The 57,158-nt window shown below is 61.9% G+C and carries 53 protein-coding genes and 2 pseudogenes (1 of these 55 running past the window's edge); 21 read left to right on the forward strand and 34 right to left on the reverse strand.

What is annotated here, in order from left to right; translation table 11 throughout:
- The 6 genes from M9924_17820 to M9924_17845 form a co-directional block, all read left to right on the forward strand.
- A partial coding sequence (locus tag M9924_17820) for a carboxymuconolactone decarboxylase family protein (GenBank protein ID MCO5066255.1) occupies positions 1–352 on the forward strand: 352 nt, incomplete at its 5' end.
- Positions 342–1,277, forward strand: a complete 936-nt coding sequence (locus M9924_17825; protein MCO5066256.1) for an NAD(P)-dependent oxidoreductase — start codon at positions 342–344, stop codon at positions 1,275–1,277. The genes M9924_17820 and M9924_17825, both read left to right, overlap by 11 nt.
- A 15-nt stretch (positions 1,278–1,292) precedes the next feature.
- A complete protein-coding gene (locus M9924_17830) occupies positions 1,293–2,111 on the forward strand; it encodes an N-acyl homoserine lactonase family protein (GenBank protein MCO5066257.1) in 819 nt (272 codons plus the stop codon).
- A gap of 122 nt (positions 2,112–2,233) precedes the next feature.
- A complete protein-coding gene (locus M9924_17835; protein ID MCO5066258.1) occupies positions 2,234–3,757 on the forward strand; it encodes an AMP-binding protein in 1,524 nt (507 codons plus the stop codon).
- Positions 3,758–3,808: 51 nt separating this feature from the next.
- On the forward strand, positions 3,809–4,972 hold the full coding sequence (locus tag M9924_17840) for an acyl-CoA/acyl-ACP dehydrogenase (GenBank protein ID MCO5066259.1): 1,164 nt from the start codon (positions 3,809–3,811) through the stop codon (positions 4,970–4,972).
- Between the two features lie 153 nt (positions 4,973–5,125).
- Positions 5,126–6,601, forward strand: a complete 1,476-nt coding sequence (locus tag M9924_17845) for an MFS transporter (GenBank protein ID MCO5066260.1) — start codon at positions 5,126–5,128, stop codon at positions 6,599–6,601.
- Between the two features lie 16 nt (positions 6,602–6,617).
- Here M9924_17845 and M9924_17850 read toward each other — a convergent pair whose 3' ends face one another.
- The 5 genes from M9924_17850 to dctP form a co-directional block, all read right to left on the reverse strand.
- Positions 6,618–7,724 carry a proline racemase family protein gene (locus tag M9924_17850; GenBank protein ID MCO5066261.1) on the reverse strand — a complete coding sequence of 369 codons (1,107 nt, stop codon included), beginning with the start codon at positions 7,722–7,724 and terminating at the stop codon, positions 6,618–6,620.
- A gap of 13 nt (positions 7,725–7,737) precedes the next feature.
- Positions 7,738–8,799 carry an aldo/keto reductase gene (locus M9924_17855; protein ID MCO5066262.1) on the reverse strand — a complete coding sequence of 354 codons (1,062 nt, stop codon included), beginning with the start codon at positions 8,797–8,799 and terminating at the stop codon, positions 7,738–7,740.
- Between the two features lie 15 nt (positions 8,800–8,814).
- Positions 8,815–10,128 (reverse strand): TRAP transporter large permease subunit, encoded by a 1,314-nt coding sequence (locus M9924_17860; GenBank protein ID MCO5066263.1) that lies wholly within the window; start codon positions 10,126–10,128, stop codon positions 8,815–8,817.
- A complete protein-coding gene (locus M9924_17865) occupies positions 10,118–10,594 on the reverse strand; it encodes a TRAP transporter small permease (protein ID MCO5066264.1) in 477 nt (158 codons plus the stop codon). Before M9924_17865 ends, M9924_17860 begins: the two co-directional genes overlap by 11 nt.
- Before the next feature lie 258 nt (positions 10,595–10,852).
- The gene (gene dctP, locus M9924_17870) at positions 10,853–11,890 is read right to left on the reverse strand and encodes a TRAP transporter substrate-binding protein DctP (protein MCO5066265.1); all 1,038 of its coding nucleotides are present in this window, start codon (positions 11,888–11,890) and stop codon (positions 10,853–10,855) included.
- A gap of 477 nt (positions 11,891–12,367) precedes the next feature.
- Here dctP and M9924_17875 point away from each other — a divergent pair, with 477 nt between their 5' ends.
- Positions 12,368–13,186, forward strand: coding sequence for a helix-turn-helix domain-containing protein (locus M9924_17875; protein MCO5066266.1), 819 nt, complete (start codon positions 12,368–12,370; stop codon positions 13,184–13,186).
- Between the two features lie 36 nt (positions 13,187–13,222).
- On the opposite strand, the gene M9924_17880 is transcribed toward M9924_17875, so the two are convergent.
- Positions 13,223–13,990, reverse strand: a complete 768-nt coding sequence (locus M9924_17880) for an SDR family oxidoreductase (GenBank protein MCO5066267.1) — start codon at positions 13,988–13,990, stop codon at positions 13,223–13,225.
- A gap of 177 nt (positions 13,991–14,167) precedes the next feature.
- On the opposite strand from M9924_17880, the gene M9924_17885 reads away from it, so the two are divergent.
- From M9924_17885 to M9924_17900, 4 genes are all read left to right on the forward strand, one after another.
- Positions 14,168–15,172: a 3-hydroxyacyl-CoA dehydrogenase gene (locus tag M9924_17885; protein ID MCO5066268.1), complete on the forward strand. Its 1,005-nt coding sequence runs from the start codon at positions 14,168–14,170 to the stop codon at positions 15,170–15,172.
- Between the two features lie 99 nt (positions 15,173–15,271).
- On the forward strand, positions 15,272–16,669 hold the full coding sequence (gene gcvPA, locus M9924_17890) for an aminomethyl-transferring glycine dehydrogenase subunit GcvPA (GenBank protein ID MCO5066269.1): 1,398 nt from the start codon (positions 15,272–15,274) through the stop codon (positions 16,667–16,669).
- Positions 16,666–18,216, forward strand: coding sequence for an aminomethyl-transferring glycine dehydrogenase subunit GcvPB (gene gcvPB / locus M9924_17895; protein MCO5066270.1), 1,551 nt, complete (start codon positions 16,666–16,668; stop codon positions 18,214–18,216). The genes gcvPA and gcvPB overlap by 4 nt, the downstream gene beginning before the upstream one ends.
- A gap of 56 nt (positions 18,217–18,272) precedes the next feature.
- On the forward strand, positions 18,273–19,151 hold the full coding sequence (locus M9924_17900; protein MCO5066271.1) for a 3-keto-5-aminohexanoate cleavage protein: 879 nt from the start codon (positions 18,273–18,275) through the stop codon (positions 19,149–19,151).
- Between the two features lie 9 nt (positions 19,152–19,160).
- Here M9924_17900 and M9924_17905 read toward each other — a convergent pair whose 3' ends face one another.
- From M9924_17905 to M9924_17915, 3 genes are read right to left on the reverse strand one after another with little or no spacing between them, the layout of a single operon-like run.
- A complete protein-coding gene (locus tag M9924_17905) occupies positions 19,161–20,549 on the reverse strand; it encodes an aspartate aminotransferase family protein (GenBank protein ID MCO5066272.1) in 1,389 nt (462 codons plus the stop codon).
- Positions 20,550–20,577: 28 nt separating this feature from the next.
- Complete coding sequence (locus tag M9924_17910; protein ID MCO5066273.1) at positions 20,578–21,498, reverse strand: polysaccharide deacetylase; 921 nt, start codon at positions 21,496–21,498, stop codon at positions 20,578–20,580.
- The gene (locus M9924_17915) at positions 21,495–22,619 is read right to left on the reverse strand and encodes an ATP-NAD kinase family protein (protein ID MCO5066274.1); all 1,125 of its coding nucleotides are present in this window, start codon (positions 22,617–22,619) and stop codon (positions 21,495–21,497) included. The genes M9924_17910 and M9924_17915 overlap by 4 nt, the downstream gene beginning before the upstream one ends.
- Positions 22,620–22,858: 239 nt before the next feature.
- Here M9924_17915 and M9924_17920 point away from each other — a divergent pair, with 239 nt between their 5' ends.
- From M9924_17920 to M9924_17930, 3 genes are read left to right on the forward strand one after another with little or no spacing between them, the layout of a single operon-like run.
- Complete coding sequence (locus tag M9924_17920; protein ID MCO5066275.1) at positions 22,859–23,587, forward strand: glutathione S-transferase N-terminal domain-containing protein; 729 nt, start codon at positions 22,859–22,861, stop codon at positions 23,585–23,587.
- A 48-nt stretch (positions 23,588–23,635) separates the two neighbouring features.
- The gene (locus tag M9924_17925) at positions 23,636–24,778 is read left to right on the forward strand and encodes an NADH:flavin oxidoreductase/NADH oxidase (GenBank protein MCO5066276.1); all 1,143 of its coding nucleotides are present in this window, start codon (positions 23,636–23,638) and stop codon (positions 24,776–24,778) included.
- Complete coding sequence (locus M9924_17930; protein MCO5066277.1) at positions 24,775–25,581, forward strand: TIM barrel protein; 807 nt, start codon at positions 24,775–24,777, stop codon at positions 25,579–25,581. The genes M9924_17925 and M9924_17930 overlap by 4 nt, the downstream gene beginning before the upstream one ends.
- A gap of 69 nt (positions 25,582–25,650) precedes the next feature.
- Here M9924_17930 and M9924_17935 read toward each other — a convergent pair whose 3' ends face one another.
- The gene (locus M9924_17935; protein ID MCO5066278.1) at positions 25,651–26,595 is read right to left on the reverse strand and encodes a dihydrodipicolinate synthase family protein; all 945 of its coding nucleotides are present in this window, start codon (positions 26,593–26,595) and stop codon (positions 25,651–25,653) included.
- Positions 26,596–26,730: 135 nt separating this feature from the next.
- Between M9924_17935 and M9924_17940 the strand changes: the two genes are divergently transcribed.
- Positions 26,731–27,867: an FAD-binding oxidoreductase gene (locus M9924_17940; GenBank protein ID MCO5066279.1), complete on the forward strand. Its 1,137-nt coding sequence runs from the start codon at positions 26,731–26,733 to the stop codon at positions 27,865–27,867.
- Positions 27,868–27,869: 2 nt separating this feature from the next.
- Here M9924_17940 and M9924_17945 read toward each other — a convergent pair whose 3' ends face one another.
- Positions 27,870–28,685, reverse strand: a complete 816-nt coding sequence (locus tag M9924_17945) for a sugar phosphate isomerase/epimerase (protein ID MCO5066280.1) — start codon at positions 28,683–28,685, stop codon at positions 27,870–27,872.
- 189 nt (positions 28,686–28,874) lie between these two features.
- Here M9924_17945 and M9924_17950 point away from each other — a divergent pair, with 189 nt between their 5' ends.
- Complete coding sequence (locus M9924_17950; GenBank protein ID MCO5066281.1) at positions 28,875–29,636, forward strand: SDR family oxidoreductase; 762 nt, start codon at positions 28,875–28,877, stop codon at positions 29,634–29,636.
- On the opposite strand, the gene M9924_17955 is transcribed toward M9924_17950, so the two are convergent.
- The 10 genes and pseudogenes from M9924_17955 to M9924_18000 all read right to left on the reverse strand — a co-directional run bounded on the left by M9924_17955 (position 29,633) and on the right by M9924_18000 (position 36,830).
- Complete coding sequence (locus M9924_17955; GenBank protein ID MCO5066282.1) at positions 29,633–30,325, reverse strand: amino acid ABC transporter ATP-binding protein; 693 nt, start codon at positions 30,323–30,325, stop codon at positions 29,633–29,635. The genes M9924_17950 and M9924_17955 overlap by 4 nt on opposite strands.
- Positions 30,291–31,034 carry an amino acid ABC transporter permease gene (locus tag M9924_17960; GenBank protein ID MCO5066283.1) on the reverse strand — a complete coding sequence of 248 codons (744 nt, stop codon included), beginning with the start codon at positions 31,032–31,034 and terminating at the stop codon, positions 30,291–30,293. The genes M9924_17955 and M9924_17960 overlap by 35 nt, the downstream gene beginning before the upstream one ends.
- A complete protein-coding gene (locus M9924_17965) occupies positions 31,034–31,708 on the reverse strand; it encodes an amino acid ABC transporter permease (protein MCO5066284.1) in 675 nt (224 codons plus the stop codon). Before M9924_17965 ends, M9924_17960 begins: the two co-directional genes overlap by 1 nt.
- Before the next feature lie 84 nt (positions 31,709–31,792).
- Positions 31,793–32,599: a transporter substrate-binding domain-containing protein gene (locus M9924_17970; GenBank protein ID MCO5066285.1), complete on the reverse strand. Its 807-nt coding sequence runs from the start codon at positions 32,597–32,599 to the stop codon at positions 31,793–31,795.
- Positions 32,600–32,789: 190 nt separating this feature from the next.
- Positions 32,790–33,230: a (2Fe-2S)-binding protein gene (locus M9924_17975; GenBank protein ID MCO5066286.1), complete on the reverse strand. Its 441-nt coding sequence runs from the start codon at positions 33,228–33,230 to the stop codon at positions 32,790–32,792.
- An 81-nt stretch (positions 33,231–33,311) separates the two neighbouring features.
- Positions 33,312–34,190, reverse strand: a pseudogene (locus M9924_17980) (NAD(P)/FAD-dependent oxidoreductase).
- Between the two features lie 111 nt (positions 34,191–34,301).
- A pseudogene (locus tag M9924_17985) lies at positions 34,302–34,517 on the reverse strand ((2Fe-2S)-binding protein).
- A 30-nt stretch (positions 34,518–34,547) separates the two neighbouring features.
- Positions 34,548–35,507 (reverse strand): aldo/keto reductase, encoded by a 960-nt coding sequence (locus tag M9924_17990; GenBank protein MCO5066287.1) that lies wholly within the window; start codon positions 35,505–35,507, stop codon positions 34,548–34,550.
- Positions 35,507–36,262: an SDR family oxidoreductase gene (locus M9924_17995; GenBank protein ID MCO5066288.1), complete on the reverse strand. Its 756-nt coding sequence runs from the start codon at positions 36,260–36,262 to the stop codon at positions 35,507–35,509. Before M9924_17995 ends, M9924_17990 begins: the two co-directional genes overlap by 1 nt.
- A 58-nt stretch (positions 36,263–36,320) precedes the next feature.
- Positions 36,321–36,830: a nuclear transport factor 2 family protein gene (locus tag M9924_18000; protein ID MCO5066289.1), complete on the reverse strand. Its 510-nt coding sequence runs from the start codon at positions 36,828–36,830 to the stop codon at positions 36,321–36,323.
- 226 nt (positions 36,831–37,056) lie between these two features.
- On the opposite strand from M9924_18000, the gene M9924_18005 reads away from it, so the two are divergent.
- On the forward strand, positions 37,057–37,827 hold the full coding sequence (locus M9924_18005) for an SDR family oxidoreductase (GenBank protein MCO5066290.1): 771 nt from the start codon (positions 37,057–37,059) through the stop codon (positions 37,825–37,827).
- Positions 37,828–37,887: 60 nt separating this feature from the next.
- Here M9924_18005 and M9924_18010 read toward each other — a convergent pair whose 3' ends face one another.
- The 10 genes from M9924_18010 to M9924_18055 all read right to left on the reverse strand — a co-directional run bounded on the left by M9924_18010 (position 37,888) and on the right by M9924_18055 (position 48,378).
- A complete protein-coding gene (locus M9924_18010) occupies positions 37,888–38,751 on the reverse strand; it encodes a DMT family transporter (GenBank protein MCO5066291.1) in 864 nt (287 codons plus the stop codon).
- A gap of 138 nt (positions 38,752–38,889) precedes the next feature.
- Positions 38,890–39,651, reverse strand: coding sequence for an SDR family NAD(P)-dependent oxidoreductase (locus tag M9924_18015; GenBank protein ID MCO5066292.1), 762 nt, complete (start codon positions 39,649–39,651; stop codon positions 38,890–38,892).
- Positions 39,651–40,433 (reverse strand): SDR family oxidoreductase, encoded by a 783-nt coding sequence (locus M9924_18020; protein MCO5066293.1) that lies wholly within the window; start codon positions 40,431–40,433, stop codon positions 39,651–39,653. The genes M9924_18015 and M9924_18020 overlap by 1 nt, the downstream gene beginning before the upstream one ends.
- A gap of 305 nt (positions 40,434–40,738) precedes the next feature.
- The gene (locus M9924_18025; GenBank protein MCO5066294.1) at positions 40,739–41,530 is read right to left on the reverse strand and encodes an aldolase/citrate lyase family protein; all 792 of its coding nucleotides are present in this window, start codon (positions 41,528–41,530) and stop codon (positions 40,739–40,741) included.
- A gap of 73 nt (positions 41,531–41,603) precedes the next feature.
- Positions 41,604–43,028 carry an alanine racemase gene (locus M9924_18030; protein MCO5066295.1) on the reverse strand — a complete coding sequence of 475 codons (1,425 nt, stop codon included), beginning with the start codon at positions 43,026–43,028 and terminating at the stop codon, positions 41,604–41,606.
- Positions 43,029–43,058: 30 nt separating this feature from the next.
- On the reverse strand, positions 43,059–43,970 hold the full coding sequence (locus M9924_18035) for a dihydrodipicolinate synthase family protein (protein MCO5066296.1): 912 nt from the start codon (positions 43,968–43,970) through the stop codon (positions 43,059–43,061).
- A 79-nt stretch (positions 43,971–44,049) separates the two neighbouring features.
- The gene (locus tag M9924_18040) at positions 44,050–45,174 is read right to left on the reverse strand and encodes an ABC transporter ATP-binding protein (GenBank protein ID MCO5066297.1); all 1,125 of its coding nucleotides are present in this window, start codon (positions 45,172–45,174) and stop codon (positions 44,050–44,052) included.
- Entirely contained in the window at positions 45,174–46,010 is an 837-nt protein-coding gene (locus M9924_18045; GenBank protein ID MCO5066298.1) for a carbohydrate ABC transporter permease, read from the reverse strand. The genes M9924_18040 and M9924_18045 overlap by 1 nt, the downstream gene beginning before the upstream one ends.
- Positions 46,007–46,936 (reverse strand): sugar ABC transporter permease, encoded by a 930-nt coding sequence (locus tag M9924_18050; protein MCO5066299.1) that lies wholly within the window; start codon positions 46,934–46,936, stop codon positions 46,007–46,009. Before M9924_18050 ends, M9924_18045 begins: the two co-directional genes overlap by 4 nt.
- A gap of 89 nt (positions 46,937–47,025) precedes the next feature.
- Entirely contained in the window at positions 47,026–48,378 is a 1,353-nt protein-coding gene (locus M9924_18055) for an extracellular solute-binding protein (GenBank protein ID MCO5066300.1), read from the reverse strand.
- A 335-nt stretch (positions 48,379–48,713) separates the two neighbouring features.
- On the opposite strand from M9924_18055, the gene M9924_18060 reads away from it, so the two are divergent.
- Positions 48,714–50,129, forward strand: coding sequence for an aminotransferase (locus tag M9924_18060; protein ID MCO5066301.1), 1,416 nt, complete (start codon positions 48,714–48,716; stop codon positions 50,127–50,129).
- Positions 50,130–50,186: 57 nt separating this feature from the next.
- Positions 50,187–51,623 (forward strand): NAD-dependent succinate-semialdehyde dehydrogenase, encoded by a 1,437-nt coding sequence (locus tag M9924_18065; GenBank protein MCO5066302.1) that lies wholly within the window; start codon positions 50,187–50,189, stop codon positions 51,621–51,623.
- A 50-nt stretch (positions 51,624–51,673) separates the two neighbouring features.
- On the opposite strand, the gene M9924_18070 is transcribed toward M9924_18065, so the two are convergent.
- The 3 genes from M9924_18070 to M9924_18080 all read right to left on the reverse strand — a co-directional run bounded on the left by M9924_18070 (position 51,674) and on the right by M9924_18080 (position 54,159).
- A complete protein-coding gene (locus tag M9924_18070; protein MCO5066303.1) occupies positions 51,674–52,396 on the reverse strand; it encodes a GntR family transcriptional regulator in 723 nt (240 codons plus the stop codon).
- 188 nt (positions 52,397–52,584) lie between these two features.
- On the reverse strand, positions 52,585–53,352 hold the full coding sequence (locus M9924_18075; GenBank protein MCO5066304.1) for an SDR family oxidoreductase: 768 nt from the start codon (positions 53,350–53,352) through the stop codon (positions 52,585–52,587).
- 42 nt (positions 53,353–53,394) lie between these two features.
- Positions 53,395–54,159 (reverse strand): SDR family oxidoreductase, encoded by a 765-nt coding sequence (locus M9924_18080; GenBank protein ID MCO5066305.1) that lies wholly within the window; start codon positions 54,157–54,159, stop codon positions 53,395–53,397.
- A gap of 285 nt (positions 54,160–54,444) precedes the next feature.
- Here M9924_18080 and M9924_18085 point away from each other — a divergent pair, with 285 nt between their 5' ends.
- Together M9924_18085 and M9924_18090 are read left to right on the forward strand one after the other, a co-directional pair.
- The gene (locus tag M9924_18085; GenBank protein ID MCO5066306.1) at positions 54,445–56,136 is read left to right on the forward strand and encodes an FAD-dependent oxidoreductase; all 1,692 of its coding nucleotides are present in this window, start codon (positions 54,445–54,447) and stop codon (positions 56,134–56,136) included.
- Positions 56,133–57,158, forward strand: partial view of an FAD-binding oxidoreductase gene (locus M9924_18090; protein ID MCO5066307.1) — the 5' portion only. It continues 156 nt past the right edge of the window; only the first 1,026 of its 1,182 coding nucleotides appear in the window; its start codon is at positions 56,133–56,135; its stop codon lies beyond the right edge, outside the window. Before M9924_18085 ends, M9924_18090 begins: the two co-directional genes overlap by 4 nt.

Genomic DNA, 57,158 nt, shown 5'->3' on the forward strand with positions numbered 1-57,158 from the left:
CAAGATCCGACGCGCCACGCTCGGCGACGCCTATGTGGACAAGGCTCTCTCACAGGCGGATGATTTCACCCGCGACCTGCAGGAACTCGTCACGACCTATTGCTGGGGCGAGGTCTGGGGCCGCGAGGGGCTTGACCGGAAAACGCGCTCCACCATCAATCTCGCCATGATCAGCGCGCTCAATCGTCCGCACGAACTCGCCGCCCATGTGCGCGGTGCGGTCAACAACGGGCTGACAAGGGCCGAAATAAAGGAAATCCTCCTTCAGGTCGGAATCTATTGCGGGGTCCCGGCCATGGTCGACAGTTTCCGCATCGCGCGTGAAATTCTGGACGAGCTGGATGCCAAGTAACGATCGCAGCGCCGCCGCCGGGGACGATACCGTCGCTTTCGTCGGCCTGGGCAGGATGGGCGCTCCCATGGTCCGCTGCCTTGCCAAAGCGGGCTACAAGCTCCGGCTGTATGATGTCGATCGCAGTATTTCGGACCAGCTCGCCGCTGAAACCGGAGGCGAGGCGGCCGCATCGCTTTCCCGTCTCGGGCAGGACGCCGGAATCGTCATCCTGATGCTGCCCAACTCTAAGATCGTCGAGCAGGTCTGTCTGGGAAGCGAAGGCCGGGAAGGACTGGTTGACGGGCTCGGCACAGGCGGGCTCATCATCGACATGAGTTCTTCGAACCCGATGGCGACACGCACGCTTGGCGCGACGCTCAAGGAAAATGGCATCGCGCTTGTCGACGCGCCGGTTTCGGGCGGCATCAGGAAGGCCGTGGACGGCACGCTGAGCATCATGGTCGGAGGCGACGACGAGGCCGCTTGTCAAAGGGCGACGCCCGTTCTCGAGGCGATGGGAAAAACCTTCCGCACGGGCGCGCTCGGCTCCGGCCACGCCATCAAGGCGCTCAACAACTATGTCTCCGCAGCGGGTCTGGCCGCCGCCTGCGAAGCCGTGGTGGTTGCGAAGTCCTTCGGACTCGATCCGGCCCTGATGATCGACGTGATCAACGCATCGACCGGCCGCAACCATTCGACCGAAATCAAGATAAAGCCTTTTGTCCTGTCAGGAGAATTTCGGAAAGCCGGCTTCGCGCTCGATCTCATGACGAAGGATGTCGAGACCGCCGCCGACCTGGCCGACCGCCTCGGCCTCTCGCTGCCCGGACTCGATGCGGCCAGACAGTTGTGGAAGGAGGCCGCCGCCAAGCTCGACAAGGGGGCCGACCATACGGAGATATTTCGCTATATCGAAGATGCCGGCAACGGGGTCGACGCATAGGACGCGGATGGTTTCATGCCTCTTGAACACTATGATGTTTTTGCCATCCAGTATGCGGCATCCGTCAGGTCGTCGCGGGAATATTTCTTCGGCGACGACCCGCATGACGGCCCTGCCCCGATAAACTACTACATCTGGGTCATCCGCAACGAGGCACGCGTGGTCGTGGTGGATACCGGCTTCGACGCAAAGCGCGCGGTTGCTCGCAAGCGCGACTTCATCAGGTGCCCGACGGAAGGATTGAAGGCGCTCGGCATCGATGCCGCCAATGTGGAAACGGTCATCGTAACGCATCTGCACTACGACCATGCAGGCAATCTCGATCGCTTTCCGAAGGCACGATTCGTTCTTCAGGACGAGGAAATGCGCTTCGCCACGGGCCGCACGATGCGCTTCAAGTCGATGCGCGCGCCTTTCGAGCTTTCCGATATACAGGAGATGGTTGCGCATAATTTCGCCGGTCGGGTGAAGTTCGTCAGCGGCACCGAAACCATCGCGCCCGGCATTGCCGTGCATCATGTGCCGGGCCACAGCCGGGGCCTCCAGTCGGTCACAGTCACGACCCGGCGCGGCAGGCTATGCCTCGCGGCGGATGCCGCGCATTTCTATGCCAATATCGCGCTGGAGCGGCCATTTCCGATCTTCGCGGACGTATCTGCAGTGCTTGAGGGCCACCAGAAGGTGCTCGAACTTGCGGAAAGCCCGGACCATCTCATACCGGGCCACGATCCGCTGGTCTCGGACCTGTTTCCGCAGGTTGCGGGCGATCCCCTGATCCGTCATGTGTCCGAAGCGCCGAACCGCACCATATCCGACATCCTCGCGCAGCCCTGAGGCTCTATCCATATCATTGCAGCATTTCGCGCATCTCCTTTTGAATCTTTTTCCGCCTTCGGGGATCGGGGTATTCTCGCGACCGAACTGGAAACTACCCTCCGCTACGGAGTATCGCGTATATGAATGTCGGGCTGTATGTCGAACGCGCGGCGCGTTCTTTCGGTGATCGAACGGCCATCGCCGAAGGGGGAAGATCGACGTCGTTTCTCCTCCTTGAAGAGCGCACGAACCGTCTTGCGCACGCGTTGATCGACCGGGGTGTGAAGCTCAGGGACCGGGTTATCCTGATCCTGCCGAACAGCACGGAATGGATCGAGGCGGATTTCGGCATCGCCAAGACCGGCGCCGTCAGCGTGCCCATCAGTCCGCACCTGCATGAGAACGAGATCGCGGGTCTGGCGGCGGCGGCGGACGCGTGCCTGCTCATCACGAACGTGACGCTTCACGAGCGCCTCCAGTCGGTGATCGACAAGCTGAAACTGCCGGTCCTGCTGGTGGGAAGCGAAGGAGAGAACTCATACGAAGGCGCAGTGGCCGCTGGATCGGCAGAACACATCTGCGTGGAGGTGGATGACGCCGTGGACGGCAGGATCATCCGCTTCACCTCCGGCACGACCGGCTCGCCCAAGGGCGTCTATCTCACGCATCGCAACTGGCTGACCACGGCCTATTGCATGCTGCTCGACCGCTGCAACATGCAGGCGGACGACATCTATGTCGGCACCAGCCCGTTCGTCCACGCCGCCGGATTGTGGATATTGCCTTCCCTGATCCGGGGATCGACGATCGAGGTCGTGGACAAGTTCGACCCGGACCACATTCTCCACCTCATCGAGACGAACCGCTGCACCGTGCTGCAACTCGTGCCCACCGGCCTCAGGCGGCTTCTCGACAATCCGAAGGCGGACGCGCTCAAGCGCGAGACCCTGCGCGCCGTCAGCTATGGCGGAGCGCCCATCGATGGCGTCACGCTGCGCGAGGCCACCGCGCTGATGGGGCCGAAACTGATTCAGGGCTATGGGCTGAACGAGGCCCCGATCGTCTCCACCCTGCAACAGCAGGACCACCGCTATGCGGTGATGGACGGCATGAACTGGCACCAGCCGCTGGGGCGGGACGTGACCATGGCGGAAATCGCGCTTCTGAACGAGGACGGTCAACCCGTGCCTGACGGCGATGTGGGCGAGATCGCCGTGCGCGGCCCGATGGTTTTTCTCGAATATTGGCGCAACCCCGAGGCGACGTCGCAGGCCATGCGGACCGGCTTCTTCTGGACGGGCGACCTCGGCCTTCGGGGTGACAACGGCATCCTGTACCTTGCCGGCAGGAGCAAGGAGATTATCGTCACGGGTGGCTACAACGTCTCCCCGCATGAGGTCGAGGCCGTGCTGCTCGCCCATGACAGCGTCCACCAATGCGCCGTGGTCGGGGTGCCCGACCGCGAATGGGGAGAGCAGGTCACCGCATTCGTGGTGCTCAAGCGCAACAAGCATGCCACGGAAGCCGAGCTGATCGATTTTTGCAGAAAGCACCTGACCAGCTACAAGAAGCCGAAGCGCATCGATTTCGTGACGTCGCTGCCGATCAATTCAAACGGCAAGGTCGTCCGTCGGCTTCTGCGTGACAGGGCGAGCGCCGCATAGGACTGCGCCTTTGCGCTTCCGGCAGATGGCGGTTCTCCAGGAGATGCTTCGATGCAGACCATACGCGGCCAGGACTTTGTCGAGATTCGCGATGCGATCCGCGCGTTGTGCGCCGAATTTCCCGCCGAATATCACCGCAAGGTCGACGAGGCCCGGGCCTATCCCGAAGAATTTGTCGCCGCGCTGACCAATGCCGGATGGCTGGCGGCGCTGATCCCCGAAGAATATGGCGGCGCGGGACTCGGGCTCACGGAAGCGTCCGTCATCATGGAAGAGATAAACCGCTCGGGCGGCAATTCCGGCGCGTGCCACGGCCAGATGTACAACATGAACACGCTGATCCGGCACGGCTCGGAGGAGCAGCGGCGGAAATATCTCCCGAAAATCGCAACCGGCGAACTGCGTCTTCAATCAATGGGCGTGACCGAGCCGACCACCGGCACGGACACGACCAGCATCAGGACCACGGCGGTCAGGAAAAGCGACCGCTATGTCGTCAACGGCCAGAAGGTCTGGATTTCCCGCATACAGCATTCCGACCTGATGATCCTGCTGGCGCGTACCACGCCCGCCGAGCAGGTCCGCAAAAGGTCCGAGGGACTGTCCATCTTTATCGTCGACCTCAAGGAGGCGCTCGGCAACGGGATGACCGTCCAGCCGATCCGCAACATGGTCAACCACGAGACCAACGAGCTGTTTTTCGACAATCTCGAAATTCCGTCCGAGAACCTGATCGGGGAAGAAGGCCAGGGTTTCAAATATATCCTGACCGGACTGAATGCGGAGCGAACCCTGATCGCCGCCGAATGCATCGGCGACGGCTACTGGTTCATCGACAGGATCACCGCCTATGCCAAGGAAAGAAAGGTGTTCGGTCGTCCCATCGGACAGAACCAGGGCGTCCAGTTCCCGATCGCGGAAAGCTTCATCGAGGTCGAGGCGGCAAACCTCATGCGCTCGGAAGCCTGTCGGCTCTACGATGCGGGGCTTCCCTGCGGCACCGAGGCCAACATGGCAAAGCTCCTGGCAGCGAAGGCCTCGTGGGAAGCCGCCAATGCCTGCCTCCAGTTCCATGGCGGTTTCGGCTTTGCCGCCGAATACGACGTGGAGCGCAAGTTCCGCGAGACCCGCCTCTACCAGGTGGCACCGATCTCGACAAACCTGATCCTCTCCTATGTCGCCGAACATGTGCTCGGCCTGCCGAGATCGTACTGACCGCCACGCGATGCCGCCGAACGTCGATTTGTCACCTGCGCCAGCGGACACATGTCAAATCCGACTTGACCGACAGGATCATTGGATTAGTGCGATCCGGCATACGATGACGCACTCCCCCACCCGAGCGGACGCCTGGTCCGATACTCATCCATGACAGAAATGACGTCGCGCCGCGGACTTGTCGTCGTTGCGATCATGGCAAGCATGGCGATGATCGCCATCGAGGCGACGATCGTGTCGACGGCCATGCCGCAGATTGCCGCGCAGCTCGGGCAGATCAACCTTTATTCGTGGGTCTTTTCGGCGTTTCTCCTGACCCAGACGACAATGACCGTCATCTTCGGAAAGCTCGCGGACATTTATGGACGCAAGCCGATGATCCTGATCGGCATCGCGATCTTTCTGTTCGCTTCGGTGCTCGCCGGCTTTGCCTGGTCGATGCCGTCGATGATCGTATTTCGACTGCTGCAGGGTGTCGGGGCCGGGGCAATTCAGCCCGTTGCCATGACCATCGTGGCCGACCTCTTCCCCGGCAATCAGCGGGGCAAGGTCCAGGGCTATCTGGCCAGCGTCTGGGCGCTGTCCGCCGTCGTCGGTCCACTCCTCGGCAGTCTCATCATTCACAACCTGCCGTGGTCCTGGGTGTTCTGGATCAACGTGCCGGTGGGGCTTTTCGCAACAGCCGCGTTCCTGCTTTTTCTGCAGGAAGAGAAGCGCCCGCGGCTGGTGTCCGTCGACGTGCTCGGCGCAGCGCTTTTTGCCGTCTCCATCTCCGCCCTGATGATTGCCCTGACCGAAGTGGAGGGTGCCGGGTCGGGTCAATCCATCATTGCGGTCACCATTTGCGTTATCGCGCTCGTTGCCTTCATCTGGCAGGAGCGGCGTGCGGAAAGCCCGATGATCGCGCCGGGCCTGTGGCTCAAGCGCCCGATCGCATTTGCAAACCTCGCGGTCTGTTTCGCGAGCATGGCGATCATGGGCCTGACGACTTTCCTGCCGATCTATGTGCAGGCGGTACTCAACCGCTCGCCGCTCGTGGCGGGCTTCACATTGACCATGCTGCTGCTTGGCTGGCCCTCCGGCGCCACCGTCGCTTCCCGCCAGATCGGCCGCTTCGGACTGCGGCCAGTCATGATCGCCGGCAGTTTCCTGATCCCGACGGGCACCTTCCTTTTTGTCCTGCTCACACCCTCAAGCCAGGTCGCGCTTGCCGGCATCGGCTCGCTCATCATGGGCTTCGGAATGGGCCTGCTCAATATCGGGGCCCTCATTCTCACGCAGGAATGCGTGGACGCGTCCGAGCGCGGCAGTGCAACCGCTTCCAACGTCTTCTCGCGCAATCTTGGCAGCACGCTCGGCGCGGCAGTGCTCGGTGCGGTGCTGGCCTATGGGCTCGCGCACGCCACCAACGGGCAGACCATATCGCCCGAGCAGATCCGGGCCCTGCTGGACGGCACAGGTGCCGCAATCGGCAGCACGGAAGAAATCCGGCTTGCCCTGCAGCAAGCGCTGCACGCGACTTTCATCACAATGCTGCTGTTTGCCGCCATGATCGTTCCCGCCTGCCTGCTGATTCCGACCTTTCAGATGAATCGGCGGCCACCGCAGGAAGTATTGCCGAAATAGCGTCGGCAACCTGGGGTCAAGGCAGCGGCTTTTCGGTTGGGTGACCGGAAACAAGGCGACGCTGCCCGGCCATCCTCGCGGCGGGCGAACCGGGTTTCGCCATCGGCCAAAGGTCAGCGACCATGAAGCCTTCCGGGAACGGATCGTCGTCCTGCAGGACGTAGCGGCCGTGTCCGGTGATCCACGCCCGCCCGCCGATTTCAGGCACGATGGCGGCAACGCCCCCCACACTTGTCTCCTCAAGGATGCGACAGTGGAAAGGATTGTTGAGCATGCCGTCTATCTCGAAGGTGTCGCCCGCGCGGCAGGCGCCGCGCGCATGGAGCACGGCCGCCATCGCCGAAACGCCGGTCCCGGCCGGCGTCCTGCCCACGGAGCTTCCGGCGTTGACCGGCACCTGCCGCAGCCTTCCCGTCCCGCTGGCCTCTCGGTAGAGGATCAGTCCCTCGATCATGGTCAGGTCCGGGTTCTCCGGATGGCTGAAGCCGATGGAGACGTTGGCCGCCTCGCAGATCGCCGCCGCGGCGGCCTGGATGGCCAGCCCTTCGCCGGGGTCGAGCGACATACCGAGTTGCTCGGCGTCGGCAAGCACATAGGCCATTCCGCCGAATGCGACGCTCACTGTCAGTCGACCATAGCCCGCAACGTCGAGCGGCGCATCGAGCACGCTCGCGAAACTGGGCACGTTCTGGAAATCGACGCGCAGCACGCGGCCGTCCTTGCAGTGCGCACGGATCAATACAAGCCCGGCCGGTGGTTCCAGGTAGAACTCCGTGACGGGTTCGACCATTTCGATCTGCCCCGTCTCAAGCAGTACCGTCGCCACGGCGATGGTGTTGGTGCCGGACATGGCGGCATAGTAGTCCTGCTGCTCCAGAATGATGAAGCCGGCCGCCGCACGCGCATCGGTCGGCGGCATGATCAGGTTGCAGCACAAATTGGATGAACCGCGCGGTTCGCGCAACATCAGGCGCCGCAGCCAGTCCGCCTCGGTCTCGAAATAACGCATCTTCTCGAACATGGTCGCGCCCGGCGCGGCAAGGACGCCGACCCCGCCGCCGAAGATCACACGCGATGCATCTCCCTGCGTGTGGGCGTCGACCGCCTCGATGGAAAATCTCATCGCCTGCCCCCGGTCATGGCTGGATACTTGCCGCTTCGCCCGGCAAAGGTGCTGCCGCGTCGACCAGTTGCGACGCCCGCAACTCATGCCAGAACGCCGCTGGTATCGAATGGCCGAAAAGCTGCATGATCATCTGGAACTGGGCGATCGAACGCGCGCCTGGAATGACCGTCGCAACGGCGGGATGGGCAAGCACGAACTGAAGCGCGGCAGCGCCGAGGGGAACGCCATGACGGAGGCACACGGCTTCCAGCGCCTGGACCCGCTCCAAAATGGCCGCCGATGCCGGGCCGTAGCGATAGCGCGCGCCGCTTCCGGTCCCGGTGACGAGAATGCCGCTGTTGAAAACGCTGCCGATCGCCACGGCGACACCGCGCTTGAGGCATCGCGGCAGAAGGCCGGCAAGCGCGGGCTGGTCGAGAAGCGTATAGAGGCCCGGCACCAGCAGGCAATCCACATCGGCAACATCGAGCACGGCCTCGAAAACATTGATCTCGTTGCAGCCGACGCCGATCGCCCGGACCGTTCCGTCCGCGCGCAAGCGGTCGAGGGCGCGAAAGGCGCCGTCCATCGCAATCGAGAACTGGCGTGGCTGGTCGGCTCCATGCGTCAGCGTGTCGATGTCGTGGATATAGGCTATGTCGATCCGTTCGAGACCGAGGCGGTTCAGGGAGCCTTCGATCGAGCGCATGGTGGCGTCGTAGCCGTAGTCCGTGACGATCCGGAACGGCAGGCCGTCGACGAAAGGCGTGAAGTCGATCGTGTCGCGCGGCGCCGGCACCAGCAACCGGCCGACTTTCGTGGACAGGGCGAATTTCTCCCGGTCGTGCCATCGCAGGGCCGCTCCGAGGCGGGCCTCCGACAGGCCGTTGCCGTAGAACGGCGCAGTGTCGAAATAACGGACACCGCTGTCGTAGGCGTGGCGCACAAGCGCGACCGCATCGTCGTCGGCGATCGCTGCATGGTGATTGCCGAGCGGGGCGAGCCCCAGCCCGAGCCTGGTTACCTCGAGCCCGCCACGCCCGATGGCAGCGAGGCCCACGGAGATTTCAGATGACTTCCGTGCCGCAACCAAGGCCGTCTCCATGACCTAGTGCAGCCTGGCCGGAAGCCATAGCGCTATTTCAGGCGCCGCGATCAGAAGGCCCATCACCAGGGTCTGGAGTACGACGAAGGGCCAGATCGACCGGAAAATTTCGCCAAGCGAGACATCGGGAGGCGCCACGCTTTTCAAGTAGAAGGCGGACGAGCCGAAGGGCGGTGTGAGATAGGCCGTCTGCATGCTGAGGCAGAAGACCACGCCGAACCAGATCGGATCGTAGCCGAGCGATTTGATGACAGGCAGGAATATCGGCATGGTCAGGATGGCGATGCCGACCCAGTCCATGATCATGCCGAGTATGAAGAGGATGAACAGAATCACGAAGAGGATGCCGAGCGGTGGCAGCGGCAGTCCGGAGATCAGGCCGGCAAGGTAGTTTACGCCGCCCGACAGCGAATAGACACTTATCAGTGCGTTCGCGCCGAAGAAGACCCAGATGACCGGGCCCATCGACTTGCCGGTCTGCTTCAACACGTCATGCATGTCGCGCCAGCGGAAATTGCCCGAGACGATGACTGCTACCAGCGCGCCCGCGACGCCGATCGCTGCCGCCTCGGTCGGAGCGGCGATGCCGAAATAGATCGACCCGAGCACGGCCAGGATGATGAGGGCCGGCAACACCAGGTCCTTGCCGAGGGCAAGCTTGGCGCTGAACGGCATGTCCATCTCCTCCCGGCTCGGCGGGGGCGCCAGATGCGGCTGGAACGATGAGCGTATGACAATGTAGGCCGCATAGGACAAGGCCAGCACGACGCCCGGAATGAAGGCCGCGGCGAACAGGCGGGCGATGGATTCTCCAGCCATCAGCCCATAAAAGACGAGGACGAGGCTCGGCGGAATCATCGCCCCGAGCGAGCCGCTGGCGCACACGACGCCGAGCGTCAACTGCTTGTCATACCCGCGCGCCAGCATGGAAGGCAGGGCGACCAGACCGAGCGTGATGATCTCGGCTCCGACGACGCCGACCATCGCTGCCATGATCGCGCCGGCGAAGACGCAGCCCACCGCCATGCCGCCCGGAAGTCGGGCCGACCAGATGTGGAGAACCGTGAACAGCTTGGCTGCGATACCTCCCCTTTCCATGAGCACGCCCATGACGATGAAAAGCGGGACAGCGAGGAGTATGTAGTTCGTCGACGCATCGTAGATACGGCTGGCGATCAGGAGGACGCTGTTGAAGCCGAACATCGAGAGACCGACGATTATGGCGGTGGCCAGCGTCGAGAAGGCCAGGGGTATTCCGACAAAAATGAAGAAGAACAGGAGCCCGAGCGTGAAAAGGGTAACGGTTTCAGGGCTCATTGTGTTTCCTTAGATCGCGGATAAGATATTCGACGGCCTGCAGGCCGATCATCACAATACCGATGACAACCACCACCTTGAGGATCATTGGCGACGGCGTGTTCCAGTTGGATCCGCTCCGTTCGCCGATCTGGATCGCGAACTGCGCCTGGTAGAAGGCCCACAAGCCGACAATGGCGCAAACGACGATGACGAGCACCCGCTCGAAGAGCGTCAGCACATATTGTGCGGAAGCCGGCAACCTGTCGTAGATCGCCGTGATGCGGATATGCGTCTCGTCGGCGGCGGCCTGAGCGCCACCCATGATGTAATGAAGGGCCGCGATCAGGATGACGATCTCTACCGACCATTGCGTGGGTGAATTGAAGATGTAGCGCGCGCAGACTTCGGCAAAAGTCAGCACGGCGACGATGGCGTAGCCATAGGAGAGCGTGACGCCTACGAACTTGTTGATGCGTGCGATCATGGACCGTCCCTCTTAATTCCCGCGTGAAATCGAAATCCGCGCCAAGGCAAAAACGTAACATGGCCGGACAGCCGCGCCCACGCCAATCGACATTCCCGGCGCTTGAAGCGGACAGAAAACACTCCCGCTTTCAGATGCAGGCCGTCACGGAGATCGGCTCCGTTTTCAGGCATGTCGCGGTATCGGGAAATACCCCCGATACCGCGCTTTGCCGGTCAATTCCGATTGGCCGGATGTGCGGATTGCGAGATCAAATGATCAGAGCAGGCCCTTCTCGGTCAGGTAGGCCTTGTGGGCTTCGATCACTTTCTTCGCGAAATCGCTCTTCTTCGCCCATTCGTCCCATACCTCGAGCGCGACCTTGCGGTAGCGGGCCCGGTCCTCGTCGCTCAGCCGGTTCACGGTAAGGCCGATCTCCGCTGCCTTCTTCAATGCAGCCTCGTCGTCGCGTGCAGCGGTCACGATGTTCTGGAACATGATGTCGCGCATTCCGATCTCAAGCATGAGCTTGATGTCGTCCGGAACGGCGGCCCAGCGGTCCGCATTCACCGAAAAGTCCCATACGCCGTTGGAATGCGGGCTGTTCAGCAGCGTATATTTGGCGACGTCATAGTCGCCCACGGCGAAATTATAGGACAACGAACCGTCGTCGGCTGCGTCGATGACGCCCTTCTCAAGCGCCGAGAAGACCTCGGTCTGCGGCATCACGACAGGCACGGCGCCGAACCGCTCCCAAATCAGCGAGCTGAGGCCGGGAGGCGTACGCAGCTTCACGCCCTTGAAATCATCGAGCGTGGCCAGCGGAACCTTGGACGGGATTGCTTCCCACGAGCCGGTGCCGACGCCGACCAGATGCAGGCCGAACTGCCCGTAGGCTTCGCGCAGCATGTCCACGCCGCCATAATAATACATGAACTCCAGCGTCTGGTAGCGCTCGCTGTAGGCTCCGGGAATGTCGCCGAGCGGCGCGAAGCCGGGATCGACGCCCGCGAACAGCGTCGGGTAGGAGATGTGCCCGTCGAGGATGCCGGTTTTCACCGCCTCGAGCGTCTGGTTCGTCGCGACCACCGCGCCCGCCGGGAGCAGTTCGATCTTGAGGCGGCCCTGGCTCATCTTGTCGACGCGGCTGAAGAGATCCAGCACACTGTCATACAGCTTGTTGCCCGGAAGCCAGTTGCTCTGCACTTTCCATGTTATCGTCTCCTGCGCCGACGCAGGCGACACCGTCGCGACAGCCGCCAGCCCCGCAGCCAGTCCCGCCGCAGCGACAGTCTTGATCAGACCAGTCCAACCCATTTCGTGACTCCGTTCGTTTGTCGATCCCTCATTGTGACGAAAGCCGGGCATCGAATGACCTACTATGGCGGGGGAACCGGAAGGTGTCAATTTTCGCACGTTAGTTCACAAAGAAAACATTTTGCGTTACAAATTTTGGAAAGATGGACGAGCTTTCGATCATGGCGGCCTCCCGCTTTCGCGGTCACCATTCGTCGCTCCGGCATCGCGATACGTGTGTAGCCCGCCGGATCGGCTGATTCGGTTTTCGTGACGGCGGGTCCTTTTCGAGGACACGGCAATCACGCTAAAACCGGAAGGAAGTTCGCATTGCCGAATCCCGCGCGTTGTGCGAACCACGTGCGCGACGGCATCGACAAACACGGGCCGCGACTTATATGGAGTGGTCGCGCTCCCGAACGGCAATATGTGTGCGCGGCAGGACTGCCCATCGTCGCGGATGGAAAATGGTACCCAGGTGCAGCAGGCGAGGAGAGCATGACGGCAGAAGTCAAGAAGAGATCCGCCAAGGGCGGACCAGACAAGCAGGTCGATGACGAGAATGCGCGCGACTACGTTGCTTCCTTCGCGCGCGGCCTCGATGTCATACGGACTTTCACCCGGTCGAAACCGCGCATGACGCTGAGCGAGGTTGGAGAGCAGGCCGACATGAATCGCGCCGCTGCGCGGCGCTTCCTGCTGACACTCGTGCGCGAGGGTTTCGCCGAACTCGACGGCAAGTATTTCAGCCTCAAGCCGAAGATACTGGAACTCGGGTTCTCGGCGCTTGCCTCGATGAGCCTGCCGGAGGTCGTGCAGCCAGTGCTCAACGACCTCGCCGGCAAACTCCAGGAATCCTGCTTCTGCGTGGTGCTGGACGGCGATTCCAGCGTCTACATAGCAGCCGCCAAGTCGCGCCGCGTCATCAACGCCTCGATCGAGCTTGGCAGTCGGGCTCCAGCCTATTGCATGTCGTCGGGCCGTGTCCTGCTTGCCAGCCTGAGGCCCGAAGATCTCGACGCCGTGCTCGAAAACATCAAGTTCGAGGCGTTCACCGAAACCACAATGACCTCGAAGCTCAAATTGAGGACGGCGATCCGGGAAGCGCGGACGAAAGGCTATGCGGTCGTCGACCAGGAATACGAGATCGGACTGCGGTCGATTTCGGTTCCGGTGTACGACCGCACGCGTTCCGTGATCGCCGCACTCAATGTCTGCTGTCCGAGCCCTCGCTATACGATCGAGGACATGCTGCAAAAGGTGCTGCCTGCCCTGCTGGACAGCGCAAGCCAGATCACGCTTTCGCTGCCGCACTGATTTCGTGCGGCGGCGCGGATGGCCGAACCGCACATCTTAACGCACGTAGCTCGCGCCATTGATGTCGAGGGTCGCGCCGCTCATGTGGCGGACACGCCCGGTCGCGAGAAATGCGACGAGATAGGCGATCTCTTCCGGCGGCACCCATTCGCCCATCGCCAGCGTCGATGTGACGGCCTGCTCACCCCCGAGCGTTGCGGCGCTCTGCTCGGAAAGGCGCGTGCGCACCACGCCCGGGGCGATGATATAGGCGAGCACCTTTTCCTTGGCGTAGCCGCGGGCCACCGTCTGCACGGCGGCGCGAATGGCCGCCTTGGAAGCGGCATAGGCAATGGTCCTCGGATTGGTGCTGCCGCGCTGCCCGTTCCAGCTCGATATGGTGATGGCGACGCCGCCGCCCTCCTTGCGGAAGTGCCGGACGGCACTCCGCAGCAGGCGGGCCGGGGCCATCACATTGACCTGCATCGTGGAATCCCAGACGCGGTCCCATTCCTCGTCGGGGTCGTCGATGCCGCCCTCGTTCAGGAAAATCGCGGCGTTGTTGACGAGGACGTCGACGCGCCCGCGCCAGGCCAGCGCGTCGCGCCAGATGCCGTCGACCGCGTCACGGTCGGCAAGGTCGCCCTGCACCAGATGGCGGCGCTCGGCAGGAATCGCGCTGGTCGCCTCCTCGGCGCCGGCGCGATCCGAACTGTAATGCGCGATCAGGTTGGCGCCGGCCTCGCCGAGGATGCGCGCCGTAGCGGCGCCGATGCCTTTCGATGCGCCGGTCAGCAGCACCGTCTTTCCAGTCAGGTCAATCATTGGTCTTGTCGGCTCCCGCATATGGTCGGGCAAGACATATCACGATCCCGGCCGGGCACCACAATTTTTCGCACAAATGTTCAATTTTTGTGGGTGTGCTATTGCGGTGGCGTTCCGGTTGTCCTTATGCTTCCCTCCATCGGGAACATCGCTCCAGCAAAGAGTTAAGCCTTGCCAGTGGATATGCCGCCAGATGCGTTTCACAACGTCGCCGTCATCGGCGCGGGTTCGATCGGAGTGGCGTGGTCGATCGTTTTCGCGCGATCGGGCATCAGCGTCGCTCTCTATGACGCGAACCCGGAGCGCCTGCCGGTCGCGATGGACGAAATGCGTCAGCGCCTGGCCGAACTGCGGGAGTTCTCGCTCATCGACGAAGCCGAGGATACGATAGCGGGGCGCGTGCGGCCCGTGTCGGGCCTGGCGGATGCGCTCGACGGTGCCGACTATGTGCAGGAAGCCGCGCCCGAGAACCTGGACCTGAAGAAAGCGCTTTTTGGCGAGCTTGACCGGCTGTCGCGGCAGGATGCGGTTCTTGCAAGTTCATCTTCCGCCATCACCGCCTCGGCCTTTGCCGACCACCTGCCCGGCCGCGCCCGCTGTCTCGTCGTACATCCGGGGAACCCGCCCTATCTCCTGAAGATCGCCGAGATCGTGCCGGCTCCCTTCACCGCAAAGGACGTCGTCGACCGGGTGACCGATTTCCTCGCCGCCGTCGGCATGGTGCCGGTCCTCATCCGCAAGGAAGTCGAGGGTTTCGTCTTCAACCGGTTGCAGGGCGCGATCTTGCGCGAGGCTTATTGTCTTGTCCGCGACGGGGTGATTTCCGTCGATGACCTCGACCGTGTAATGCATGAAGGTCCCGGCCCGCGCTGGGCTTTCATAGGTCCGTTCGAAACGAGCGATCTCAACACGCGCGGCGGCATCGAGGTTCACGCCGGGCGCATGGGCAGCGTCTACGCCCGTCTCGGTGCGGAGCGGGGCCAGAACGACCCGTGGACGGAAGACCTTGTCGCCAAGGTCACCGCTGAGCGGCGCGCGATCCTGCCGCTCGACCAGTGGAACGAGCGTACCGGATGGCGCGACCGGCGCCTGATGGCGCTGGCGCGCCTTAAACGGCAGATGGACGGCGAGCCGGGGGAAAACCGGACATCGCCGGACAAACGCAAAGGGCCGGTCGATTGACCGTTTCGCACGTTTGTGCGAAAAGTTTCTGTCAGTCGACCATTCCCGTGGCTTCATCGACACATATCGTCTTTCTCCCACGCTCGTGAAAGGTGTTCCATGGCGCATCCCTACATGGCGAACTCGACGCCGGACGTCCAATCTGAGATGCTGGCCGCCGTCGGAGCGGACAGCATCGGCGAGTTGTTCGAACAGATTCCGGAAGGGCATCGTCTTTCCCGCCCGCTGAAGCTGCCGCAGGCGCTTTCGAGCGAAGTCGCCCTGCAGCGCCATCTCGGCGAACTCCTGTCGAAGAACGAGAGCTGCCAGGAGACGCTCAGCTTCCTCGGCGCCGGATGCTGGCAGCACCATGTTCCGGCTGCATGCAAGGAAGTCGTCGGGCGGCGCGAATGGCTGACGTCGGTGTTCGGTTCCCCCATGTCGGATCACGGCCGCAACCAGGCATGGTTCGAGTTCTGCAGCCAGCTTGGCGAACTCGTCGGCATGGATCTGGTGGGCATGCCTGTCTACAGTTGGGGCTGCGCCGCCGGCCACGCCATACGTCTCGCCTCGCGGCTCAACGGTCGGCGCGAGGTGCTGGTGGTGCGGGCCATCGACCCGGAGCGCCTTTCGGTCATCCGCAACTATTGCGAAACACCTGAAATGGCGAGCCACATCAAGGTGACTCTCGTCGACTACGAGCCGGACAGCGGCAGGCTCGACCTGTCGGATCTCGCCCGCAAGCTTTCCGCGAATACGGCGGCGGCAATCTATTTCGAGGTGCCCTCCTATGTCGGCATCATCGACGGACAGGCGGCGGAAATCTCCAGGCTCGCCCATGCCGCGGGCGCGGAGGTCATCGTCGGCGTCGACCCGATCTCGCTGGGCGTCCTGGCAGGCCCGGCGGACTACGGCGCGGACATCGTCGTCGGCTCGATCCAGCCGCTCGGCGTGCCCATGAACTGCGGCGGCGGCTGCGGCGGCTTCATCGCCAGCCGCGACGAAGCCCGCTACGCCAGGGAATACCCGACCTTCCTGGTCAGCATCACCGATACGGTCGAACCTGGCGAACGCGGATTCGGCCTGACCCTGTTCCATCAGACCTCCTACGGCATGCGCGAGAAGGGCAAGGACTGGACCGGCAACTCCACCTATCTCTGGACGATCGCAGGCGCCGCGTACATGGCGATGATGGGGCCGCAGGGTTTTCGCGATATCGGGGAACTTATCCTGCGGCAGGCGCATTTCGCGGCATCGCTGCTCGGCGGCATTCCCGGCGTCCGGATTGTTTTCCCGTCGCACTTCTTCAAGGAGTTCGTCGTCAACTTCGACGGCACCGGCAAGACGGTGGACGCCATCGACAAGGCGTTGCGCGCCGAAGGCATCTTCGGCGGCAAGAACCTGTCGCGGGAGTTTCCAGAACTCGGCCAGAGCGCGCTCTATTGCGTCACTGAAATTCATTCCCGCGCCGATCTCGAACGGCTCGCCGCGGCGGTCGGAAAGGCGGTGCGCGCATGAGCGGGATACGCAAATATCACGCGCCGGTCTGGAGCGAGCCGGTCATCACCGAGATGGGCCGGGCCGGACGGCGCGGCGTTCTGCTGCCGGCGCTCGACGAGACCGTGCGGAGCGCCACGGGCGACGCGCAGTCGCTGATTCCGCCCGGAATGGGCCGCCAAACTCCTCCCGAATTGCCGGAACTGTCGGAGCCGGAAGTCCTTCACCACTATACGCGCCTGTCGCAGCAGACGCTCGGCATGACCAGCATCAGCCTGTTCGGCACCTGCACCATGAAGTACAATCCCGCCGTCAACGAGTTGATGGCGGCACGGCCGGAACTGGCGGACCTTCATCCCTACCAGCATCCCGAAACCATGCAGGGCGTGCTTGAGATCATCCATGGGCTGGACCTGATCCTGCGCGAACTCTCCGGCATGGACCGGTTCGTCTTCCAGGCTGGCGGCGGGGCCGACGCCGCCTATCTGCATGCCTGCGTCACCCGCGCCTATCATGCCGCGCGTGGCGAACTCGAACGCCGCAACGAAGTCATCACCACGATCCAGGCGCATCCCTGCAACGCGGCGACCGCCGCCGCCGCCGGCTTCAAGGTCGTTACGCTGATGCTTGAAGAGAACGGCTACCCGTCAGTGGATGCGCTCAAGGCGGCGGTATCGGACCGCACCGCCTGCCTGATGATCAACAATCCCGACGACATGGGCATCTACAATCCCGACATCAAGGAATGGATCGACATCGTCCATGGCGTCGGCGGGCTGTGCTTCTACGACCACGCCAATTTCAACGGGGTGATGACCAAGCTGCGCGCGCGCGAACTCGGCTTCGACGCCTGCATGTTCATGCTGCACAAGACCTTCGGCGCACCCAAGGGCGGCGGCGGCCCGGCGGTCGGGGCCTATGGTTGCAGCGAGGCGCTCGCACCGTTCCTGCCGACGCCGCTCGTCGTCGAAAAGGACGGCGCATACGATCTCGACGAGGATCGCCCGCAGAGCATCGGCAGGGTCCGCGAATTCTGGGGCAATGTCCCGCAGGTGGTGAAGGCTTATGCCTGGGCGCGCAGCATGGGCGCGGAAGGACTGGCGGAAGCGTCTGATATTTCGGTCCTCGCCAACAACTACATGGAGAAGCGGCTGCTCGCCATTCGCGGCGTGACGCGCTCGAACCCCACCATCGACAAGCGCCGCCTGGAGATGACCCGCTACAGCCTCGAGACCATGCAGCGCGAGACCGGCGTCAGCGTGATCGACGTCCAGAACCGCATGGTCGATTTCGGCATCGATGCCTTCTGGCTCAGTCACGAACCCTGGATCGTGCCGGAGCCGTTCACGCCGGAAGCGGGCGAGATGTATTCCAAGGAAGACATCGATTACTGGATCGACGTCCTCGCCCGGATTTCCGACGAGGCGTATTCCACGCCGGAGCTTGTCATTTCGGCGCCTCACAACCAGGCCATCCACAAATTGGATTCCACCGCGCTCGATGACCCCGACCGCTGGGCGACGACCTGGCGCGCCTACAAGCGAAAGGTTCTTTCAGCGCGCGGCTGAAGAACGGTCTTTGAACCCATCAGGTCCTGACAACCGCGCGCGCAGGAAAACCATCCATGAAAAAGACCATCCTCACCTGTGCCGTGACCGGCAACATCACGACCCGCGCCCAGCACCCCGGCCTGCCCGTGACTCCGAAGGAGATCGCCGAGGCGGCAGTTGCGGCCGGAGCGGCAGGCGCCGCCGTGGCGCACATCCATGCCCGCGACCCGAAGACGGAACGCGGCAGCATGGACGTCGAGCTGTTCCGGGAAATCGTCGACCGTATCCGCGATGCCGGATCCGACATCGTGATCAACCTGTCGACGGGCGAAGGCGGACGTTTCGTCCCCGATCTGGACGAGCCCCGGCTTGCCGGGCCGGGCACCACGCTGACGCAGCCGGAAAAACGGGTGGCGCATGTCGAGATCCTCAAACCCGAAATCTGCACGCTCGACCTCAATACGATGTATTCGGGCACCGCGGTGGTCATCAACACGCCGCGCAACGTCGAGATCATGGCGCAGCGCATCTATGCGGCCGGCGTACTGCCCGAGCTGGAACTGTTCGACACCGGCGACCTGCAACTCGCCAAACATCTCATCAAGCAAGGCGTGCTGAAGACGCCGGCGCTGATCCAGATCGTCCTCGGTGTCCGCTTTGGCGCGGCAGCCAATCCGGCCACGCTCTTCTACCTCGCTTCGCAATTGCCGCCCGACAGCATCTGGGCGGCTTTCGCCATCGGCCGCGAGGAATTTCCGCTGCTTGCGCAGGCTTTCCTGCTTGGCGGCCATGTCCGGGTGGGCATGGAAGACAACGTCCAGATCCGCCCCGGCGTATTGACGCGCGACAATGCGGAGCTGGTCGAAAAGGCGGTGATGATCGTGGAAAACCTCGGCGGCTCCATGGCGACGCCAGACGAGGCGCGCGCCATGCTCGGGCTCAAGCCGCTCTAAAAGCCGTTCTCAGCCTATCAGGCCACGCTCTCTCACCATCGCCAGCGTGTCCGCCAGCGCCATGCCGAACCGCTCGACAATGTCGTCGATCTCCGCTTCCGTGACGATCAGCGGCGGCGAGAAAGCGATGGCATCGCCGGCCATGGGCCGGATGATGAGACCATGCGCCATGGCGCGGTTGGAAAGATAGGCGCCGATGGCGTCGGATGTCTCGAACGAGGCCTTGGTGGCCTTGTCGCGCACCAGTTCGATGGCCGCGATCAGGCCGATGCCTCGCACCTCGCCGACCAGAGGATGCGAGGCGAATTCGCGCAGGCGCTTCTGCATGTGGGCGCCAACGGTGCCGACCCGCGCGACGATGTCGTCCTGTTCATAGATGCGCAGCGTCTCCAGCGCGACCGCTGCGGCAACCGGATGGCCGGAATAGGTGAAACCGTGGCCGAAAGTGCCGAGCTTCTCGGACTCCCGCACCATGGCCTGGTAGATCGGTTCGCTGATCATCAGCGCCGACAGCGGCTGGTAGGCGGCCGTCACGCCCTTGGCCATGGTTATCATGTCGGGACGCAGGCCGAAGGTAGTCGATCCGAACATGGCGCCCGTGCGGCCGAAGCCGCAGATGACTTCATCGGCGATGAGCAGCACGTCGTGGCGCTTCAGCACCGCCTGGATCTTCTCCCAGTAACCTTGCGGCGGCACGATCACTCCACCCGATCCCTGCAGCGGTTCGGCAATGAACCCACCAACCGTCTCGGGACCTTCGGCGAGGATGCGCTGCTCCAGCGATTCGGCCAGGCGCGTCGAGAAAGCCTCTTCGCTCTCTCCCTCCTCCGCGAAGCGATAGTGATGCGGGCATTCGACGTGGATGATGCCGGCAAGCGGCAGGTCGAAATCGCGGTGGGCGTAAGGCAGGCCGGTCATGCTGGCCGCCAGTGCGGTCACGCCATGATAGGCCTTGAGGCGTGAAATGATCTTCTTCTTCTGCGGACGGCCAAGGGCGTTGTTATAGTACCAGACGAGCTTGGCCGCGGTATCGTTGGCCTCCGATCCCGAATTCGCGAAGAACACTTTCGACATCGGTACGGGCGCCATGGCGAGCAGCTTCTCGGCCAGCGCTATGCCCGGCTCGTGTCCCTTGTGGTGGAATTGATGATAGAAGGGCAGCCGCTTCATCTCCGCATAGGCCGCCTCGACCAGGCGGCTTTCGGAGAAGCCGAGCGAGGCGCACCACAGGCCGGCCATGGCCTCGACATAACGACGTCCTGCGTCATCATAGACATGCACGCCTTCGCCGCGCGTAATGACCATCGGCCCCACGGTCTCATGCGCCTTGAGGTTGGTGAACGGATGCAGGACGCTCGCCACGTCCCGAGCCGCATTCGAATTGCTTCCGATTGTCATTGGACCCTCATGTTTCGCAGGATTGGAATTACCGGTGAGAGGAGAGCGGGGCCGCTTTGGCCAGCCGCGCCACATCCGCATGGGTGGCGAACCAGACGCCGGGCCGGGAGCGCATGTGCTCGATCAGGGCCTCGAGAACCCATATTCGCGAGCGATAGCCGATGATGAAGGGGTGCATCACGAGCTGGAACAGCCCTCCTTCCTCATAGGCGGCGTCGAACTCGCGGCGGAAAATCTCCAGCACCTCGGCGGGCGTGGTATAGGGCCGCGTCGCGGGATTGCGGGAAAACGACAGATAAACGGCATCGTCGCGCAGCCATTCGACCGGCACTTCGATGACGCCGGAAGGCTCCCCGTCCAACAGAAGCTCGTAGCAATCCTCGTCGGCCATCATGGACGAGTCGTAGAGCAGGCCCATCTCGCGCAAGACGGCAATCGTATAAGGGCTCAGGTCCCATTGCGCGGCGCGATGCCCGACGGGTTCCGTTCCCGACAGCGTTGCCAGCGTGTCGCGGGCCCGCATCAGCAGCGAACGCTCCTCGTCGCGTGTCAGGAGCGAGGTGTTTTCGTGGATCCAGCCGTGAATGCCGATCTCGTGGCCGTTGTCGGCAATGTTGCGCGTCTCGGCCGGATCGATGAGTGCCGTCACCGCCGGCACGAAGAACGTCGCCGGCACGCCATGCCGTTTGAGGACGCGCAATATGCGCGGCACGCCGACCCGCCGCCCGAATTCCCCCCATGCGAGGCGGCCGACCGTGCTTGCGCCGCTGCCGAATTCGGCGGTCTCGTGGTCGCAGTCGAAGGAAAGCGCGACGGCACAGCGCGCGCCGTCCTTCCAGGCTGCGGGCCTGAGCGCAGGGCCGGCACGCACGCGTTGCAGAAGGCTGCGCCAGTGCTCCTCCGGCCAGGCGTGTGGCGGCACAGCGCCATGATCGGACGGCTTGCTCATGTCGCCACCTTGCACAGGACCGCCTGATCGGGGGCGGTCTGGACCCGAATGAAGCCCGCAAGCGCGGCATCCAGTTCGCTGTCACCCGTGTCGACGAACAGGCATCCGTCTTCGAGCGCCAGAATCTTGGCAAGGCTGGATACCACCGTGACGCGGTCGCGGCCGGCACGGCGGATCACCTCGGGGCTGATCTGCTGGTTGCCGCGGCCGAACAGGAAGCCCTGGCCGCCAATGACGCCCGCAACGATGCGCGTCGGCATGCCTTCGGTCAGGGAAAGTATGGCGCCTTCGCCAAGATCGCTGCCGACCAGACGGCCATCGGCGACAGCATCGACGCCAAGCAACGTCCCGTCGATGCCGGCGTGGCGCAGTATCCTCTGCGTCGTCGTGCCGGGACCGAAAATGTGGACGCATCCCGGCTCCAGCGTCGCGGCGATAGCGCGGCAGAGAGCGTCGAGCGCCGCTTCGTCGTCCACGTGAGCGCCGGCCTTGGCATGCTGGACGCGGGCGCGTTCATAAGGCACCTGCGCGTAGCCGTAGAGGCGGGCTGAAACGCGATCCTCACGGTCACCATCGAGGTCCATGACCTCGGCCCGGCGCAGCCGCCGCTGTTCCCTGTCGGCGGTCAGGAACCGTCTCGTGACTTCGCCGGCATTTTCAGGCGTGGTGGCGAACACGGCTGAATGCATCTTCACGCCGGTCGGCACGCCGAGCATGGGGGTCCGGTCGCCGACCACCTCGAATATATCGCGCGCGGTCCCGTCGCCACCTGCAAACAGGATGAGATCGACACCGGAGGCAACCATCGCGGCGGCGGCGGTGCGCGTGTCCTCGGCAACCGAACGCGGTGCGGCCCCGACGGGGACCGCTTCCATCCCGAGATCACCTGCTACCGTTTCGCCGAGGTCGCCGACCCCGGTTATCAGCCTGACATTTCCGAGCGCACCCATGCGCGCCAGTGCCCGGCGCGCGCGCATTCCGGCAATCGGCACAGCGCCCCGGCGGCGCGCCTCTGCGAGCGTCGCGGCGCCGTCGGTGCCCTTCAACCCCACCTTCCCGCCCATTCCGGCAATGGGATTGACGATGAGGCCCAGGCGAAGCTCCGTTTGAGCATTGGGCACAGGTCTGTCCAGCCCTCTCGTCCGATCAACCACCACACACACGGCCAAGGGCCACGTCACGCTTTCTATTTACACCATTTTGTTCGCTATGCTAACACTTGTTCGAGAATTTTGGGTCGGCTGGAAGCACCTTCCGCGACCCTGACCCCTCGCATCGGCCACTCGATCGGTCGAATGTGTACGCACCATACAATCGCTGTCCACAATGCGAACGGATCTGGACACAGCAAACAGAAAGAATGGCTATGATCGACTTCTACGGGATGGCAAGCCCGAACGTGACCAAGGTGACCATTGCCCTGGAAGAGATCGGCGAACCCTACAATCTGCATCCGACCGACATCTGGAAGGGTACCCAGTTCACGCCGGAATTCAAACGGCTGAACCCCAACAGCAAGGTGCCGATCATCATCGACCGACGGGTGCCCGACGCGGAGCCTATCGTTGTGTTCGAATCGGGAGCGATCCTCCTCTATCTAGCCGAACTGTCGGGGCAATTGCTGCCCACCGACCCTGTCGGCCGCACCACCACTATCCAATGGATGATGATCCAGATGACTGGCATCGGCCCGATGTTCGGTCAGTACGTGCATTTCTCGCAATACGCGCCGAAGGACAATCACTACAGTCTCGTGCGCTATCACAACGAGGTGCTCAAGCACTACGAACTCCTCGACCGTCGCCTTGGCGAGGTCGCCTATCTCGCGGGCGACGACTATTCCATCGCCGACATCGCAACTCTTCCATGGGTCCTCAACCGCTGGACGAACCCGGAGGACCTGCATCCCGGCAAGCCCGATCCCTATCCGAATGTCGCGCGATGGGCCAGGGAACTGAAGGAGCGCCCTGCCGTCATCCGCGCGCTCGCCATCACCGATCGGTTGAGGAACGAATTGACCCGCGGACTTGAAGCAAGCCCCGACGAACAGGACCGCGTCTTCAACCGAGGCAGGTTCTCGAGGATTTAGAGCCCGGCGCGGGCGAACCGTCGGGGTTGAAGAATCAGGAGACCACAATTGCCGATCCCAGCACTTTTTACCCCTCTCACGATCGCCGGGCTCACCCTGCGCAACCGCATCGTCCTGTCGCCGATGTGCCAGTATTATGCCGTCGACGGCGCGGTGACCGAATGGCACCTGGCCCATCATGCGCGATATGCGCTCGGCGGGCTCGGCGCAGCGCTGGTCGAGGCGACGGGGGTGACGCCCGAGGGGCGGACGACGCATGGCTGCACCGGGCTTTATTCGGACGACCAGATTCCCGGATTCGCGGAAATCGCGGCGCTCTATCGCCGGCACGGTACTTCGCCGGGTATCCAGCTCACCCATTCAGGCCGCAAGGCAAGTGCCGCCCGCCCGTGGGACGGCGCCGCTCCGCTTGAGCGCGATGGCCCCGAACCCGGCTGGGAAACGATCGCGCCAAGCGCCATTCCGGTTCGCGACGGCTGGCCCACGCCGCGCGCAATGACTTTGGCGGACATCGATCGGACGGTTCTGGATTTCCAGACCGCCGCCAGGCGCGCGCTCGCGGCCGGTTTCGACTTTGTCGAACTCCACGGCGCGCACGGCTATCTGCTTCACTCGTTCCTGTCGCCGATTTCCAACAAACGCACCGACGAGTTCGGCGGCACGCTGGCCAACCGCATGCGCTTTCCGATCATGGTGTCGCGCGCCATCCGCGAGATCTGGCCATCGGACAAGCCGCTGTTCTACCGCACCTCCGCCGTGGACAATGTGGACGGAGGTCTTTCGATCGACGATACGGTCATCTTCGCCAGGGCGCTCTCCGAGGCGGGGGTCGATGTCATGGACTGCTCGGCAGGCGGCATTGCGGGACCCATTGCTCTTGCCAAACAGACGGAGCACTATGCAGGTTTCCAGGTGCCCTATGCGGAGGCGGTGCGCGCGGGCAGCCCGATGAAGACGATGGCGGTCGGACTGATCGTGGAGCCCCGGATGGCGGAACGGATCGTCGCCAGCGGGCAGGCCGATCTCGTGGCGTTGGCGCGGGAGCTGATCGCCGATCCGAACTGGGCCTATCGCGCCGCGCGCGAACTCGGCCTCGACGATCCGCACGCCGTCCTGCCTCCGTCATACGCATTCTATCTGCGCCGCCGTCCCGTTCTCACGCCGGGCGTCGCGCCCGGTGCCGGCGCATGAGCCTGTTTTCCATCCATCTCGGCTACGTATTGGGTGCGCTGCCGTTCCCGGATCGATTCGCGCGGGCGCGCGAGCTTGGCTTCAGGGCCGTGGAGATCCCCTTCCCCTATCAGATACCGGCCGGCGACTATGCGGCCCTGCTCACGCAATACGATCTCCGGCAGATATCGATCGGTGCGCCGACCGGCGATTATCGCAAGGGTGAGACCGGGTTCGCCGTCGATCCGGCTTTGCGGGAGGCTTTCGTGCGGTCGCTGGAGCAGGCCGCCGCCTATGCCGAGCGCATAGGATGTCCGGCGATCCACATCTTCTCCGGCTGCGCAAACCCGGACCTGCCCGCCGCCCTGACGGAGGAAACCTACTGCGAGAATCTCTCCATGGCGGCGGATTTCCTGTCGCGCCGCGGCATCGCCACACTGGTCGAGCCGATCAATTCCTCGGACTTTCCCGGCTACTATCTCGATTCGTTTCAGGAAACCCTGCGGCTGATGGCGAAGATCGGGTCGCCGGACATCCGCATCATCTTCGACATCTATCACACCTGCATGATGGGCGAGGATCCGGCGGCCTTGCTTGTCGCCACGCACGGGCAGGTGCAGCACGTCCAGTTTGCCGACTATCCCGGCCGGCATGAGCCGGGCAGCGGCACGCTCGACATTGCGGCAATCGTGGATGTCTTGACCAAAGTCGGCTACGCGGGAAGTGCCGGTCTGGAATACATACCGACCCGCCCGGTTGCCGAGCCGCTGGCATTGCCGCCTGCGCTTGCCGGATATGCCGGGCTGGACGGCAGCATGTCCTGATCGCCGGAACGGCGAGAAAACGACATCTTCCGCACGAGCCGACCCTGCCGCGTCGGCAGGTGTCCGATGTCAGGCGGCTTCCCGCTCTCCCCGCACCGCCGGCATATTGTCCAGCTCGGCCATCAGCCGGAGGATCTTTTCGAGGCGCGCTTCGCCTTCCTTGCCAAGCTCGCGGAATGTCGTCAGCGGCGCACGGACGTCGCCGACAGGGTAGCCTGCCGCGCGCGCGAGCGCCTTCGAATAGCACTGATGGCCATAACGCGGATGGCCTTCCATGATGATGTGGTCGATCTTGTTGATGACGTTCTGGATCCGCTTGGATTCCTCGAAGCGGCCCTCCAGCAGCAGGTCCCAGATGCGCGACGAGGCTCGCGGAATGTAGTTACCGTAAGGATTGACGTAGCCAACCGCGCCCAGCCGATACGACTCGACGATGCGCTCGCCGGCAAATACGTTCATGACGCCCTGGGTTTCTTCGATGATGTCGAAGACACGCGCCACGTCCATGCTCGCTTCCTTGATATAGCGCACGTTCTCGAACGCGCGCGTCATGCGGGCGACCAGCTTGGCCGACATGTCGACATTCGACGTGAACGGGTTGTTGTAGAGCATGATCGGAAGCGAAACCGCTTCGCTGATCGCCCGGTAATAGTTGAATATCTCGTCTTCCGTCGGCGTGTAGTAATAGGGAGGCACGATCATCAGGCCGTCGGCGCCGAGTTCCTCCGCTTCGCGGCTGTAGCGGACGGCCCGCGGCGTATAGGTGTTCATCGTGCCGATCAGCACCTTCATGCGCCCGTTGACATGCTTGACGGTGGTCTCCACGAGCAAACGGCGCTCCTCGTCGTCCAGCGTCAGGAACTCGCCGGTGGAGCCGAGCATGATGATTCCGGGCACGCCCACCTCGACCTGCCAATCGAGGAAGTTCTTCAGGCCGGGCACGTCGATGCCCGAGCCGTCCTCGGTGAAAGGAGTTACCGCTACGGTGTAGCTACCGCGAAAATCCGATGTCATTTTGCCTCATCTCCTGTGCTGCGGTGGTGCAGGGCGCGTCAGGCGAGCTTGATTTTTGGACGCTATGCGAACATTAGTTATGATATCGTACAAAATTACGCCAGATATTTTTTTTCTTTTGAACTGGAAAGCACCATGAAGACCGACATCCTGATCGTGGGCGGCGGCATAACGGGCTGCGCCCTGGCATATTTTCTCGCCAAGGCCGGCGCGCGGACAATCCTTGTGGAACAGCACGAGCTGAACACGCAGGCTTCCGGCAGCAACGCCGGAAGTATACACGCCCAGCTGGATCACAACATATTCATGGAAGGCCGGGAGAAAGAGGTATCATCAATCACTCCCATTGTCACATTGCTGATGGAAGCCATCTCATTCTGGAAAGCCGTCGAGAAGGAGCTGGAGGAGGATTTCGAGCTGGAGACTATCGGCGGCCTGCTGGTGACCGACCGGCCCGAACAGATGCGCACCATCGAGAAGAAAGTCGCCCATGAGCGCAGGCTCGGTCTCGAGATCGACCTGCTGTCGGAGAGCGATGTGCGCCGCGTGGCGCCCTATGTTTCGGAAAAGATGATAGGCGGTGCGCTTTGTCCCATCGAAGGCGAAGCCAACGCGCTGGTGGTGGCCCCTGCCTTCGCTCGTGCCGCAACCGGTCTTGGCGCTGTGCTGATGACCCGCACCAGGCTGCTCGCCCTGTCGAAATCCGGCAGCGGTTTCGTCGCGGAGACCAGCCGTGGCCGCATCGAGGCGGATCGCGTGGTGAATTGCGCCGGTGCCGACGGCGGTGCCGTCGGACGGATGATCGGCGTCGACCTGCCCATTTTCGGAGAGCCCATACAGGTGAGCGTGACGGAGCCGGCCGCGCCGCTCATCCGTCATCTTGTCTACTATGCGGCCGGCAGGCTCACGCTGAAACAGAGCAAGCGCGGCGCATTGATCATCGGCGGCGGCTGGCCTGCCCGGTCCGATGCCGAGGGACGGCTGGCGCTTCGATCGGAGTCGCTGCGTGACAACCTCGCAATATGCCGCCGCGTGGTGCCTAAAACGGGAAGCGTCCGCGTGATCCGGTCATGGCCCGCCATCGTCAACGATACGGCGGACACGCTTCCTATCATAGGCGAGATCGCCGCCATGCCGGGTTACTTCGTCGCCTCGTTTCCGCGAATGGGCTTCACAGGCGGGCCGATCACAGCCAGGGCGATGGCCGACACGCTCCTCGGCCAGCCGCTAAATGTCGATCTCGCGCCGTTTTCACCGGCCCGGTTCAATTAGGGTCAACGTGGTTTCGCCTGCGCGAGAATGGCCCGCGACGATGCCATGGCGAGCACGGCCCGCTCCTTCGGGGAAAGGTGAGCGTAGGCCTCGCATGGCGCCTCCACGCTGATCGCAAGGTCCGGCGGCAGCGCGTCCAGAAACTCCACGAGCGGCAGCACGCCTTCGCCCGGCAGGCGGCGGTCGGTCCGCGATTCGCGGAGCAACTGTTCCTCCGTGAAGAATTGGGCCGGCTGCATCGAGGCGGCGTCGCAGAGTTGCGCATAGCCTATGTCGCTCGGAGCGATCTGCCGCAGTTCCTCCAGCGTCCCGCCCGAGCGGAAGAGATGCAGGGCGTCCACGCACATCCCCCCTTGAGCGCGCCCTGCCCGCTTCAGCCAGCGGTCGGCCTGAAGTATATCGCGAAGCGGGCGGTAGGAGATGAACTCCAGCGTCGGGCGGAGTCCGAGCGGCGCAGCAAGATCGCACAATCTGGCATATTTGTCGCACACGCGCGCCTCGTCTGTGTCGTTCCCGGTCACCAGGACGAATGTGGCGCCAAGTTCGGCGCCCGTCTCCAGCGCGGGCACGAATGCGGCGGGGTCGATCTCGGGGGTGAGCGGAAATACCTCTATGTCGAGGACCGTGATGCGGCGATCGGCAAGATGGTCCTTGACCCGTCGGCGCAAAGCCGGATCCCGGACCAGGCTGGCGCCGAGCCGGTCCGGCGGATTGATGCAGAGGCCGACGGCGTCGAAGCCGGCTTCCGCGGCCACGTCGATTTGCTGAAGCGGGTCGACCTCGGGCATCATCAGGTTGGCAAGCGACAGTATAGGCATCGTCTGTTTCACTCCGCGATCACAAAATGCTGCATGAAGCCGCCGCCCTGGCTCGGCCGGTTCAGGCGCAGGATAGGACGGGAGATCAAGCACAACAAGTGCGCATTGCGCACTCTGGTGCGAAAACTTGAATATAGGTTCCGGCCGTGCTAGTTGGGCCTGATCGGAGCTGCGACGGCGAGGCGAGCCATGACGGAGACATCACTCTTGAAGGGAAAGACCGCGCTCGTGACCGGCGGCGCAGGCGGTCTGGGGCGCGCGATAGCCCACGCCTTGCGCGATGCCGGAGCGTCGGGAACCGTCATCGACCTCGATGCCGGCGCAGCCGCCGCCGGTGCGCCGGAGGGCTGGCGCGGCATCGCCGGCGACGTCCGCGATGAAGCGAGCCTTGCTTCGGCGGTGCAGTCGACCGTGGAGGCCTTCGGCGGCCTGGATATCGTCGTGGCGAATGCGGGCGTCGTGTTGCCATGGCGCGAGACAGAGCACATCTCGCTCGACGAATGGGACCATACGTTCGCAATCAATGTTCGCGGCGTGATCGCGACGATCAAGGCGGCCATACCTGCCATGAAGGAGCGGGGCGGCTCGATCATCACGCTCGGATCGGAGGCATCCTACAACGGCCACCCGCGCCAGGCGGGCTACGTCGCCAGCAAGCACGCGGTCCTCGGCATCGTGCGCTCGGCGGCGCTCGATCTGGGGCGTTACCAGATCCGGGTCAACGCCGTCGGCCCGGGCACGATCGCGACCGAAGCGCTTCTTTCGCGCGTTGCATCACGCGCCACCGCGACCCAGTCCGCAGCCCAGATCCTCGATACCGCGGTGCAGGCGACGGCATTGGGACGCCTGGCCACGGAGAAGGAGGTGGCCAGCACCGTCCTGTTCCTCGCAAGCGACCTCGCCTCGGCGATCACGGGCGTCATCGTGCCGATCACGGCAGGCGCGCGCTAATGCCGCAATATCTTGCCGACGAAGTCGCGGGCGCGTGCCGTCTGCGGTGAATCGAATATCTGGGCCGGGGCGCCTTCCTCGACCGTGCAACCCTTGTCCATCATCACGACCTTGGTCGACACTTCCCGCACGAAAGCCATTTCATGGCTGACGATCAGCATCGTCATGCCTTCGGCAGCCAGTTCGCGAATCGTATCCAGAACGTCATTGACAAGCTCGGGATCGAGCGCCGACGTCACCTCGTCGAGCAGCAGTATTTCCGGCTTCAGCGCCAAAGCCCTGGCAATGGCGACACGCTGCTGCTGGCCGCCGGAAAGCTCGTCGGCGTAGGCATGGTGCTTGTCCTTCAGGCCGACCTTCTCGAGCAGCAGGGCGGCCTCCTGTTCGACCTCCCTGCGGTCGCGCTTTCTGATCTTGGTCGGCGCGATGGTGATGTTGTTCATGACGGTCATGTTCTGGAAGAGATTGTACTGCTGGAACACGATCGCCATCCGGTCGCGGGCCTTGCGCAGGCTCGCGGGCGACGAATAGTCGATCCGCTCGCCGTCCAGCACCACCTCGCCGGACGTGGGCTTCATCAGCCCCATCAGCACGCGCAGGAAAGTGCTCTTCCCCGACCCCGAGGGGCCGATCAGCGAGATCACCTCGCCCTTTTCAATTGTAAGGTTGAAATCCTGCAAAACCGGCATCTGGCCGTACGACGCCTGAAGATTTCTTACGGTTAGATGTGGCAAGCTTGTTCTCCATCCATGCAGCGAAACGGCTCAGAGGATATGAAATGGCAAAGTAGCAGAGCAGAATGACGGTATAGACCAGCAGGCCGGAAAAGCCCCGATTGGCCAGGATCTTTCCGGTGAACATCAGTTCGGTGACGCCCATCTGCGAGGCCAGAGAGGTGTCCTTGATGAACATGATGACGAATGACGTCGCGGGCGGCAGGATGACCTTCCACGCCTGGGGCAGGATGACCTCCCACATTGTGCGCCAGCGGCTGAAGTTCATCACTTCGGCGGCTTCGATCTGCGGGCGCTGTACGGAATCGATGCCCGCGCGGATGATTTCCGAAAGATAGGCGGTCGACAGCAGGCAAACGCTGATGGCGGCGATGCCGAACAGCGAGATGGTCGGCAGGATCACCTGCGCCGCGAACAGCACGATGAACAGGATGACCAGGAATGGAATGCGCCGGAAGAATTCCACATAGGCGATCATCGCCGCCTTGAGCGGAAACAGCCACGCGCTCCTTGTCGTCCGCACGAAAGCGATGAGCGACCCGAAAAGAAACCCGGCGCTGCAGCCGATCGCCGTCAGCAGCAGCGTCGATCCGATGCCCCAAAGCAGCAGCATCACATTGTAATAGGTGAAGAACGACGGAAGCTGGTTGATAATGGTCTGCATCAGATAACCCGCATCCGGACCCGGAAGAAATACCTGCCGACGAGATAGAGCGCTGCGCTGGCGATCACGGTCAGCACGATATAGATACAGCCGACGACGATAAAGACCTCTACGCTTCGCAGCGTCGACGTACTGATGTTTACCGCCCGCCCGGTAAGTTCTTCCACCCCGATGATGGCCGCCATCGACGTCCCCAGCAAGACCCAGATGAAGAAATTCGCCAGCGGCGGATAGATGGTGCGCATGATGTGCGGCAGGATCACGTAGCGCACCGACTGCATCAGGCTCATGCCGAGGACCTCCGCCGCCTCCAGTTCCTGGCGACGCACGGACGCAAATCCTGCACGCTGAATGATGACGAGATAGGCGCCCGAATTGATCGTCAGCCCGATGATCGCGGCGGCGAAGGGTGTGAGGAATATGCCTATGTCCGGCAGGCCGTTGAACAGGAAATAGACCTGCACGAAGGCTGGCGTGTTGGTGAAGAAGGAGACGTAGATGGCAATTGCCCTGCGTATCCAGGGTCCGCCGAACGTCTGGCCCATGGCGCCGAGCAGCCCGATCAGCGCTGCCGCCCAGAAAATGATGAAGGCCAGTTGCAGCGTCAGGCCTGCGCCGCCCATGAGATAGGGAAGCTGGTCGAAGACAACGCCGAACTGGAATGTATAATTCATGAGCCCATCAGGATGATTGATCCGTCGAAAACAAGCCAGGCATCAGGCCGCGGGAGACAGGGCGCCCCTCGCGGCCCCGATTTGTCAGAAGTACGGATTCGGCACGATCTTCACGACCGGCGGCGCGCCATACCACTTCTCCCACGTCTGGTTGACGAACTCGCTGGAGTGCATGTTGTAGAGAAGCACGTTCAGGAACAGGCGCAGGCTATCGTTGCCCTTCTGGACGCCGATGCCATCATAGGCCACGTCGATGATCTCCGGCAGCACCTTCCACTTCACGTCGGGATACGACTTGGTGGTGCCGAGAAAGAAGTCGATGTTTTCGACAAGCGCATCGGCCCGGCCCTGGGCGAGAGCGCGGACCACGTCCGCCGTCGTCTCGACCAGCAGCACGTTCACATTCGGCAGAAGCTCCTTGAGGAAGCCGACCGAGTTGTTGCCGCGCTGGTTCACGATCGTGTATTTCGGATCGTTCAGTTCCTTCCAGCTCGTAATGTTGAGCTTGTCGGTGGTGAGGACCGAAGTCGCTTCGGTATGCAGAGGCACTGTGTAGTCGATGAGCTTGGCGCGCTCGGGGTTGCGCGTCAGGGCGCCGAGCGAAAGATCGATGCGGTCGGCGACGAGGAACGGCACGCGCTGCGCGCTTTCGGTCGGGACGAACTCGACCTTGACGCCGATCGCTTCGGCGATGCGATTGCCGATATCAATATCGAAGCCTTCATACTCGTTCGTTTTCCCCAACGAGCTCGAAGGCGGCTGATTCGGATTGACGCCGATGCGGACCGTGCCACTGGTAATGATTTCGTCCAGCGAACGAGCCTGCGTATTCACGGTCATCGCACCGAACGCCAGCAACATGGCGCCGGCAACCAGAAGACGATTCAACATGTCTACTCTCCTGCGCTCCCATCTTGTGAACCGCTACACCCCTGCTTGGAGAGGAATTGACCGTGCAAAACCTGCTGGGAGCTTACAGGTCCAACCCCGCTATGCTGCTCAATTAACGTCCGGCGAGTCAAGCAGAATTGTACGCATGTCGGACGGATGTTCGCACTTAGTTGGCAACAGGGATTCGTTGTCAGGAAGGCGGGGCCGACACGGCAGCAACCGGCACCGGCCTGAACGGGAAGCGCGGCGCGAAAAAGGAAAACTCGTCGACCGTGTTTCCTTGCGCGCGCGCAACCAGGTCGACGACGACCGCCCCGCAATAGCGCCCCTGGCATCGCCCCATTCCGGCCCGTGAAAGGCGTTTGACTGCACCTGCGGTGCCGCAACCCTCGTCGATCGCCTGCCGGATGGTGGCGAGCGAAATCTCTTCGCACCGGCAGACGAGGGTTTCGGGTTCCGCCAGTTGATCGACCAGCCTTGGCGCCCGGAAGAGCGTCCACAGGGCATCCTGAAAGCGCTTCGCATAAACAATCGTGCGCAGAGCAGCGGACGTCTCGTTGCCGTCGGGATGGGGTTTGCCGAGATCGCGCGCCACATCCGCGCCGGCGACCAGGCCGCCCGCCTGCGCCATCCGCGCGCCGCCCAGCCCGCCGGAATCGCCGACGATCCAGACGCCGTCGACGGAGCTGCGACCGCGTTCGTCCCGTTCCGCCATGAGATGGCCCCGCCGTTCGTCGAAGCGGTGACGGCACCCCAAGGCGCGCGCGATCTCGTTCGACGGCAGGAACCCGAAGCCGACGCAGACCGTATCGACGGCGAATGTCTTCTCCGTACCGGGCACCGCGTTGCCGCCGTCATCGATCTCGGCGATGACCGCTCGTTCGACAGCGCCGGCACCTTCGGCACGAATGACGGCATGGCGGTGGAACGTCCGGATACCAGCCCGGCGCAGCTCGCGCTGATAGCCGATACCATCGCGCACCAGATCGGGTGCTGTCACCGCCATGCTGAACATGCTGGACAGGGCGTGCGATCCGGGCTTGCGCGCCGCTTCTGCAAGGGCGACGACCTCGACGCCGGCGCGGGCAAGTTCAGCCGCCACCTGCAGGTTGAGTGGTCCGTTCCCTCCGACCAGCACGCGCTTGCCGGGGCCGAGCTGGTAGGAACGCAGGAGTGTCTGCGCCGCGCCCGTGGTGATGAAGCCGGGCAGCGTCCAGCCCGGCACGGGTACGCCGCGCTCATATGCGCCGGTGGCCAGCACCAGCCTTTTCGGGCGGATGACGGCCGACGCCGTCGCGCTGTCGGCCAGAATCTCTTCGCGTCCGTAAGCTGCCCACACCGTCATACCGGGAAGATAGCGCACACCCGCCGCTTCGGCGCGGCGGATCAGGGCCCGTCCGCTGCGGAACTGCTTGTCCGCACTTGTCTCATCGAGCCGAAACCCGTCCGCCGGTTGCTTGTAGAACTGGCCGCCCAGCTTCGCGCGCTCGTCGACCAGCAGGACATCGAGCCCGGCCTCGGCGGCGACGGCTGCGGCTGCCAGCCCCGCCGGGCCGCCTCCGACGACGAGCACGTCGGGCGAAAGCTCCATGATCTCAGGGGCGCCGTCGACCGGCACCGGTTCGGGCCGCGCCGGCAGCGGTGTGATATTCATCCCGTTGCGCACAGATGTCATGCAGGCACGCTGGTTGCCGGCTCCGTCAACGTCGACGATGCATTCCTGGCACACGCCCATGCCGCAGAACATTCCGCGCGGCTCACCGGCGGCGGTGGTGCGGCACACTTTCTCGCCTGCGGACACCAGCGCGGCCAGAACCGACTGTCCGGCAATGGTTTCCACCGGACGGCCTGCGAAATGGATGGTGACGGGCGCTCCGGTCGCGGTCACGCCCTTCGATATTCCATGTTCGCCAGCCATCGTGACCTTCTTTCGGCCTAGGGTCAGGACCTAGGATTGGAGTGTGCTGGCGCTGTCGAGCATGTCAAGCGCCGCCTTGTCGAGTTCGAGTTCCGTCGCCGCCGCGAGTTCGGAAAACTGTTCGACGCTGCTTGCGCTGACGATCGGAGCGGTGATGCCGGGCTGCGCCATGACCCAGGCCAACGCGACCTGCGCATGCGACGCGCCTGTGCGGCCGACCACACTGTCCAGCCCGGCGAGGATGCGGGTTCCGCGTTCGTTGAGATAGCGCGGCGCGATCCGTTTGCCGCGCTCGCTCCCGGCGTGGTCGGCGGCGCTGCGGTATTTGCCGGAGAGGAAGCCCTGTGCCAGTGCGTAGTAACTGATGACTCCGACGCGTTCCGCCTGAACGAGCTTCGCGAGACCCGTCTCGAATTCACCCCTGTCATAGAGATTGTAGATCGGTTGCAGGCTCTGGTAGCGCGGCAGGCCGGTATCATCACTTATGCGGAGTGCCTGGGCAAATCGCTTTGCCGTAAAATTCGAAGCGCCGATCACGCGCACCTTGCCGGCGTCGACAAGCCCGGCAAACGCTTCCAGCGTGTCCTGCATCGGCGTGTTCGGATCGTCTTCGTGGGCCTGATAGAGGTCGATGTAGTCGGTCTGCAAGCGACGAAGCGAACCCTCTATGGCGCTGCGCATATAGGTGGGCGACAGGCCGGATTTGCCGGGTCCCATCTCCAGCCCGAACTTGCTGGAGATGATCACCTTGTCGCGGTTGCCGCGCGCGCGCAGCCATTTGCCGATCAGGGTTTCGGATTCGCCGCCATGGTTGCCCGGCACCCAGTTGGAATACATGTCCGCCGTATCGATCAGGTTGAAGCCGGCGTCGACGAACGCGTCCAGCAGGGCGAACGTGCTTTTCTCGTCGGCGGTCCAGCCAAAGACGTTGCCGCCGAAGCAAAGCGGTGCGACTTCGAGCTCGGATGTGCCGAGGCGCCTTTTCTTCATCAGCCTGCCTCCGTCTGATCAGGGCGCGCGAAATGCAGGCCGCCGGAAACCTGGTAGGTCGGCCAGATCTCCATCAGGCTGACATTGACGTGCCACGGCATTGCGATCGCAAACGCAATCGATTCGACGATGTCGGCGACCTGCAAGGTGGCGAAGCCGTCGATGAACCGCTTCCTGGCTTCCGCTTCGTCGCCGATCGTCTGGGCGAATATCTCGGTGGCCGTGCGTCCGGGGCAGATCTCGGTCACACGTATGCGCTTGCCGTGCAGGTCGATGCGCAGCTGCCGTGAAAGCGCATGCACCCCCGCCTTCACGGCATGATAGGCCGCATGTCCCGGAAAGGATTGCAGGCCCGAGATCGATCCGATGTTGATAATATGGCCAAGATCACGCGCCATCATTCCCGGCAGCGCCATGCGCGTGACCTGCAGCACGGCGGCAAGGTCGACATCCACGATGTCGTCGAGGTGCTGGGCGGTGGCCGTCGTGATCGACCCGTCACGATTGACGCCGGCATTGTTGACCAGCACGTCGATGGGCAGCGGCGTGATCACCTCTTCCATGGCGGCCGTATCGCGGACATCGACCGCATGGGCGATGCAGCCGGTGCGCGCGACGAGTGCATCGAGACGATCCTTGCGACGCCCGACCGCGTGCACCGTCATGCCCTCCTTGGCCAGCCTCTCGACAAGGCCGGCCCCTATGCCGGAGGTCGCGCCCGTCACCAGGGCGGTTTTGTAGTCGCTGAAAGACATCTGCATCTCCTCGCGTTGCCGGCCGGGGGCGGTATGTGTTCGCTCTGCGAACTATTTTTCAGTAATTCGACGGTGGACGATCGATGATCGGGGCAACCCAGCCCTCCGGCGGCTGGCTGCGCGCCGACGGAAAAAGGTTGACCGTGAAGCCGGCGTCGTTGCCGTTCATGGTCTGCTTGCGGCGGGCCAGCCGCCAGCCTTCAGGCAACCGGACGAAGATGTCCTGATATTGGCCCCACACCGTGGCTGTGCCGCCGTCGGGTCGCTCGTGCCACGCGATGATATAGCTGTTGGCGCTCGCCTGGTCCGCGGAATCAAAGGTAATCTGGATGTTGGAAAGGTGATGCGAGGTGCGCTTCCATCGCCACAATCGCTCGAGTCCCTTGTGAATTGCCGCCTTGCCGTAGCTTTTCAGGCGATCTTCGGGTCCGTACTCGACCACGCAGTCCTCGGTGAAGATCGCGGCGATGGCGTCGAGATCCATGGCGTCGAGCGCCCGGCAATATTCGTTCAGCAGGAACGAAATTTCTTCACGGTCGCACAGTCTTTGCAGCGGCGAAACTTCCATGGTCAGGACTCCGGGATGATTGTCTGAAGGTGATTGTGCGCAAGATGCATTCGATGGGCCAGTGCCGGAAACAGGGCAGCCATTATGGGGAGATTCCATTGTCCATCAAGATCGCGCAAGTTCGATTTGTGCGCAATACGAATTTTATGTGTCATTTTCGCACATTCCAGCTTGACCGGTCTGGAGATACGTGAAAACCATTGCCCGACAAGAATGGAGAACGGTTGTGCTGGATTTGAAGGATAAGGTCGTACTCCTGACAGGGGCCGCAAGCGGTATCGGTGCCGAAACAGGCCGGATTCTCGGCGAGGCAGGTGCGCAGGTCATCGGCCACTATCGCGCCGAAGTTGAGCGCGCGGGCGCCGAAAAGGCGCTCGCCAACGTGCCGGACGACCGCAAGACCCTGATTGCCGGCGATTTCGCCAATCTGGCCGAGGTCGACAAGATCTGGGAGGATGCGCTCGCATGGCGCGGCAAGATCGACGTCCTTATCCTGAATGCCGCGACGCTGCTGTGGGGTGGCCTGGATGACAGCCAGGAGGTGTGGGATGCGTCGTGGATGCCGCAGCTTCAGATCAACACGATCGCGCCGGTCCAGTTGATGCGGGCGGCGGTCAAGCACTTTGTACCGCGCGGCGGCGGGGTCATCGTCACAATTGCCAGCTGGAATGCCCACCGCGGCGCCACCAATCCGGCACAGATCGCCTATACGGCCTCGAAAGCGGCCGTCAAGTCCGCGGCCCAGACGATCGCGCGAGGCTATGCCAAGGACAAGGTGCTGAGCTACATCATCTCTCCCGGCGTCGTGCGCACCCGCATGTCGGTCGAATTCGCCGAGGCGCAGGGCGGGGAAGAAAAGGTCACGGCCAATCTCGCCATGGGCGAGTGGGTACCGCCGGAGGAAATCGGCTACCTGATCGCGTTCCTGTCCACGGGCAAGGTTCGCCACCTGACCGGCGCCACGCTCGACGTCAACGGCGCGTCCTATCTTCGCTGAACATTTGCGGTTGTCGGGAAGGTAACCCCCTTCCCGCTTCCTACGCGCGCGTCGTACGTGCTACCTGCGAAGCACGCGAAGCAGCATGGTCGTCACGCCGAGACCGGTCACGATCCCGGCAAATGACAGGACCGCAGCGAATATCTCCAATCCATTCGGTATCTGGTTCAACACCGGGATGGATATGACAATGGAGACAGCGGGAACGATCGAGGGAAACAGACCTGATCGTCCCGCTCCGAGATGGCGAACCGCTGCGGCATAAGCAAACAGGCCGACAACCCCGCTAAGCCCGCCGTGTATCATTCCCTGTATGATCATCGAGGAAACCGGCAAGTCCGGGATGCCCGCAAGGAACAGGTAAATCGGGACATAAATGGCGGCGGAGATCACCGTCAGGGCCGCTGTGCCACGCAGCGCATCGACTTTCCATTTGCTTACGAAGAAGGTGAACAGGCCCCAGCAGAACCCCGCGCCGGCAAGGGCCAAATCACCCAGCCACACAAGCTCTCCGCCATCGCCGCCAAGCGTGTGGAGAACGATTATCACCTGAGCCACGATCAGGATAGCGGCGCCGACGATACGCGATGTTGTGATTGTTTCGCCAAGCCACATATATCCAAGGAACAGGCTCGACAGCATGCTTGCCGCCGGCGGAATGATAACGCCGTGCGACAATGGCGAAAGCACGAAACCTGTGTTGATCAGCAGGACGAATATCGGACCGCCAAACAAAGCCAGCGGAATCGCATGCGACCAGCCGACTCCGCCCATATCTCCAAGCCCCATCCGAAGCGCGATCGGGAGCATGAGGAGACCGCCGAAAGTAAAGCGGACGAAGCCCGAATCCTGCGGCATGAAGCCTTCGAGCGCACCATACTTCGCAGCGACATTATAGACTGACCAGGCAAGAGCCGCGCACACGCCATACGCGATTCCTCGAGCCACAGAGGACTGTGGCGGGACAGTCGCCTCTTTCTGCATCTGCTTGTCTTTCGTCTCGTGACATTTGTTGCCCAAAGCCTTGCGGGTGACCGAAACTCGGCCCGGCCTCGGGAGAATCTAAAGCGTTGGCTCCAGCCTGGTATTGATGACAAGTTCCGCGACCGACCCGTTGTTCGGCATTCTGAGCAGGAATGCCGCCGCCTCGGCAATCGTCGTGGGCGCGATTCGACCGGCCCCCGGCATCACTCCGGGAATGCCGGCGATGAAGTCCGTATCGACCGCTCCGGGGCAGAGCGCGGTCACGCGAACGCCGGACTCCCACCCTGCAAATTTTGCCGCATGGGAAAGCGCCAGCATGGCGTGCTTGGTGGTTGCATATGCAATCGACACGGACGCATCGCGATAGCGCTTTGCGTCCGTGGAGGCGACATTGATGATCCGTCCATGCCCACATTTCGCAAGATGCGGAAGGGCTAGCCTGATCAATCGAAACGGAGCTTTGACATTGATTTCCCAAAGCTCGTCCAGTGCGGAGTCGTCGCCCTCCGTGAACGACAGGGGCTTCATGCGACCGGCATTGTTGATGAGCGCATCGATCCTGCCGAACCGCTCGATGGTTGCGTCGACCCAGCCCGACCCCGTCTCTGCCTTGGTGGCATCGAACGCGCTCGCCAGGACCCGGGAGCCGAACGCGGCATACTTGCCTGCCAGTTCCCTGGGGCGACGACCGCCCAATGAAAGCGTATATCCCTCGTCGAGCAACCGGTGCGCGATGGCCGCTCCGATACCGGTGGACCCGCCCGAGAGCATGACGACCCTGCCCTCGACCGGAAGAAGCTCCGAACGTGTCTCGCGGGGATCGGCAATGACTTCGACCATCAGAAAAGCCCCTGGTATACGCCGCCATCGTTGACGATATTCTGGCCTGTCATGTAGCCGCTCTGTGCAGCGCACAGGAAAGCGATCAGGTCACCGCATTCCTGCGGGTCCGCAAAGCGCCCGGCCGGCGTCATTTTCAGGCGGTCAGCCACGATTGCGTCATAAGTGGTGTTGCCGCGCGCGGCGTGATTGTGGAGGTTGGTGCGCAATGCCTCGGTATCGAAAAAGCCGGGACAGACCGAATTGATCGTCACATTGTCCGCCACCAGCTCGCGCACCATGGATGCGATCGCGCCTGCCAGTGCGAGCCGCGCGCCGTGGCTGTGTCCAAAGTTCACCTGCGGGAACTTGATGTTCGACACCGATATATTCACCACGCGGCCAAACCTGCGTTCGGCCATGCCCGGCACAATTGCCCGGATCAGCTCCAGTGAAGAGAAGAAGTGCATATCGAGCCACTTCAGCCATTCTTCGCGTGGCAGCGTGCGAAAATCCGCGGGGGTCTGGCGCGCGCCGGGGTTGGTGACGAGAATATCGGCATCCGGCAGCGCGTCGATTGCGGCTTGCTGGCCCTCGGCGGTGGTTATGTCCACGGCCACGAATGAGATGTCGCGCCCGGTCTGCTCCGCGATTTCTTCCGCAGCGATCTTCAATGCGTCCGCAGAGCGCGCCGCCAGAACGACATCCACTCCTTCGCGCGCGAGCGCCAAAGCCGCGGCTCGTCCGAGGCCCCTGCTGCCACCGCAGACCAATGCACGCCGTCCGGCGATTCCGAGATCCATTGTGTTGTCCTTACATCCAGCAGCCAGACCGCAAAGCTAGAGCGTTTCATGGTCAGGTTGAATCATTCTGTTTGTCGTTTGGCGAGGCGATCTACGAGGAAGGTCGCGAAGAACGGGCTGGTTGCCCGGTCGAGCGGCATGACGAAGTGGGTGTCCGCCAAACGCAAACCCGAAGGGCCGGGCCGGTTTGCGCCAAATCCTTCGGTCTTTGTCTTGTCCGGGCCACCAGCCCGACCTGCGACAAACCCCTTGGCCTTGTCGCAAGCCATCGCCGGCAGAATGCTTCAACCTAACCATGAAACGCTCTAATAAGTCTTGCTCTGCGGCGCGAGCGATGCGGCGCCGCGCATCGACCCGATAATCTCGGATGACCTCGCCGTCATCATGCGTGCGTCCGACGCAACGGTCACGAACTTGAAGCCAAGGTCGATCATCTTGAGCGCATAGGCGGGCGTGCCGTTCTGGATACCCGCGACAATGCCCTTCTCGGTCGCCTTCCGGACGACCATCTCGATTGCCTCGACAACCGGCTTTTCATCCTGATCGAATTTCGGTGTGCATCCCAAGGCAAGCGACAGATCGGCAGGGCCGATATAGATCGCATCCACGCCTTCAACCGCGAGTATCTCGTCGAGATTGTCCAACGCCTCCTGGGTCTCGATCATGACGAATGTCACGATTTCGTCGTTGGCATGCTGGGGATAGTCCGCACCGGCATAGAGTGTCGCGCGGATAGGCCCGAAGCTCCGCCTTCCGCGCGGAATGTACCGGCACGCGGACACGAAATCATGTGCGTCCTGCGCCGTGTTGATCATCGGGCAGATGATGCCGTAGCAACCAGCGTCCAGCATCTTCATGATGATGCCCGGCTCGTTCCAGGGAACGCGCGCCAATGGCACTGTCGAGGTGGTCGAGATTGCCTGAAGCATCGCGATCGACGTGGCATAGTCCTGCACACCGTGTTGCAGGTCGATCGTCAGGCTGTCCCATCCGGCATGCGCCATGACTTCTGCCGAGAATGAATTCGGAATCGCCAGCCATCCGTTGATGGCCGCACCGCCCGAGTCCCAGATTGTTCGAAGGTTGTTTTTGCGCAACGGTCTGCTCCACAATGGGAAGATATTTGAACCGCCCGGCGGAATTGCCCGCCGGGCGGATATTTTTCGGAGTTCAGGCCGGTGCGAAGGAAGCGGCCAGAAGCCTCGGCGGAACACGGAAGCGACCGGCGATGTCCTTAAGTTGCTCGCGTTCCGTGATGATCTCGGCGGTATCGCCCTTGACGAGTACGGTCGCAGGCAGGAGCTGGGCATTGTAGCGGGCCGCGCACGACTCCGTATAGCCGCCGGTGTCGAGGAACGCGACAAGATCGCCACGCTTGAGTTCGGGCATCATCCGCTTCGCACCCACTTCATCGGAGTTGCAGAGAGGCCCGACGAGGTCGACCAGTTCTGAACCCTTGGCGCCCGCATTCACCACCGGAACGGCATGATAATACCAGTCGAGAACGGCGGCCCAGGGGAGATGGTTCGTAGACAGGTCCAGATTGACCCACTTCTTCCTGTCTCCCTGCTTCACCGCGCCGACCGTGCCGACGGTGATGCCGGTCGGACCGGAAAGCGAGCGACCGGGCTCCATGCGAAGCTTCGGCAGAGGCAGGTTGTGCTTTGCACATTCATCCTTGATCGCAGCGCAGAGATGCTCCGCATAGTCGTCGGGCGTCGGCGCGGATTTGTCGTCGAGCTGCGACTTGGGACCGGTCCCGTACGGCTTTCCGAATGTCCAGCCACCACCGAGATCGATGCAGGGCGGTGTCCAGCCCGTATTGTCGCGGAGATAGGCCGACCACACGATCATCTCGCGGGCCATCACCGCAAAGTCACGCGGATCATTTGTCATGCGCGACAAATGGAAATGCGTTTCCTTGAGGTTGATATTCGGGAGCTTTTGAGCGCGCTTGACGATCTCGACAGTCTGCTCACGCGACATGCCCCACTTCGTGCTGTCGCTCTGCTCTTTCATCGACCCCGGTCCGTGCATCGACACACCGTGGCGGTCGCCAAGCGGATCGAGGTCGAGCTTGAGACGAATTCCGATATCGACGTCCTTGCCGACCCGCTTGCTGATTTCGTCGATCAGCTCCAGTTCGTCCATCGCATCAATGTTGATGCACAGGCCGTTGTGGATCGCCATCTCAAGCTCTTCAGGCTGCTTGTTGGAGCCGTTGAGCGCGAGCTTCTTGGGATTCGATCCCGCGAGAAGCGCGAGGTACATCTCGTTGACGCCGAAGCAATCGCCGCCGGCGCCTTCCTGATTCATGATGTGCCTGATCGCGAGGCCGTTGTTCGACTTGTTGGCGAACAGGATTTCGACGTCCGGGTAGCGACTTGTGAAGGCGTCCCGGAACCGGCGATATGTATAGCGAAGCTGGTTTTCCGAGATGATGTAGAGCGGCGTGCCGAATTTGCGCGCAAGCTCCGCTACGTCGCATCCATCGACCCACAAATTGCCGTTCGGCCCGATGCCGAAAAACTCGCCGAAGCTTTCCTTGTAGGTGCGCGGCTCAATCTTGGATGGGATCTGCGCTGCGATTGTCATTTGTTGTCTCCTTGCGATGCAGTGACGAATCTATGCCTTGAGCAAGCCGAGTTCGATCAGGCCCTTGCGAAGCCCCTGAATCTGTTCCTCTCCCAACGGACGCAGCGGAGGCCGCGGATCTCCGCCACCCGGAAAGCCCATCAGATCCATTGCCGACTTGGTCGCGGGATAAAGCGTGCGGCCCTCTGAAGTCAGAAGTTCGGTCAGGAGGCATCCGATCTTCTGCAATTCGGCAGCGCGCTTCTTGTCACCGCTCTTGGCGGCCTCAAAGAGGGGGCGGCCCACATCAGGCCAGACATTCGGAAAGCAATCGACGAAACCGTCGGCACCAAGCTGGATCGCTGGAGCGCCATATACGGAAGAAGGTCCGCAGAACACGCGGATCTTGTCGGCAACCGTGATCAGCGTGGAGTAGAAATTGTTCCAGTCGCCCGAGCTTTCCTTGATCGCGACAACCGTATCGAGGTCGGCAAGCCTGTTGGCAAGCTGTGGCGACAAGGCGTTCACGGCATTGCCGGGGATGTTGTAAAGCAGGATCGGCACCTTGGTGCGGCTCACGACATCGCTGTAGTGGGCGAATATCTCGTCGTCGGTCAGCTTCACGAAGTAGGGCGGGAGGATCAAGACGCCGTCGACCCCGGCCTTCGTCGCCATGTTTGTCAAGGTAACCGTTTCCTCGACGGTGACGGCCCCGGTTCCGACGATCAACGTCACTCGACCGGCCACGGCCTCGACTGCCAGTTCGTAGTAGCGCTTGCGCTCCTCGTGGCTCAGCGTCCAGAATTCGCCGGTACACCCGGCAACGACAAACCCGTCCGATCCGGCAGCGATAAGCCGCTCGAGATTCGCGACAAAAGCCTTTTCATCAATCTTACCATTCTTATCGAAGGGCGTTGTCATGGCCGGAAATGAACCCGCCCAATCGATACTGTTTCTATCCACTTTCAGTCTCCTAACATTCTAGAGGTGGGAGGATCCCCATTGGAATAACCGGAGCGCGGCACCGGATCGATTTGACCCGTCACGGCTCCTTGGCCGGCAAACGCCAGCCGGACGCCCGATCGAACAGGTGAAGGCGCATGCTGCGAAATGCGACGCGGACGCCCTGGCCCTGCTCAAGATGGACATGTGCGGGAACGCGCGCCGTGATCAGCGCATCCGCAACCAATAGCTGGACGATGCTCTCGTGACCGGTCGGCTCGATCAGCTTGACCGTCGCGGGGAAACCCTTGTCATCGAGGTAAATGTCCTCTGGCCTGATGCCGAGCTTGATGGCAAGTGGATCGCGGCTTTCGCGCTCAACGTGACTTGCTTCGAGCGGGATCGTCAGCGGACCCAACCGGACTTCGGGCCCCTTGCCGGTCCAATGAAGATCCGCATCCAGCAATGTCATCGCGGGGGTGCCGATAAACTCGGCTACAAAGACATTTGCCGGGGCTTCATAGATTGTGGACGGCGTGGCGAATTGTTGAAGATTGCCCTTGTTCATGACGGCGATCCGCGTCGACATGGTCATCGCTTCAAGCTGGTCATGCGTGACATAGACCATGGTCTTGCCGATCTTGCGATGCAGCTCGATCAGTTCGGCCCGCATGTGTGCGCGAAGCTTGGCATCCAGATTTGAAAGCGGCTCGTCCAGCAGGAATATCGCCGGCTTGCGCACGAGCGCCCGACCAAGCGCAACGCGCTGCTGCTGGCCGCCGGAAAGCTGCCGCGGCTTGCGGTTTAGGTATTGTTCCAGTTGCAGAAGGCGCGCCACGGACTCGACCATCGCCGGTCGTTCCGCCTTCGGCACGCCCCGCTTCTTGAGCGGATAGGCAATATTGTCGGCGACGGTCATATGCGGATAGAGCGCATATGACTGGAACACCATTGCGATGTCGCGCTGTGCAGGCGCGACATTCGTCACGTCCCTTTCGCCGAAATTGATCGATCCGCTGGTTGGAAATTCAAGCCCGGCGAGCATGCGAAGCGTTGTCGTCTTGCCGCAGCCGGAGGGTCCCAGCAGGCTGACGAACTCGCCCGGCTCGATCTTGAGATCCAGCTTGTTCACTGCAACGGCGCTGCCGAACTGCTTGTGCAATTTGTCGAGGGTAATTCCCCACGCCGATTGCTGGTCGTTCGTTGTTTCCAGGCCACGCTTCATCAGCCCTTGACTCCCGTTCCGGCAAATCCCCGCAACAGGAAGCCCTGCAGGAACATGAAAATGATGATCAACGGCAGGCTCATCGCTACGGATGCCGCCATCAACAGGGACCATTCGATATTGAAGGATGTCACCAGCATGGAAATCACGCCGGTGGTTGCGGGGCGCGCCTCATCCGTGTTCACCAGAATGAGTGCGTAGAAATACTCGTTCCACGCCGCAATGAACGTGAACAGGGCCGTGGACACGATTCCCGGCAGTGTCTGCGGAAGCACGATGTCGAAGAAGGCGCCAAGGCGACTCGCGCCATCGACGAGGGCCGCCGACTCCAGGTCCTCCGGCATGCTCGCCATGAACGAACGCAGAAGCCAGAGCGCATAGGGCAGCGCAAAGCTCACATATGCTATGACGAGACTGAAAAGCGAGTTTGCAACGCCGATCCTTACCATCATCAGGTAGAGCGGAAGCACGAGAACAACCGAAGGAAGAAGATATGTGAGCAGGACGAGGGTCGCTATCCGTTCACGACCCGGATATATGAATCGTGTAAGGCTGTATGCGCCAAGGACCGCGATTACGATCACGACGACTGTTGTCATCGTCGATAGAATAATGGAGTTTCGCATGTACTTCAGGAACGACGTCTGTTCGAACAGCGTCGCGTAGTGTTCGAAGGTGATCCTCGTCGGCCAGAAGCTCGGTGGAATCCGGAAGAGTTCGGTCTGCGGTTTTATCGACGTCAGGACCATCCAGATGAATGGAAAGACGATGATGAGGATGATCGGCCAAACAATGAGGCTGATCAGGAATCGGCTGCGCGCGCTGTCCTCTCTCATGCGTCCTGCCCTCCCCTGCCCTGCGTCCGATAGAGGTAGAGGACCATGAAGATCAGCAGCACGACCAATATGCCGATCGCATAGGTCGATGCCTGGCCCATGGCGTTCATGCCGAAGGCCTGCTTGTAGACCAGAAGCGGCAATGTCTGCGTCGACGTGACCGGGCCGCCTCCGGTCAGGAGGTAGATCAGGTCGAACTCCTTGAAGTCCCAGATGGTGCGCAGGAGAATGATGACGACCAGCACATCCCAAAGCTGGGGCAGCGTGATGTCCCAGAAGCGTGACCACGCATTTGCGCCGTCGATCCGCGCCGCTTCATAGAGTTCGGACGGAATGGTCTGGAGCCGTGCGAGCACCGCGATGACAACGAAGGGGAAATATTTCCACGTGCCGACGAGGACCACGCTGATCATTGCGTTCGGCATGGAGCCGATCCAGTCCAGCGGCATGTCGGACAAGCCGCTGGCAAGCAGGGCCCGGTTGAGAATTCCGTAGACGTCGTTGAACATCCACCGCCAGATGAGGACGGCCACAACCGTCGAAACGAAATACGGGAACAGCACGAGGCTGCGCGCAAGCGACTGGAAATGGAATTTCAGGTTGAGCAGCAGGGCCATCAGGATGCCGACGACCACCTGGAGCGTCAGCGTGCTCACCGTCCAGACGATGGTTGTCCTCAATGAGGTCCAGAACTCGCTGGAGGACAGCATCCGGCGATAGTTTTCAAGACCGACCCATTCGCCTTGCAGGGTTGGCGTGTAGATTGAAAAGAAAGAGAGATAGACCGCGTAAACAAGCGGATAAACAATCACCAGCAGGAATGTCAGCAATGTCGGCAATATCAGCAACATGCCGAGCGCCGAGTATTGCCGGGACAAGGACCATCCCTTCGTCAAGCGCGCGGTCTCACCTGTCAAAGACGGCATGGAAAAGCCTCATTCGGGCACATCAAGGCATTCCCGGCGACTTGCGGCGGACAAATTCAGATCCGTCGCAAGTCACCGGGAGATGATCGTCAGGACTTCATGATGGCTTCGAGTTTCTTGGCAGTGTCGCCGATCACGACCTTCTTGTCTTCTCCGTTCAGCGCCACGCGCTGCACCATCTCCGAAAGAACCTCACTGGAAATGATGTCGACGGATTTGGTGTTCGGCTTATGCTCAGGGCTTTCAAAGCCCATATTGTAGCCCTTTGCCGCGTTGACCGTCATCTGCTCCACCTCGGCAGGATACCGCTTGATGATATCGTTCGACGTGTAAGCCGGGTTCTGGGCTATGGGCTCGAGCACAGGCAGGATGTGGCCGGGAGCCGCAAGCAGCTGCTTGATGTATCCTTCCGGCTCGAACAGGTAGGCGGCAAACTGCTTTGCCATTTCGAGATTCTTGGTGCCTTTCGGAATGAAAACGCTCGGGAAATCGTTGAGCGTTTTCTTCGGCACGTCCGCCGATATGGTCGGGTACTGAACGCAGGTGATCTTGTCGGCTATGTCGGGGTTCTGTGCGTTGACATTGGCCAGCACGCGGCCCGCATAGTACCCGGTCGCCGTCGCACCGCTGACAAAAGCGGTGATCATTTCACCCCAGCTGTAGCCGGTCGCGCCCGGGGGGCACAATTCGCGCATCGACGCGTAGAACTCGAGCGCATTCGCGGTTGCGTCGCTGTCGATCGCAACTTCGAGGTCGGGCGTGAAAAGCTGCCCGCCCGCGCCATGGATAAGGGTGGTGACGACAAAGGCCGTGGCGCTGTTTCTGGCAAATGGCAGCGGCGCGCCATAGATTCCGCCGCCCTGCATCTTCTTCGCGGCTTCACGCAATTCATCCCAGGTGTCCGGAATTTTGGCTATGGAAGCTTTTTCCATGAGATCCTTGCGGACCCAGAGGTTGTCCGACGCGGTATTGCCGATGCCGGTTCCCGTGAAGTGCCCATCGGCCGCTTCATACGTCTTGTTGGCGCCCGGGAAGAACTTCTCCGGTCCGATCGCCTTGATCACATCGTCAAACGGCTCGACAAGCCCCTGCGCGTAGTAGCTGGCGACAGAGAAGGAAGGAATATGGGTCACGAGGTCCGGAACCTGTCCGCTGGCAAAGGCCGCGGCCATCTGGGCCGGGTAAGCCTCGTCGGACGTCGGCTCGAACAGAACCTTGACACCGGGATGGGCTGCTTCAAATCCCGCGATCTGCAACTTGTAGGCCTCAAGCTGAGCCGGCGAGGATTGCGGCGACCACCAACGCAGCGTCGCTTCCTGCGCGCTGGCGTGTCGGCCAAAAGTCATTGTCGATAGTGCGGCAGCTGCGCCTCCTGCCGCAATGCCCTGAAGCGCGCCACGGCGCGTTATCGGAAAGATGGTCTTTATTTTTGACTTCTGCATTGTCCTGTCCCTTCTGGTTAGGTCGAAACTATAGGCAATCCAATTTGTCTGACTGTCGGCGCCCGTGCAGTCTCCCACCGCACGCAGGCGAGCGTCATGCAGCAACTTTCTCCTCGACTGGTATCACCTCCGCACCGCAACTGAAGATACCGCCAGAGCCTCGGTCTGGGTCCGATCCTTCAGGCGTTGGCATCGCTATCCCAAAAGAATAACGACAAATCCATCCTAGTCGATTGTCGGACGATCGTGCAAGCGCTATTGTGACATTTGAGAGTACGAATCTTCAGCGACCGCCACTCGCTGCAATCAATGGATGCACGTCAGGAGAAGACCGAATGTCAGCACTTCCGGGTTCAAATCTGTCGCTGGAGGAACTGGACCGGCAAACGCTGATGCATCCCTGCACCTCGATCATGCTGCATGAGCAGACGGGTCCGATCATCTATTCAGACGCGTCCGGGGTCACCGTCAGGGGAGAGCACGGTCGCGAAATGATCGATTTCGGAGCCGGATTGTGGTGCGTCAATGTCGGGTATGGCCGCGAGCAGCTTGCGAACGCCGCAGCGCAAGCCATGCGGGATCTCAGCTATTTTCACCTGTTCGGATCGGCGTCGCACGAATCGGCAATCCATCTTGCCGACCAGTTGCTTTCACTTTTTCACGAAACCACCGGGGCGGGACATCTGACCAGGGCATTCTTCGGAACGTCGGGGTCGGACGCGAACGACACCGCATACAAGCTGGTCCGCTATTACAACAACCTGCTTGGCCGCGAGAAGAAGAAGAAATTCATATCCCGGATCGGCGCCTATCACGGTGTCACCTATGCCGCTGCCGGGCTTACGGGAATACCGCTCTATCATACGGCATTCGACCTGCCGCAAGACGGGGTGATCCACGCCGACTGTCCCCACTACTACCGCTTCAGCCGGCCGGGAGAGGACGAGGCCGCCTTTACGAACCGGCTGATCTCCAATCTCAAGGACATCATTTCGCGGGAAGGCGCCGATACGATTGCTGCCTTCATTGCCGAACCGGTCATGGGAACCGGCGGTGTCGTGCTTCCTCCCAAGGGCTATCTCAAGGCCGTTCAGGACATCCTGCGCGAGAATGACATCCTGTTCATTGTCGACGAAGTCATCACAGGATTTGGCCGGCTCGGCTCGTGGTTCGGTACCGGCCACTACGATCTGCAACCGGACATCGTGAGCCTCGCCAAGGGCGTGACCAGCGCTTATTTTCCGCTCTCGGCCAATCTGATTTCAGAGCGCGTCTGGGAGGTGTTCAGCGCGTCTTCCGCCAAGACGGGGCCTGTCATGCACGGCTTCACCTATTCGGGCCACCCGGTCGGCTGCGCGGTCGCGTTGGCCAATATCAGTCTTTTGAAGAGCGAAAGGCTGGTCGAGAACTCGGCGAAGATGGGTAGGCATTTCCACGCCCGTCTGACGGAGCGGCTGTCCGACAACCCCTATGTCGGAGACATTCGTGGTGAAGGATTGATGTTGGCCGTCGAGTTCGTGGCCGACAAGGCGACACGTCGCTTCTTCAGTGCGGGGACTTATCCCCACCGTGTCGTCGCGCGCAAGGCAATGGACGAAAATTTGCTCGTGCGACCATTGCCGTTCATTGACGTCACGTCCTTCTCGCCGCCATTGTCAATCACGAGCGAAGAGATCGACGAAGGCGTGGAACGGTATGCGCGCGGCCTGGAGGCCGCCATGCCGACGCTGCGCGAACTCGCAAATCAATAGTCCGGCATCCCTTGAAAGCCGGCGGCCCTTGGTCATGAAAATGGAAGCCTTACAGCAATGACGTATCAAGACACTTTACTCCACATTGGCGGTCGTTGGAGCGAGGGAAGCGGAGGCGGCAGGATCCCCGTTCTCAATCCCGCGACAGAGGAAACAATCGGATGGGTGGCAAAGGCCGAAAAAGCCGATCTTGAACAGGCCGTTGCAGCAGCCGTGAAAGGGTTTCAGGTCTGGCGCCGTGTATCGGCCTTCGAAAGAAGCAAGGTCATGCGCAAGGCCGCGGACATCATTCGGGAACGGACCGAGGACATCGCGCGGGCGATGACCACCGAGCAGGGCAAGCCTCTGGCCCAGGCCAGACTCGAAACCCTGACCGCCGCAGACATGACGGAATGGTTTGCGGAGGAGGGCCGGCGCGTTTACGGACGCGTCATTCCGGCGCGGGCAGAAGGCATCTATCAGTTGTCGCTTCGAGAGCCGGTGGGGCCGGTAGCGGCATTTACCCCGTGGAACTTTCCCATAAGCCAGATCATCAAGAAGCTCGCCGCCGCATTGGCGGGCGGTTGCTCGATCATCATCAAGGCGGCCGAAGAGACGCCAGCAAGCGCTGCGGCACTGGTTCAGGCGTTCCTCGATGCCGGCATGCCGGACGGTGTGATCAACCTTGTCTTCGGAGCGCCCGCGGAAATTTCGGAGTACCTGATCACGCATCCCGACATCCGGAAAGTGTCATTCACCGGATCGACTGCGATTGGCAAGCAACTGGCGTCGCTTGCGGGCCTGCACATGAAGCGGGTCACGATGGAACTGGGCGGCCACGCGCCCGCGATCGTGTTCGACGACGCGGACGTCGACAAGGCGGTGACCGTGCTTCTGGCCGCGAAATATCGCAACGCCGGTCAGGTTTGTATCGCGCCGACACGATTCATCGTTCAGGAAAACGTCTACGATCAGTTCGTTTCCACCTTTGTCGACAAGGCGGAGAAACTGAAGGTCGGCAATGGCATGGATGAATCAACCGAGATGGGACCGCTTGCCCACGACCGACGGGTTGCAGCCATGGAGAGCCTGATCCAGGACGCGATAGCCAAAGGCGCGAAAGTCAGGACGGGCGGAGAGCGCTCCGGCAACAAGGGGTATTTTTTCAAGCCCACCGTCATCACCGACGCTTCGGTTGAAACAACGGCGATGAACCTCGAGCCTTTCGGGCCGATTGCGCTCATGTCGCGCTTCGACGGTCTGGAGGACGCCATTGGTGAAGCCAACAGACTTCCCTACGGTCTGGCTGCCTATGCCTTTACGCGATCCGCGAAAACGTCGATCGACATTGCCAACGGGGTGGAGTCCGGGATGATCAGCATCAACCAGAACGGCCTTGCGCTGCCGGAAACGCCTTTTGCCGGCATCAAGGACTCAGGGTATGGCGCGGAAGGCGGCAGCGAGGGCATCGAAGCCTATGTGAATACGCGCTTCGTCTCGCAGTCAGGTGCGTAAGGAGGTTCGTTTCCGAAGCTCCTTGGGGGGCGGAACGCGGCAATTCGCGATCACGCCCCGTGAAGGCGGAATGGGCCCGTTTCGAGCGACCTTTTCACCGCGATAAGCCCAAGCTCAAGATGTCGGTCGATCTCGGCCAGCATTTCGTCAAGGCTGTCGCCAATCGCAACCGCATAATAGCGTTCCGCTTCTTCCACAAAGTCCAGGCCGCGCACGGAAGCCTGGCTCATCACGAAGCTGAGGTGAATCTTCTGCGACAGTTGTTCCCAGACTTCGAGCAGCACGGTGTTGTTGGAAAACTCGTAGGGATAGCTGTGGAACCGTATCTCCGCCTTGATGGCCTCCACGTTGTCACCGGTTCGGATCGCCTTGACCAGCGTCTTGCAGCGATCGCCGAACTCCTTGCGGAACTGGGCATCACGACTCGACCAAAGCTGGGTGAATGCGTGACGTTCTATGGCCCCGCGGACAGAGAAGACCTCGCTCATCGTTCGATCGTCGAGGCTGACGACAAAGGCTCCGGCATAAGGCCTGTTCACAAGCAGGCCCTGATCGATCAATTCCCAGATCGCCTCGCGGATTGACCCCCGGCTCACACCGAAGCGACTGGAAAGCTTCGCTTCGACAAGTTGCGTCCCCGGAGCAAGCTGGCCGCTCAGGATGAAATTGCGCAAGGTTTCGGCGACCTGGGCGCGCCGCGTCATCGGGAGCACGACGTCGAACTTGGGCAGAGGGTCGGGCTCTTCGTTTTCTTTTTCCTGGGTATAGCTCATAAACGTTGCTTTCCAGTCGCTATCGGTCTGCTTCGGCGTCTTGGTCGCGGAGACGCCGAAAGTCCGGACTCAAATTGCAAGGGATCTGTGGCCATATCTCACATTCGGCAGCGCACGCCAAGACCTTCGGACTGCGCAGATGCCTGATAAATTCCAATGATAACACCTGATTGACCGCGCATTTCCCTCTATCGAATGTAACTCGCACCATTGAAGTCAAGTGTTGCTCCCGACAGATATCTCGCCTTGCCGGAAGCGAGAAAGACGACCAGATCGCCCAGCTCCTGCGGCTCTGCCCATTCGCCCATCGCCAATCCCTGGAATATCTTTTCCTTGCCGCCCTGGCTTTTCAAGAAAACTTCCGACATCTGGGTATGAACCAGCCCCGGTGCGATAGTGTAGGCAAAGATGTTCTCCCGCGCACAACTGTGCGCAATACTTTGCGTGAGCGATTTGACTGCGGCTTTCGACGCGCCATATGCGAGGGCTCCCGGATTGTGGGATCCGCGCTGTGCCGCCCAGCTCGACATGGAGACGATGATCCCCCCGCCATTTCCGCGAAAATGACGCACGGCATCGCGAAGCAGCCTGGCCGAAGCCAGAACATTGACCTGCAGGGTTTCGTTCCAAACCTCATCCCAGGTTTCGTCATCGGCGTCCACGCTTCCATTCTCAAGCATGATCGCGGCGTTGTTGACGAAGACGTCGACCTTGCCCTTCCAGTCGACCGACTGCCGCCACAAATCCTTCGCGGCCGACAGATCGTGAAGATCCGCCCTGACCAGCAATTTGCGTTCATCGGGAATGTCCCTGCCGGTTTCCACGGCCCCCGCTTCATCCGATGAATAGTGGATGATCACCGAACCGCCCGCGGCGCCCAGTCCCCGAGCGATTGCCGCGCCAATCCCCTTCGACGCTCCGGATACCAGTATAACCTTGCCCTTCAGGTCTTCCATATCGGTCTCTATGTCTGCACTCGGTTGGATTGACGAACTTCGCTACCCGACGTTCAGTCCTGTATCGACGGGCAGCAACAGCCCGGTTATTCCGCTCGACAGGTCCGAAGCGAGGAACAGCGCTGCCTTTCCGATTTCGCTTTCCGTCGCGATGCGGTTCAGCGGCGACTGCGCGGCGAGTTCCTGCAGGGCCTGCTCTTCGGTCCTGCCCGCCTGCTCTGCCCTGAAGCGAAGACGCTCCTTCATTGCGGTCGTGGCAACCGGTCCGGGCGCCAGGGCATTCACGCGAATATTGTACCGGCCAAGATCGAGCGCCGCGCACTGGACGATCCCCATCACCGAATGCTTGGATGACGTATAGGCGAGCTGTCGTCCGTGAGGCTCCAGAATGTTGATCGAAGCGGTGGCTATGATCGATCCTCCGTCCTTCATCATCGCAGGAACGGCATGCTTGATCGTGGCGGCAACCCCGCGCGAATTCACTGCGAAAACCCTGTCCCACTCTTCGAAGTCGAGGCCGTCCGTCTCGCGCCAGGGAGGAACGATTCCCGCATTGGCAACGACCACGTCGAGGCGGCCGAATGAACTCACCGAGTGCTGGACCGCAGCCGAAATCTCGCTCTCATTCGTTACATCCGCCACGCGCCCCGAAAAAGAAGACGGGAGCGACACTCCATCGAGCGCAGCACTCGTATCCAGTACGATCCCGCGCGCGCCATGTTGTGCAAACGTGTCAACGATTGCGCGACCGATTCCACGCGCGCCGCCAGTGACCAAGGCGACGTGATCTGCCAGAAGTGCAAGCACTTTGTGTCCCTTTCCAAAGTCATGAACTCATAAAAGCGATTGAAATGGTGTGAGGCCATCGAGAACCGCGCAGCAGAAAATATCGCTGCAATATGCTAATGCCACATGATTGCCAGATTGCCAACTGTCTGACAATCGACTATCGTGATTTACAGTATCTGGTTGGTGTTCCGAAAGCTCCCCAAAGCGTTGACAGGAACCCGAATAACCGGCTTTGGCGGGCTGCGGGAGGATAAGATCAGATGGTTGAAATGGGTCTAAATTCCGAGGCTCAAGGCGGTTGACGTGAGCGATCGTGTTCCGTTTACCTTCGATGGTGTATCGCTTGAAGGGCGTTACGGCGAGAGCCTGGCGGCCGCGTTGATGGGCGCCGGATATACGGATTTCCGACAAACCCGGACGGGCCATGCCAGAAGCATCTTCTGCGGCATGGGCGTTTGCCAGGATTGCCTCGTCAATGTCGACGGCAAGCCGAACCAGCGCGCCTGCATGACCAAGCTGGAGAAGTCCGTCAGCGTGGAAAGCGAGATATTCGGACGCCCCCTGCCCGCGGTAGCCGAAGGTCAGCCGTTCAAGCTTATCGACGATGTGCCGGAGGAATCTCCCGAAGTACTGGTGATCGGCGCGGGACCCGGAGGCCTTTCCGCGGCCATCGCCGCGCGCCGCTCCGGCGCACGCGTCGTGGTTGCCGATGAGCGCCCGGCACCCGGCGGTCAATATTTCAAGCAGGTGCTGGTCGATGGGCGCGATGTCGCGCCTCCCGACAGGCAGCATCTCGAAGGCCGGCGGCTGATCGAGACCGCCCTGAAACTGGGCGTCGAGATCCGCAACAATATGGATGTGTGGGGCGCCTTTGGACCGAACGATCTCGTTGCGACGGAAGCGGGATTTATCCGCCGCTTCAGCCCGCAGCGGCTGGTCGTCGCCACCGGCGCCTACGAACGGGGAGTGCCGGTGCCCGGCTGGACGCTGCCCGGCGTCATGACGACCGGCGCGGCGCAAACGCTCTGGCGCAGCTATCGACGCCTGCCGGGTGCGCGAATCCTGATTGCCGGAAACGGTCCGTTGAACATGCAGGTCGCCAGCGAGTTGAAAGACGGCGGGGCGGAGATCGCCGGCGTTGTCGAGCTTGCAGAGATGCCGCTGCTGAAATCGATTTCGGCCTTGTCGCGGATGGCTGCCGCTGCTCCGCGCCTCGTAAGAGACGGCCTCCGCTATCGGTCCCGGCTTTCGGACGTACCCATTGTCTATGGTTCCGCCATCACCCGGATAGCGCCTTCGGAAAACGGCTTGACCGTGCAGGTCTCCAGCTATCCCGACGCAGGAAAGACCGGAACACGGACGTTTGAGGTCGACACTGTCTGCCTTGGGTACGGGTTCCAGCCATCCAATGAAATCCTGCGGGCGCTCGGTTGCGAACATGTCTTCGACTCGCAGCGCGGACAGTTCGTGGCCGTGCTCGACGACAAGTGCAGGACGAGCGTCGAGAATGTCTACAGCCTCGGCGATTGCACCGGGCTCGGCGGCGCGCGGGTAGCTCTGAGCAATGGCCGGATCGCCGGCTGGGCCGTTGCCGAAGATCTCGGCCACGCCCCTCCCCCATCGAATGAACTGGATCAAGAGAGGCGCAACCTTTCCAGACATCAGCGCTTCCAGGCTGCTCTGTGGGAGCTTTATGCCGCGCCACGCCCGAAAATCGACCTTGCTTCCCCGGACACCATCGTGTGCCGCTGCGAGGAAGTGACGGTTAGCCAGATTCAGGACGTTCTCAAATCGGAAAACCCTTCGATCGGGGATTTGAAGCGCGCGACGCGCGCGGGAATGGGCTCCTGCCAGGGACGCTATTGCGGCCCGATACTGTCCGAACTGGTTGCGGCAAGCAAAGGGCAACCCCCCGACGACTCCGTTCGTTTCGCGCCGCGAATGCCGGTCAAGCCTGTCTGCATCGCGGATATCGCACGGATAGCAAAGCCATGACCGGGCCGACCGGAACGGAACCGACCGTTGCCCATCCGGATTTGCCGGAGATTGGCATCCTCATCATTGGCGGCGGCATCGTCGGCTCGTGCCTGGCGGGTTTCCTCGCAAAAGAGGGTCTGGATGTCGCAGTCGTCGATTCAGGCTGGGCAGGCGGCACGACGGCAAATGCGGGCAGCCTGCATGTCCAGATGCAAAGCATTTTCCTGCAACGGTTTCCCCACCTCGTGCACCGGCTCGAGGCGTCACTTGGCCTCTACAAGAGCGCGGCGGCTTACTGGTCCGATTTTCAGAAGGAACTCGGCGCCGATTGCGAGGTCAAGGTCAATGGCGGCCTGATGATTGCCGAGAACCAGGAGCAGCTCGACTTCCTTGCGAAGAAGGCGAAGCGCGAAGCCGAGCTTGGCCTTGAAGTCGACGTTCTCGACCGCGCAAGTCTGGACCGCATCGCGCCTTATCTCGGTCCGGCGGTCATAGGAGCGGAACTGTGCGCGCATGAGGGAAAAGTCAATCCGCTGCTTGCCAACAAGGCCATCCGCGCATGGGGAAAGACCCATGGGGCCGTCCGCCTTGCCGAAGAGCGCGTCCTCCAGCTGACAGCCGACAAGGCCGGGTTTCGAGCGACCACCGCGCGCGGGCAGATCAAGGCGGGCAAGGTGGTGCTGGCGGCAGGCTATGAGAGCATGGCGCTGGCCGCCCAGCTGGGCGTTCACGTACCAACCCGCGCCGACCCGCTGCACATGAATATCACCGAAGGAACGGCGCCGTTCATCACGCATCTGGTTCAGCACGCCAACCGCCCGATCACGCTGAAACAGCTCGGCAGCGGGCAGGCCGTCATCGGCGGCGGATGGCCGGCAGAGCTTGGCGCACCGGGCAGGATTCCGGTCGTGAAACTGTCCAGCATGGTGGGGAACCTGTCGCTCGCGCAGCACATCATTCCGCAGCTGTCGCCCCTGCGTGTCATACGCACCTGGGCAGGCATCAATACGGGTGTCGACGGATGCGGCGTCATCGGCGCG

It is taken from the genome of Rhizobiaceae bacterium, assembly GCA_023953835.1.
In the GTDB taxonomy this organism is placed as follows: Bacteria; Pseudomonadota; Alphaproteobacteria; order Rhizobiales; family Rhizobiaceae; genus Mesorhizobium_G.

What these genes read in the sequence shown, in the direction of transcription:
- M9924_18030 (MCO5066295.1), bottom strand. Translation starts at nt 43,028, where the DNA reads ATGACAATCGCAGCGCAGATCCCATCCAAGATTGAGCCGCGCACCTAC.
- M9924_17910 (MCO5066273.1), bottom strand. Translation starts at nt 21,498, where the DNA reads ATGAGCAAGCCGTCCGATCATGGCGCTGTGCCGCCACACGCCTGGCCG.
- M9924_17960 (MCO5066283.1), bottom strand. Translation starts at nt 31,034, where the DNA reads ATGCAGACCATTATCAACCAGCTTCCGTCGTTCTTCACCTATTACAAT.
- M9924_17950 (MCO5066281.1), top strand. Translation starts at nt 28,875, where the DNA reads ATGACGGAGACATCACTCTTGAAGGGAAAGACCGCGCTCGTGACCGGC.
- M9924_18075 (MCO5066304.1), bottom strand. Translation starts at nt 53,352, where the DNA reads ATGGAAGACCTGAAGGGCAAGGTTATACTGGTATCCGGAGCGTCGAAG.
- M9924_18065 (MCO5066302.1), top strand. Translation starts at nt 50,187, where the DNA reads ATGACGTATCAAGACACTTTACTCCACATTGGCGGTCGTTGGAGCGAG.
- gcvPA (MCO5066269.1), top strand. Translation starts at nt 15,272, where the DNA reads ATGGCGCATCCCTACATGGCGAACTCGACGCCGGACGTCCAATCTGAG.
- M9924_17880 (MCO5066267.1), bottom strand. Translation starts at nt 13,990, where the DNA reads ATGATTGACCTGACTGGAAAGACGGTGCTGCTGACCGGCGCATCGAAA.
- M9924_18015 (MCO5066292.1), bottom strand. Translation starts at nt 39,651, where the DNA reads ATGGTCGAAGTCATTGCCGATCCCCGCGAGACACGTTCGGAGCTTCTT.
- M9924_17865 (MCO5066264.1), bottom strand. Translation starts at nt 10,594, where the DNA reads ATGATCGCACGCATCAACAAGTTCGTAGGCGTCACGCTCTCCTATGGC.
- M9924_17830 (MCO5066257.1), top strand. Translation starts at nt 1,293, where the DNA reads ATGCCTCTTGAACACTATGATGTTTTTGCCATCCAGTATGCGGCATCC.
- M9924_17940 (MCO5066279.1), top strand. Translation starts at nt 26,731, where the DNA reads ATGAAGACCGACATCCTGATCGTGGGCGGCGGCATAACGGGCTGCGCC.
- M9924_18045 (MCO5066298.1), bottom strand. Translation starts at nt 46,010, where the DNA reads ATGAGAGAGGACAGCGCGCGCAGCCGATTCCTGATCAGCCTCATTGTT.
- M9924_17905 (MCO5066272.1), bottom strand. Translation starts at nt 20,549, where the DNA reads ATGACAATCGGAAGCAATTCGAATGCGGCTCGGGACGTGGCGAGCGTC.
- M9924_18020 (MCO5066293.1), bottom strand. Translation starts at nt 40,433, where the DNA reads ATGGATCTCGGAATCGCCGGACGGCGTGCATTGGTCTGCGGTGGCAGC.
- M9924_17975 (MCO5066286.1), bottom strand. Translation starts at nt 33,230, where the DNA reads ATGGCGCAGGCGGGCGGCCTGGTCGCCGGCGCGGATGTGGCGCGCGAT.
- M9924_17900 (MCO5066271.1), top strand. Translation starts at nt 18,273, where the DNA reads ATGAAAAAGACCATCCTCACCTGTGCCGTGACCGGCAACATCACGACC.
- M9924_17875 (MCO5066266.1), top strand. Translation starts at nt 12,368, where the DNA reads ATGACGGCAGAAGTCAAGAAGAGATCCGCCAAGGGCGGACCAGACAAG.
- M9924_18060 (MCO5066301.1), top strand. Translation starts at nt 48,714, where the DNA reads ATGTCAGCACTTCCGGGTTCAAATCTGTCGCTGGAGGAACTGGACCGG.
- M9924_17850 (MCO5066261.1), bottom strand. Translation starts at nt 7,724, where the DNA reads ATGAGATTTTCCATCGAGGCGGTCGACGCCCACACGCAGGGAGATGCA.
- M9924_17935 (MCO5066278.1), bottom strand. Translation starts at nt 26,595, where the DNA reads ATGACATCGGATTTTCGCGGTAGCTACACCGTAGCGGTAACTCCTTTC.
- M9924_17860 (MCO5066263.1), bottom strand. Translation starts at nt 10,128, where the DNA reads ATGAGCCCTGAAACCGTTACCCTTTTCACGCTCGGGCTCCTGTTCTTC.
- M9924_17990 (MCO5066287.1), bottom strand. Translation starts at nt 35,507, where the DNA reads ATGAAGAAAAGGCGCCTCGGCACATCCGAGCTCGAAGTCGCACCGCTT.
- M9924_17920 (MCO5066275.1), top strand. Translation starts at nt 22,859, where the DNA reads ATGGCTATGATCGACTTCTACGGGATGGCAAGCCCGAACGTGACCAAG.
- M9924_17955 (MCO5066282.1), bottom strand. Translation starts at nt 30,325, where the DNA reads ATGCCGGTTTTGCAGGATTTCAACCTTACAATTGAAAAGGGCGAGGTG.
- M9924_18000 (MCO5066289.1), bottom strand. Translation starts at nt 36,830, where the DNA reads ATGGAAGTTTCGCCGCTGCAAAGACTGTGCGACCGTGAAGAAATTTCG.
- M9924_17995 (MCO5066288.1), bottom strand. Translation starts at nt 36,262, where the DNA reads ATGTCTTTCAGCGACTACAAAACCGCCCTGGTGACGGGCGCGACCTCC.
- M9924_17945 (MCO5066280.1), bottom strand. Translation starts at nt 28,685, where the DNA reads ATGCCTATACTGTCGCTTGCCAACCTGATGATGCCCGAGGTCGACCCG.
- M9924_18050 (MCO5066299.1), bottom strand. Translation starts at nt 46,936, where the DNA reads ATGCCGTCTTTGACAGGTGAGACCGCGCGCTTGACGAAGGGATGGTCC.
- dctP (MCO5066265.1), bottom strand. Translation starts at nt 11,890, where the DNA reads ATGGGTTGGACTGGTCTGATCAAGACTGTCGCTGCGGCGGGACTGGCT.
- M9924_17825 (MCO5066256.1), top strand. Translation starts at nt 342, where the DNA reads ATGCCAAGTAACGATCGCAGCGCCGCCGCCGGGGACGATACCGTCGCT.
- M9924_18040 (MCO5066297.1), bottom strand. Translation starts at nt 45,174, where the DNA reads ATGAAGCGTGGCCTGGAAACAACGAACGACCAGCAATCGGCGTGGGGA.
- M9924_17965 (MCO5066284.1), bottom strand. Translation starts at nt 31,708, where the DNA reads ATGAATTATACATTCCAGTTCGGCGTTGTCTTCGACCAGCTTCCCTAT.
- M9924_17930 (MCO5066277.1), top strand. Translation starts at nt 24,775, where the DNA reads ATGAGCCTGTTTTCCATCCATCTCGGCTACGTATTGGGTGCGCTGCCG.
- M9924_18070 (MCO5066303.1), bottom strand. Translation starts at nt 52,396, where the DNA reads ATGAGCTATACCCAGGAAAAAGAAAACGAAGAGCCCGACCCTCTGCCC.
- M9924_18055 (MCO5066300.1), bottom strand. Translation starts at nt 48,378, where the DNA reads ATGCAGAAGTCAAAAATAAAGACCATCTTTCCGATAACGCGCCGTGGC.
- gcvPB (MCO5066270.1), top strand. Translation starts at nt 16,666, where the DNA reads ATGAGCGGGATACGCAAATATCACGCGCCGGTCTGGAGCGAGCCGGTC.
- M9924_17835 (MCO5066258.1), top strand. Translation starts at nt 2,234, where the DNA reads ATGAATGTCGGGCTGTATGTCGAACGCGCGGCGCGTTCTTTCGGTGAT.
- M9924_17845 (MCO5066260.1), top strand. Translation starts at nt 5,126, where the DNA reads ATGACAGAAATGACGTCGCGCCGCGGACTTGTCGTCGTTGCGATCATG.
- M9924_17840 (MCO5066259.1), top strand. Translation starts at nt 3,809, where the DNA reads ATGCAGACCATACGCGGCCAGGACTTTGTCGAGATTCGCGATGCGATC.
- M9924_17970 (MCO5066285.1), bottom strand. Translation starts at nt 32,599, where the DNA reads ATGTTGAATCGTCTTCTGGTTGCCGGCGCCATGTTGCTGGCGTTCGGT.